This window comes from Gordonia alkanivorans NBRC 16433 (genome assembly GCF_000225505.1).
GTDB classification, from domain to species: Bacteria; Actinomycetota; Actinomycetes; order Mycobacteriales; family Mycobacteriaceae; genus Gordonia; species Gordonia alkanivorans.
In genome coordinates this window covers 114,050-170,970 of record NZ_BACI01000060.1, presented here as the reverse complement: position 1 = coordinate 170,970, position 56,921 = coordinate 114,050, and the positions used below count along the sequence as shown (strand labels likewise).

Annotated in this window: 59 protein-coding genes and 1 tRNA gene (2 of these 60 running past the window's edge); 19 read left to right on the top strand and 41 right to left on the bottom strand. The window is 67.6% G+C overall.

Annotated features, from left to right (window positions below; translation table 11 throughout):
• Positions 1–184 carry the 3' portion of an alpha/beta fold hydrolase gene (locus tag GOALK_RS11850; protein WP_040004166.1) on the top strand. The gene continues 659 nt to the left of window position 1, outside the view, so only the last 184 of its 843 coding nucleotides appear in the window; its start codon lies beyond the left edge, outside the window; its stop codon occupies positions 182–184.
• A gap of 72 nt (positions 185–256) precedes the next feature.
• Here the strand turns inward: GOALK_RS11850 and GOALK_RS11845 are convergent, their stop codons facing one another.
• The 6 genes from GOALK_RS11845 to GOALK_RS11820 form a co-directional block, all read right to left on the bottom strand.
• On the bottom strand, positions 257–445 hold the full coding sequence (locus GOALK_RS11845; RefSeq protein WP_006359057.1) for a hypothetical protein: 189 nt from the start codon (positions 443–445) through the stop codon (positions 257–259).
• A 60-nt stretch (positions 446–505) separates the two neighbouring features.
• Complete coding sequence (locus GOALK_RS11840) at positions 506–1,567, bottom strand: ABC transporter substrate-binding protein (protein WP_006359056.1); 1,062 nt, start codon at positions 1,565–1,567, stop codon at positions 506–508.
• 51 nt (positions 1,568–1,618) lie between these two features.
• Complete coding sequence (locus GOALK_RS11835) at positions 1,619–2,452, bottom strand: ABC transporter permease (RefSeq protein ID WP_006359055.1); 834 nt, start codon at positions 2,450–2,452, stop codon at positions 1,619–1,621.
• Positions 2,449–3,222, bottom strand: a complete 774-nt coding sequence (locus GOALK_RS11830; protein ID WP_035754748.1) for an ABC transporter permease — start codon at positions 3,220–3,222, stop codon at positions 2,449–2,451. Before GOALK_RS11830 ends, GOALK_RS11835 begins: the two co-directional genes overlap by 4 nt.
• Positions 3,215–4,060: an ABC transporter ATP-binding protein gene (locus GOALK_RS11825; protein WP_035754783.1), complete on the bottom strand. Its 846-nt coding sequence runs from the start codon at positions 4,058–4,060 to the stop codon at positions 3,215–3,217. The genes GOALK_RS11830 and GOALK_RS11825 overlap by 8 nt, the downstream gene beginning before the upstream one ends.
• Positions 4,061–4,223: 163 nt before the next feature.
• Positions 4,224–5,510 (bottom strand): DNA polymerase III subunit delta', encoded by a 1,287-nt coding sequence (locus GOALK_RS11820; protein WP_006359052.1) that lies wholly within the window; start codon positions 5,508–5,510, stop codon positions 4,224–4,226.
• A gap of 115 nt (positions 5,511–5,625) precedes the next feature.
• Between GOALK_RS11820 and GOALK_RS11815 the strand changes: the two genes are divergently transcribed.
• Positions 5,626–7,143 carry an adenylate/guanylate cyclase domain-containing protein gene (locus GOALK_RS11815; RefSeq protein WP_006359051.1) on the top strand — a complete coding sequence of 506 codons (1,518 nt, stop codon included), beginning with the start codon at positions 5,626–5,628 and terminating at the stop codon, positions 7,141–7,143.
• Positions 7,144–7,225: 82 nt separating this feature from the next.
• On the opposite strand, the gene topA is transcribed toward GOALK_RS11815, so the two are convergent.
• From topA to GOALK_RS11800, 3 genes are all read right to left on the bottom strand, one after another.
• A complete protein-coding gene (gene topA, locus GOALK_RS11810) occupies positions 7,226–10,288 on the bottom strand; it encodes a type I DNA topoisomerase (protein WP_006359050.1) in 3,063 nt (1,020 codons plus the stop codon).
• 182 nt (positions 10,289–10,470) lie between these two features.
• The gene (locus GOALK_RS11805; protein WP_006359049.1) at positions 10,471–11,055 is read right to left on the bottom strand and encodes a hypothetical protein; all 585 of its coding nucleotides are present in this window, start codon (positions 11,053–11,055) and stop codon (positions 10,471–10,473) included.
• A 158-nt stretch (positions 11,056–11,213) separates the two neighbouring features.
• The gene (locus tag GOALK_RS11800) at positions 11,214–11,417 is read right to left on the bottom strand and encodes a cold-shock protein (RefSeq protein WP_006359048.1); all 204 of its coding nucleotides are present in this window, start codon (positions 11,415–11,417) and stop codon (positions 11,214–11,216) included.
• Between the two features lie 335 nt (positions 11,418–11,752).
• On the opposite strand from GOALK_RS11800, the gene sftH reads away from it, so the two are divergent.
• Together sftH and GOALK_RS11790 are read left to right on the top strand one after the other, a co-directional pair.
• Positions 11,753–14,080: a DEAD/DEAH box helicase gene (gene sftH, locus GOALK_RS11795; RefSeq protein ID WP_006359047.1), complete on the top strand. Its 2,328-nt coding sequence runs from the start codon at positions 11,753–11,755 to the stop codon at positions 14,078–14,080.
• Positions 14,073–14,624, top strand: coding sequence for a hypothetical protein (locus GOALK_RS11790; protein ID WP_006359046.1), 552 nt, complete (start codon positions 14,073–14,075; stop codon positions 14,622–14,624). The genes sftH and GOALK_RS11790 overlap by 8 nt, the downstream gene beginning before the upstream one ends.
• A 73-nt stretch (positions 14,625–14,697) precedes the next feature.
• Here GOALK_RS11790 and GOALK_RS11785 read toward each other — a convergent pair whose 3' ends face one another.
• The 10 genes from GOALK_RS11785 to GOALK_RS11740 all read right to left on the bottom strand — a co-directional run bounded on the left by GOALK_RS11785 (position 14,698) and on the right by GOALK_RS11740 (position 22,374).
• Positions 14,698–15,030 (bottom strand): hypothetical protein, encoded by a 333-nt coding sequence (locus GOALK_RS11785; protein WP_157139151.1) that lies wholly within the window; start codon positions 15,028–15,030, stop codon positions 14,698–14,700.
• Between the two features lie 246 nt (positions 15,031–15,276).
• Positions 15,277–15,648: an Rv3654c family TadE-like protein gene (locus tag GOALK_RS11780; protein WP_006359044.1), complete on the bottom strand. Its 372-nt coding sequence runs from the start codon at positions 15,646–15,648 to the stop codon at positions 15,277–15,279.
• A complete protein-coding gene (locus GOALK_RS11775) occupies positions 15,645–16,046 on the bottom strand; it encodes a TadE family type IV pilus minor pilin (RefSeq protein WP_006359043.1) in 402 nt (133 codons plus the stop codon). Before GOALK_RS11775 ends, GOALK_RS11780 begins: the two co-directional genes overlap by 4 nt.
• Positions 16,046–16,261, bottom strand: coding sequence for a DUF4244 domain-containing protein (locus GOALK_RS11770; protein ID WP_006359042.1), 216 nt, complete (start codon positions 16,259–16,261; stop codon positions 16,046–16,048). Before GOALK_RS11770 ends, GOALK_RS11775 begins: the two co-directional genes overlap by 1 nt.
• A 124-nt stretch (positions 16,262–16,385) precedes the next feature.
• Positions 16,386–16,760, bottom strand: a complete 375-nt coding sequence (locus GOALK_RS11765; RefSeq protein WP_006359041.1) for a VOC family protein — start codon at positions 16,758–16,760, stop codon at positions 16,386–16,388.
• 54 nt (positions 16,761–16,814) lie between these two features.
• On the bottom strand, positions 16,815–17,429 hold the full coding sequence (locus GOALK_RS11760) for a type II secretion system F family protein (RefSeq protein ID WP_006359040.1): 615 nt from the start codon (positions 17,427–17,429) through the stop codon (positions 16,815–16,817).
• Entirely contained in the window at positions 17,426–18,292 is an 867-nt protein-coding gene (locus tag GOALK_RS11755) for a type II secretion system F family protein (RefSeq protein ID WP_006359039.1), read from the bottom strand. The genes GOALK_RS11760 and GOALK_RS11755 overlap by 4 nt, the downstream gene beginning before the upstream one ends.
• Complete coding sequence (locus tag GOALK_RS11750; RefSeq protein WP_006359038.1) at positions 18,289–19,527, bottom strand: TadA family conjugal transfer-associated ATPase; 1,239 nt, start codon at positions 19,525–19,527, stop codon at positions 18,289–18,291. Before GOALK_RS11750 ends, GOALK_RS11755 begins: the two co-directional genes overlap by 4 nt.
• A complete protein-coding gene (gene ssd / locus GOALK_RS11745; RefSeq protein WP_040004164.1) occupies positions 19,524–20,582 on the bottom strand; it encodes a septum site-determining protein Ssd in 1,059 nt (352 codons plus the stop codon). The genes GOALK_RS11750 and ssd overlap by 4 nt, the downstream gene beginning before the upstream one ends.
• Positions 20,583–21,618: 1,036 nt before the next feature.
• On the bottom strand, positions 21,619–22,374 hold the full coding sequence (locus GOALK_RS11740) for a Fic family protein (protein ID WP_040004163.1): 756 nt from the start codon (positions 22,372–22,374) through the stop codon (positions 21,619–21,621).
• A gap of 409 nt (positions 22,375–22,783) precedes the next feature.
• Between GOALK_RS11740 and acs the strand changes: the two genes are divergently transcribed.
• The 3 genes from acs (at position 22,784) to GOALK_RS11725 (ending at position 26,489) form a co-directional block, all read left to right on the top strand.
• Positions 22,784–24,727 carry an acetate--CoA ligase gene (gene acs, locus GOALK_RS11735; protein WP_006359035.1) on the top strand — a complete coding sequence of 648 codons (1,944 nt, stop codon included), beginning with the start codon at positions 22,784–22,786 and terminating at the stop codon, positions 24,725–24,727.
• A gap of 181 nt (positions 24,728–24,908) precedes the next feature.
• Positions 24,909–25,421: a phage holin family protein gene (locus GOALK_RS11730; RefSeq protein WP_006359034.1), complete on the top strand. Its 513-nt coding sequence runs from the start codon at positions 24,909–24,911 to the stop codon at positions 25,419–25,421.
• Between the two features lie 3 nt (positions 25,422–25,424).
• Positions 25,425–26,489, top strand: a complete 1,065-nt coding sequence (locus GOALK_RS11725; protein ID WP_006359033.1) for an alpha/beta fold hydrolase — start codon at positions 25,425–25,427, stop codon at positions 26,487–26,489.
• Here GOALK_RS11725 and GOALK_RS11720 read toward each other — a convergent pair.
• From GOALK_RS11720 to nth, 4 genes are read right to left on the bottom strand one after another with little or no spacing between them, the layout of a single operon-like run.
• Positions 26,404–27,597: a MarP family serine protease gene (locus GOALK_RS11720; RefSeq protein WP_006359032.1), complete on the bottom strand. Its 1,194-nt coding sequence runs from the start codon at positions 27,595–27,597 to the stop codon at positions 26,404–26,406. The genes GOALK_RS11725 and GOALK_RS11720 overlap by 86 nt on opposite strands.
• Positions 27,597–28,424 (bottom strand): NUDIX hydrolase, encoded by an 828-nt coding sequence (locus GOALK_RS11715; protein WP_006359031.1) that lies wholly within the window; start codon positions 28,422–28,424, stop codon positions 27,597–27,599. Before GOALK_RS11715 ends, GOALK_RS11720 begins: the two co-directional genes overlap by 1 nt.
• Positions 28,421–29,161, bottom strand: a complete 741-nt coding sequence (locus tag GOALK_RS11710; protein WP_006359030.1) for a TlpA family protein disulfide reductase — start codon at positions 29,159–29,161, stop codon at positions 28,421–28,423. The genes GOALK_RS11715 and GOALK_RS11710 overlap by 4 nt, the downstream gene beginning before the upstream one ends.
• The gene (gene nth / locus GOALK_RS11705; RefSeq protein WP_006359029.1) at positions 29,158–29,961 is read right to left on the bottom strand and encodes an endonuclease III; all 804 of its coding nucleotides are present in this window, start codon (positions 29,959–29,961) and stop codon (positions 29,158–29,160) included. The genes GOALK_RS11710 and nth overlap by 4 nt, the downstream gene beginning before the upstream one ends.
• Positions 29,962–30,170: 209 nt before the next feature.
• Between nth and GOALK_RS11700 the strand changes: the two genes are divergently transcribed.
• Together GOALK_RS11700 and GOALK_RS11695 are read left to right on the top strand one after the other, a co-directional pair.
• Positions 30,171–30,431 (top strand): hypothetical protein, encoded by a 261-nt coding sequence (locus tag GOALK_RS11700; RefSeq protein ID WP_006359028.1) that lies wholly within the window; start codon positions 30,171–30,173, stop codon positions 30,429–30,431.
• Positions 30,432–30,652: 221 nt separating this feature from the next.
• A complete protein-coding gene (locus tag GOALK_RS11695) occupies positions 30,653–31,327 on the top strand; it encodes a Crp/Fnr family transcriptional regulator (RefSeq protein WP_005194565.1) in 675 nt (224 codons plus the stop codon).
• Positions 31,328–31,490: 163 nt separating this feature from the next.
• Here the strand turns inward: GOALK_RS11695 and GOALK_RS11690 are convergent, their stop codons facing one another.
• The 7 genes from GOALK_RS11690 to sp36 form a co-directional block, all read right to left on the bottom strand.
• A complete protein-coding gene (locus GOALK_RS11690; protein WP_006359027.1) occupies positions 31,491–32,312 on the bottom strand; it encodes an MBL fold metallo-hydrolase in 822 nt (273 codons plus the stop codon).
• Positions 32,313–32,388: 76 nt separating this feature from the next.
• Positions 32,389–32,805, bottom strand: a complete 417-nt coding sequence (locus GOALK_RS11685; protein WP_006359026.1) for a DUF2628 domain-containing protein — start codon at positions 32,803–32,805, stop codon at positions 32,389–32,391.
• A gap of 97 nt (positions 32,806–32,902) precedes the next feature.
• Positions 32,903–34,132, bottom strand: a complete 1,230-nt coding sequence (locus GOALK_RS11680; protein WP_232283166.1) for an MFS transporter — start codon at positions 34,130–34,132, stop codon at positions 32,903–32,905.
• 75 nt (positions 34,133–34,207) lie between these two features.
• Entirely contained in the window at positions 34,208–35,767 is a 1,560-nt protein-coding gene (locus GOALK_RS11675) for an MFS transporter (RefSeq protein WP_006359024.1), read from the bottom strand.
• 118 nt (positions 35,768–35,885) lie between these two features.
• Positions 35,886–36,647, bottom strand: a complete 762-nt coding sequence (locus GOALK_RS11670) for a TSUP family transporter (protein ID WP_006359023.1) — start codon at positions 36,645–36,647, stop codon at positions 35,886–35,888.
• A gap of 7 nt (positions 36,648–36,654) precedes the next feature.
• Complete coding sequence (locus GOALK_RS11665; protein WP_006359022.1) at positions 36,655–37,128, bottom strand: RidA family protein; 474 nt, start codon at positions 37,126–37,128, stop codon at positions 36,655–36,657.
• Positions 37,129–37,130: 2 nt separating this feature from the next.
• Positions 37,131–37,295: a Sp36 family protein gene (gene sp36 / locus GOALK_RS23735; protein WP_004022081.1), complete on the bottom strand. Its 165-nt coding sequence runs from the start codon at positions 37,293–37,295 to the stop codon at positions 37,131–37,133.
• A gap of 43 nt (positions 37,296–37,338) precedes the next feature.
• Between sp36 and bagA the strand changes: the two genes are divergently transcribed.
• Both bagA and bagB read left to right on the top strand, forming a co-directional pair.
• Positions 37,339–38,409, top strand: coding sequence for an ATPase BagA (bagA, locus tag GOALK_RS11660; RefSeq protein ID WP_006359021.1), 1,071 nt, complete (start codon positions 37,339–37,341; stop codon positions 38,407–38,409).
• Complete coding sequence (gene bagB, locus GOALK_RS11655) at positions 38,409–39,503, top strand: ArsA family ATPase (RefSeq protein WP_006359020.1); 1,095 nt, start codon at positions 38,409–38,411, stop codon at positions 39,501–39,503. Before bagA ends, bagB begins: the two co-directional genes overlap by 1 nt.
• Before the next feature lie 87 nt (positions 39,504–39,590).
• On the opposite strand, the gene GOALK_RS11650 is transcribed toward bagB, so the two are convergent.
• The gene (locus tag GOALK_RS11650; protein WP_035754718.1) at positions 39,591–39,902 is read right to left on the bottom strand and encodes a WhiB family transcriptional regulator; all 312 of its coding nucleotides are present in this window, start codon (positions 39,900–39,902) and stop codon (positions 39,591–39,593) included.
• A 361-nt stretch (positions 39,903–40,263) separates the two neighbouring features.
• Here GOALK_RS11650 and GOALK_RS11645 point away from each other — a divergent pair, with 361 nt between their 5' ends.
• The 4 genes from GOALK_RS11645 to GOALK_RS11630 all read left to right on the top strand — a co-directional run bounded on the left by GOALK_RS11645 (position 40,264) and on the right by GOALK_RS11630 (position 44,726).
• Positions 40,264–42,714: a penicillin-binding protein gene (locus GOALK_RS11645; RefSeq protein WP_006359017.1), complete on the top strand. Its 2,451-nt coding sequence runs from the start codon at positions 40,264–40,266 to the stop codon at positions 42,712–42,714.
• Between the two features lie 83 nt (positions 42,715–42,797).
• The gene (locus tag GOALK_RS11640; RefSeq protein ID WP_006359016.1) at positions 42,798–43,793 is read left to right on the top strand and encodes a metallophosphoesterase; all 996 of its coding nucleotides are present in this window, start codon (positions 42,798–42,800) and stop codon (positions 43,791–43,793) included.
• A gap of 34 nt (positions 43,794–43,827) precedes the next feature.
• Positions 43,828–44,523, top strand: a complete 696-nt coding sequence (locus tag GOALK_RS11635; RefSeq protein WP_006359015.1) for a haloacid dehalogenase type II — start codon at positions 43,828–43,830, stop codon at positions 44,521–44,523.
• 11 nt (positions 44,524–44,534) lie between these two features.
• Entirely contained in the window at positions 44,535–44,726 is a 192-nt protein-coding gene (locus tag GOALK_RS11630) for a hypothetical protein (RefSeq protein WP_040004162.1), read from the top strand.
• 104 nt (positions 44,727–44,830) lie between these two features.
• On the opposite strand, the gene GOALK_RS11625 is transcribed toward GOALK_RS11630, so the two are convergent.
• Positions 44,831–44,904: transfer RNA gene (locus GOALK_RS11625), tRNA-Pro, on the bottom strand.
• 200 nt (positions 44,905–45,104) lie between these two features.
• Between GOALK_RS11625 and GOALK_RS11620 the strand changes: the two genes are divergently transcribed.
• Together GOALK_RS11620 and GOALK_RS11615 are read left to right on the top strand one after the other, a co-directional pair.
• Entirely contained in the window at positions 45,105–45,530 is a 426-nt protein-coding gene (locus tag GOALK_RS11620; protein WP_006359013.1) for a DUF7144 family membrane protein, read from the top strand.
• A gap of 142 nt (positions 45,531–45,672) precedes the next feature.
• Complete coding sequence (locus GOALK_RS11615; protein WP_006359012.1) at positions 45,673–46,287, top strand: lipocalin family protein; 615 nt, start codon at positions 45,673–45,675, stop codon at positions 46,285–46,287.
• A 31-nt stretch (positions 46,288–46,318) separates the two neighbouring features.
• Here the strand turns inward: GOALK_RS11615 and GOALK_RS11610 are convergent, their stop codons facing one another.
• Both GOALK_RS11610 and GOALK_RS11605 read right to left on the bottom strand, forming a co-directional pair.
• Positions 46,319–47,419 carry a serine hydrolase domain-containing protein gene (locus GOALK_RS11610; RefSeq protein ID WP_155832244.1) on the bottom strand — a complete coding sequence of 367 codons (1,101 nt, stop codon included), beginning with the start codon at positions 47,417–47,419 and terminating at the stop codon, positions 46,319–46,321.
• Between the two features lie 340 nt (positions 47,420–47,759).
• Positions 47,760–48,215, bottom strand: coding sequence for a helix-turn-helix domain-containing protein (locus GOALK_RS11605; RefSeq protein ID WP_035754710.1), 456 nt, complete (start codon positions 48,213–48,215; stop codon positions 47,760–47,762).
• A 195-nt stretch (positions 48,216–48,410) separates the two neighbouring features.
• Between GOALK_RS11605 and GOALK_RS11600 the strand changes: the two genes are divergently transcribed.
• Complete coding sequence (locus tag GOALK_RS11600) at positions 48,411–49,478, top strand: acyl-CoA dehydrogenase family protein (protein ID WP_006359009.1); 1,068 nt, start codon at positions 48,411–48,413, stop codon at positions 49,476–49,478.
• Here the strand turns inward: GOALK_RS11600 and GOALK_RS11595 are convergent.
• The 3 genes from GOALK_RS11595 to GOALK_RS11585 form a co-directional block, all read right to left on the bottom strand.
• The gene (locus tag GOALK_RS11595) at positions 49,475–50,863 is read right to left on the bottom strand and encodes a dipeptidase (RefSeq protein WP_035754705.1); all 1,389 of its coding nucleotides are present in this window, start codon (positions 50,861–50,863) and stop codon (positions 49,475–49,477) included. The genes GOALK_RS11600 and GOALK_RS11595 overlap by 4 nt on opposite strands.
• Before the next feature lie 69 nt (positions 50,864–50,932).
• A complete protein-coding gene (locus GOALK_RS11590) occupies positions 50,933–52,291 on the bottom strand; it encodes a DUF2252 domain-containing protein (protein ID WP_006359007.1) in 1,359 nt (452 codons plus the stop codon).
• Between the two features lie 65 nt (positions 52,292–52,356).
• Positions 52,357–53,808: a hypothetical protein gene (locus tag GOALK_RS11585; RefSeq protein ID WP_040004154.1), complete on the bottom strand. Its 1,452-nt coding sequence runs from the start codon at positions 53,806–53,808 to the stop codon at positions 52,357–52,359.
• A 208-nt stretch (positions 53,809–54,016) separates the two neighbouring features.
• Between GOALK_RS11585 and GOALK_RS11580 the strand changes: the two genes are divergently transcribed.
• Entirely contained in the window at positions 54,017–54,544 is a 528-nt protein-coding gene (locus GOALK_RS11580) for a hypothetical protein (RefSeq protein ID WP_006359005.1), read from the top strand.
• Between the two features lie 102 nt (positions 54,545–54,646).
• Here the strand turns inward: GOALK_RS11580 and GOALK_RS11575 are convergent, their stop codons facing one another.
• From GOALK_RS11575 to GOALK_RS11560, 4 genes are all read right to left on the bottom strand, one after another.
• Positions 54,647–55,120: a Dps family protein gene (locus GOALK_RS11575; protein WP_006359004.1), complete on the bottom strand. Its 474-nt coding sequence runs from the start codon at positions 55,118–55,120 to the stop codon at positions 54,647–54,649.
• 114 nt (positions 55,121–55,234) lie between these two features.
• Positions 55,235–55,666 carry an organic hydroperoxide resistance protein gene (locus tag GOALK_RS11570; protein WP_006359003.1) on the bottom strand — a complete coding sequence of 144 codons (432 nt, stop codon included), beginning with the start codon at positions 55,664–55,666 and terminating at the stop codon, positions 55,235–55,237.
• A gap of 159 nt (positions 55,667–55,825) precedes the next feature.
• Entirely contained in the window at positions 55,826–56,500 is a 675-nt protein-coding gene (locus GOALK_RS11565; RefSeq protein ID WP_006359002.1) for a hypothetical protein, read from the bottom strand.
• A 126-nt stretch (positions 56,501–56,626) separates the two neighbouring features.
• Positions 56,627–56,921, bottom strand: partial view of a lipase family protein gene (locus GOALK_RS11560; protein WP_006359001.1) — the 3' portion only. Its footprint extends 995 nt past the window's final position; only the last 295 of its 1,290 coding nucleotides appear in the window; its start codon lies off the right edge, out of view; it ends in the stop codon at positions 56,627–56,629.

Here is a 56,921-nt window from a genome sequence, read left to right as displayed (position 1 = left end):
GAAGCCGACGCTGATCCTGCACGGCACCGCCGACAACATCCTGCCGATCGACGCCACCGGCCGCCGCTTCCACGAGGCCGTTCCGGAGGCCGAGTACGTCGAGATCGAGGACGCTCCTCACGGCCTCCTGTGGACGCATGCCGCCGAGGTCAACGAAGCGCTGCTGCGGTTCGTGAGGAAATGAGCGCAACGCCCGACGGCCGTCGGGCGGGACCACCCGCCCGACGGCCGCTGCGTCGTGTCTGCCGCGTCGTCTCTACTTGGTCGTCTCGTCCCCTGATTCGACGGACGCAGGTTCGACGGACGCCGACTCGTCGGACGACTCGTCGGTGTCATCCGCGAGCGGGTCGTACCCGGGGACTCCTTCGAGGACGGTCAGTTCCTGGTCGATGGCAGCCGAGACGGCCCTGGCCTCTTCCTTGATCTTGCGGATGAAGTCCGACATCGCCTGCTCCCTTGCTCATCGGCTGTACGGCCATCGACCGTGCACCAATGATAGGGCCGGTCACTTCTTCAGGTCGGGGTTCTCCTCGTAGACCTCCTTGACGAGCGACATGTCGAAGATCTGCTCGGCCTTGATGGCAAAACCGCCCTTGCCCAGGGCTTCGATGTTCTGCGCGATCAGTTCGTCGGTCATCGTGAGCAGGCCATTGGCCTTGGTGTCCGCGGAGACGACGAGGGTGTTCTGGGCAATGGCCTCCTTGGTCTGTTCGGCTTCGTCCAGACCGAGGTCCTTGCCGTACTTGGTGACCGCGAGCCGCGCCGACCCCGCCGGGTCGGCGACCGCGTCGTACCAACCCTTGATGTCCGCCTTGAGGAACGCCTTCACCTTGTCGCGCTCGTTGTCGATGGTGTCCTGCCGGACGACCAGGGTCTCGGCGACGAGCGGCAGGTTGAAGTCGGCGAACAGGAAGTTGGCATTCGGGAAGCCGCTTTCCTCCAAGGTGATCGGCTCGTTCGTCACATAGCTGACCCAGCCGTCGACCTCACCGTTCTTCAGCGGCGTCGGGTCGTACTGGACAGTGATCTTCTGGATGTCGGCCTCGGTCATGTTGTTGGCGGTGAGCAGCGCCTGGAAGACGTTCTCGTTGGTCGCCTGGACGCCGATCTTGCGGCCTTTCATGTCCTCGGGACCGAGGATGGGCTTGTCGGCCGACGACACGATGCAGAACGGGTTGCGCTGGAACGTCGCGGCGACGGTCATCAGCTTTGCGCCCTGCAGGATCACCGGCGCGGTCAGCTGCGGCGAGGACATTCCGATCCACACCTTGTTCGACGTCAGACCATTCTCGACGCCCGTACCCGCACCACCGCCGGTGATCAGCTCGGGCGTGCCGAGACCTTCCTCCTCGAAGTAGCCGTTCTCGATGGCGAAGTACTCACCCGCGAACTCGATGTTCTTCTGCCACGACAGCTGCACCTTCGGGTTGGTCGAGCTCGTGCCCCCGCTCGCGGTACCGCCGGAACTGCACGCCGACAACGCGCCGGTCAGACCGAGGGCACCGGCGGCTGCGCCGCCCATCATCGAATAGCGGAGAAACGACCGACGGTCGAAGGAGTTGGCCATGTGAGAATTACCTTTCGCCAGAAGCAGATGCGGTCGAGCGTGCGCCCGACCTCAGTTGTGCTGCATTCCCATCTGTGACAGGACGACAGTCTCGATGACACCCACCACGGCGTAGATGACGATCGAAGCCACGGTGATGACGAGGACCGAGGCCCACAGCTCGTCGTAGGCCGCCGCGGGCAGGGCCCGCTGGAGTGACGCACCGAGGCCTTTGTTGGTCCCCAACCACTCGGCGACGGTCGCGCCGATGAGCGCGCCCGGCACCGAAACCTTGGCCGCGCCGAACAGCGACGGCACCGCCGACGGAATCGCAGAGCGGCGCAATGCCGTCCAGCGCCCGCCGCCGTACACACTGATCACATCGGTGATCTGACGCGGCGCATTCGACAGCCCGGTCATGATCATCACGAGCGCGGGGAAGAACACGACGATCCCGCCCATCACCGCGACCACCGCGACTCCCCGACCGACGATGACGGTGATCAGCGGTGTCATCGCGACCAGCGGCACCGACCGGAGGAGCATCGCGATCGGCATGAACGTCTGTGCCGCGGAACGGGACACGACAAAGATCGCCGCCGTGGCGATCGCCGCGAGCATACCGGCGACGAACCCGATTGCCGCGTCCTGCAGGGTGATCCAGAGGTTGCCGAAGATCTCGGCGCGGGCCGCCGGCGCGTCGGCGTCGACGAACAGGTAATCGAACACGTCGACAGGCGTGCGCCCGATGATCGGCCCGATGTCGGGGAAGGCCAGGAGGAACAACCACCAGATCACCAGGATCAGCGCGAACGACAGCAGCAGGGATCCGAGGAAACGTCCTGCCGCCCACAGACCACCGGTTCCGAAGCCCCCCGCCCTGAGAGTTCTCACCTCAGTGCTCATCGTCCCGCCGCCGTTCCGTTCGACCAGGCCGTCGCATACTTGGCGATCACCGCGACCACGGCGTAGCCGAGGCCGGCAATCGCCCCGCTGATCAGGGCGATGGCCCACACCTGCGGGATGTCGCCGCTCTGCTGGGCGATGATCATCGCCGGTCCGGCACCGGTTTCGGGCATCGCGAGGAACTCGCCGAGCACGGCACCCAGAACTGCGGCCGGAGCGGCGATCTTGATGGCGGCCAGGGTGTTCGGCAGTGCGGCGACGGATCTCACCCGCCACAGTTGCGCGAAGCGGCCGCCGCCGTAGACCTTGATGAGGTCGAGACTTCCCGAGTGCGGTGCGCGCAGACCCGACAACGTCCCGATCATCGTCGTGAAGAACACCGAGATGGCGGCGAGGAAGACGATCATCGTCGTCACCTCGGCGAAGGCCACCTGGATGATCGGCGCGACAGCGATGATCGGCGTGCAGTACGACAGGATCGCGAGCTGGGTGGCCAGTCCTTCCACCGGCGGAAACAGGATCACGGTGACGGCCAGGGCGATCGCAAGCCCGTTGCCCCAGAGGAATCCGCGGAATGCGAGTTCGACTGTCAGCGAGAAGTTGTCGACGTAATAGGTGGACCCGGTCTCGCCGATCTCGGCGAGCACCGACCACGGCGTCGGGATCGTTCCGCCGAACAGGTCCAACGCACCGGCGATCCACCACACCACGATGAGTCCGACGATCCCCCCGAGACCGGCCACCCATCGGACCGATCCGAATCTAGCCACTCACGCCCTCCGAAACAGGTTCGGGCGCTACGACTTCGGCCGGTTGCGCGGTCGCCCGCTTACCGAACAGGAGGCCGGAGAGGTGGTCGTGTATCGCGTGGAACTCGGGCGTGCGCATCATCTCCGGGATGCGGGGCCGCGGCAGATCGACGGGGACCACCTCCGCCACCGTGCCCGGCCGCGGACTCATGACCGCGACCACGTCGGACAAGAAGACCGCCTCGGCGATACCGTGCGTGACCATCAGCGTGGTCGCCGGCTTCTCGGTCCAGATGCGCAGCAGTTCGACGTTGAGCCGCTGCCGGGTCATGTCGTCGAGCGCGCCGAACGGTTCGTCGAGCAGCAGTGCGGTCGGTTTAACCACCAGAGCACGGGCGATCGAAACACGTTGGCGCATACCGCCGGAGAGCATCGCGGGCTTGGACTTCTCGAAGCCCTTGAGCCCGACCAGTTCGATCAGGTCGGCGACGAGGTCGTCGTCGGCCGGCATTCCCCCGACCTGCAGCGGCAGCTTGATGTTGGATTCGACCGAGCGCCACGGCAGTAACGCGGAATCCTGGAAGGCGATGCCCAGCTCATGATTTCGCTGGAGGTCCTGGGGCGATTGCCCGTTCATCAGCGCGGTCCCCGAGGTGGCGTCCTCGAGGCCGGCGAGGATGCGCAGCACCGTCGACTTGCCGCAGCCCGACGGGCCGAGCAACGACAGGAAGGAACCCTCCGACGTGCTCAACGAGACGTCGGACAACGCGGCCACCGTCGAACTCCCGCGCAACGAACGAGAGGTGAACGTCTTGGTCAGTCCAGAGATGTTGATCCCCGTACCCAGGGGTCGTGTCATGACCGGAGACATTAAAGAGGCCGTGTTGCCGCCCGATTACCGTCGCGTAAGAGTCGCGACGTGCTCAGCCGGCGAACATCTGCGCAAAGGGTGCCGACAGCGCCGGATGGAGGCATTCCAGTCCGCCGCATCGACGCCGCCGCCGGACTCGGCCCCGCGATTGCTAGGCGTCGACCTTGCGCTTGAGCGCCAACCCGATCCGCGCGACCATGTCGTCGACCGCGAACTTGGGTTTGACGTTCATGTCCAGCGCCTCGCGGCAGTCGAGGACGGCCTCGACGCACGACAGCAGTTGCTCGGGGCGGGCGTAGCCGGCCAGGGGTATCGAGATGTCGTCGGACTTGTCGGGATGCATCGCGGTCACCTCGGCCCCGACCCCGACGACGAGCGCGTCGCGGAAGAGCGCGGCGAGGTCGACGAGGGCGCGGTCGAGGACGTCGCGTCCGACGCGCGTGGCCCGCGACTTCTGTCGCTTCTCCAGCTCCTTGAGCGCGCCGGCACTACCGCGGGGCATCCGGGCGGTCCCCTTGCCGGTACCGCCCGCACCCAGCGCGGTCTTCATCTCCTCGGTCTCGGCCTCGTCGAGTTCCGCGCTGATCGCCTTGGCCGCTGTCTCCGCCGAACGCACCAGCTCCTCGGCCGCGGCGTACGCCGTCGAATCCCGGGAAGCCGCCCGTGCCAGCGACAGCGCCTTCTCCCGCTGGGAACGGGCGTCGGGGTCGGTGGCGAGGCGCCGGGCGCGGCCGATGTGGCCGCCGCAGACCGACGCCGCCCATCGGGCCTGGTCGGGGTCGAGGCCGTCGCGTTCGATCAGGACCCGTTCGATGGCCGCGGGTGTCGGCGACACCAGCGCGACGTGCCGGCATCGCGATCGGAGGGTGACCGAGATGTCCTCGGGGTCCACCGACGGCGCGCACAGCAGGAAGACGGTGCGGGGTGGCGGCTCCTCGACGACCTTCAGCAGCGCGTTGGCGGCCTGCTCGGTGAGGCGGTCGGCGTCCTCCACGATCACGATCTGCCAGCGACCGGTCCCGGGGCGTCGGGCGGCGGCCTGGACGATGTCGCGCATCGCGTTGACCGCCAGACTCAGACCCTCGGGCACGACGTGCCGGACGTCGGCGTGGGTCTTTGCCATCACCGTCACACACGCGCGGCACTCGCCGCACCCGACGTTCGCAGACTCGGGCGACTGGCACTGCAGGGCGGCAGCGAAACACGTCGCAGCGACCGAACGACCGCTTCCCGGCGGCCCGGTGAACAACCAGGAGTGCGTCATCGACGCGCGTGACCACCCCGCGTCGACGCCCGGGATCTCGTCGTCGGGCACGAACAGGCCCTCGCTGCTGCCCGCGTCGAGTTGCTGCGCGAGGACCCGCGCAGCACGCGCGGCAGCCCGCAGATCGTCCGCGATGGCCTCTTGGCCGGTCAGCCGATCAAAGACATTGGTCACAACGACACCCTAAACCGCAGTTCGGACACGCCAACGGGGCGGAACCGTGTTTAACGATTGCAAGCAGCCAGCTACCGTAGTCTCCGTGGTGGAACAGCGGTCGCGATGGTCCAAGGTGCTGCACCTTGGCCGTTGGCTGATTCATACGCCGTGGCCGATCCTCGCGCTCGACATGCTCCGCGCGAATCTCGTCGGCGCGCTCTTCACCTTCGCCTTCCTCCGCTTCGGGATGCCGCTCCAGGATTCCATCAGCCTGGACGAGATCACCGCACTGAACCAGGTGATCTTCGCGAGCTACTTGCTGATCGCGATGGTCATCGGCGGGTACGCCAGTATCCAGCTGTCGCTACCCGTGCTCGTGTGGCACCGAAGACGCACGCGACTCGACAACGAGGCCGCCCGACGCCGCGCCCTCGCCCTGCCGACGCTGCTGACCGTCGTCAACGCCGCACTGTGGGTGGTGGGCGGTACCCTCTTCACCCTCGTCAACCTGACCGTGTCATCCAAGAACGCCTTCATCGTCGCCATCGCGAGCGCCATCGGTGCGATGGTCACCTGCGCGCTGAGCTACATGCAGGCCGAGAAGGTCATGCGGCCGATCACCGTCGCCGCGATGGCCAACAACCCCAACCACGCGATCGCCCCCAGCGTCACCACCCGCATCACCGCGTTCTGGGTGATCAGCGTCGTCGCACCGATGGTCGTGATCATCGGTCTCATCGTGCTGCACCGGCTGGGCATCTTCGAAGGCGACTCGACCGGGCTGGAACGTCCGATCCTGTGGATGGCGGTGTCGGCTCTCGCGTTCAGCGTCATCGCGATCGTCCGTGTGGTGGCCGCGATCAACGACCCGATCAAACAGCTGCGTCGCGCCCAGTCGAAGGTCAGTGACGGCGACCTCAACGTCGCGGTGAAGATCTACGACGGCAGCGACCTCGGCCTGCTTCAGGCCGGCTTCAACGACATGGTCGCCGACCTGCGCGAACGACAGGAACTACGCAACCTGTTCGGCCGCTACGTCGGCGAGGACGTCGCCCGACGCGCCATCGAGACCGGCACCGAGCTGGGCGGCGAGGAACGCTACGTCGGTGTGCTCTTCGTCGACATCGTCGGTTCGACGCGCCTGGCCGTGAACCGCCCGCCGCGCGAGATCGTCGAGCTGCTCAACGAGTTCTTCCGGGTGGTCGTGGCCGTCGTCGGACGCCACGGCGGCTTCGTCAACAAGTTCCAGGGTGATGCGGCGCTCGCGATCTTCGGCGCCCCCCTCGACCTCGACGACTTCGCCGGCCGCGCGCTGGCCTCCGCGCGTGAGCTACGGGCCGAGCTGTACCAGACCCTCGGTGACACCGACATCGGCATCGGTGTCTCCGCCGGCAAGGCGATCGCCGGGCACATCGGCGCCGAGCAGCGCCTCGAGTACACCGTCATCGGCGACCCGGTGAACGAGGCCGCGCGCCTCACCGAACTCGCGAAGGACGAGCCCACCCGCGTGCTCGGTTCGGCCCGTGCCGTGTTCCTGGCCTCGCACGAAGAGGCCGAGCACTGGGAGATCGGTGAAGGCGTCGAACTCCGCGGCCGCGGGATCGAGACCCTCCTCGCCCGCCCGCACATGGAGCCCTACCGCAGGGACTGAGCGGCCCCCGAGGTCGACTCACCAGGGCCCTTCAAGACTCGTCGCTCGCGCTCCTCGCACCTCAAGCAGCGGCTGGGGCCCGCTAATCCTCCGACGACTCCGTCGTCTTCTTCGCGGCCGTCTTCTTGGCCGCGGTCTTTTTGGCGGTCGTCTTCTTGGCGGCAGCCTTCTTCGCGGTCTTCTTGGCGGCCGTCTTCTTCGCAGCCTTCTTTGCCGGGGCCTTCTTGGCGGCCTTCTTCGCCGCCTTCTTGGCCGGGCCGCGAGCGCGACGATCGGCGAGGAGTTCCATCGCGCGCTCCGGCGTGATCGAGTCGACCTCGTCGCCCTTGCGCAGGCTCGCGTTGGTTTCGCCGTCGGTCACGTACGGACCGAAGCGGCCATCCTTGATGACCATCGGCTTGCCGCTGACCTCGTCGTCCTTGCCCAGTTCACGCAGCGGCGGCGCAGCCGCCTGCCGTCCACGACGCTTGGGCTCGGAGTAGATCTTCAGGGCCTCGTCGAGGGTGATCTCGAAGAGCTGTTCCTCACTGCCGAGGGACCGCGAATCCGAGCCCTTCTTCAGGTAAGGACCGTAGCGCCCGTTCTGCGCGGTGATCTCGTCGCCGGACTCCGGGTCGACGCCGACGACGCGCGGCAGCGACAGCAGCTTCAGAGCCTCGTCGAGGGTGACCGTCGAGATGTCCATCGACTTGAACAGCGAACCGGTGCGCGGCTTGGGACCGGCCTTCTTCGCCGCCTTCTTGGCGACCTTCTTCGCCGCCGGCTTGGTCTTGGTGGTGGTGCCGCCGCCCGGGGAATCGAGCGGGACCACATCGGCGTCGCCGGCGTCGCTGCCGCCGGTGCCGGGAGATCCGCCGTCGCGCGGCGTCGGACCCGCGGGGATGGTGATCGGGGCTTCGCCGTCGTCGTCATCGTCGTCGGCGGGCAGGATCTCGGTCACGTACGGACCGAAACGCCCTTCCTTGGCGACGATCTCGTGGCCGGTCAGCGGGTCGACGCCCAGCGAGCGACCCTCCTGCGGCGTCGAGAACAGCTTCTCCGCGATCTCCAGCGTCAGCTCGTCCGGCGTGATGTCGGCGGGCAGGTTGGCGCGCTGCAGATCGGGTTCGGCATCGGCGTCGGTCTTCTTGTTCGCGTTGAGGTCACGCTCGAGGTACGGACCGAAGCGGCCGACGCGCACATAGATCGGCCGGCCCTCTTCGTCGTCGAACAAGCGGATCGAGTTGACCTGGCGGGCGTCGATCTCCTCGAGGTTGACGCCGACGAGCTTCTTGAGTCCGCCGTACTGGGCGATCGCCGAGTGCGCCGAGCGTGCCTCGGCGTCGCCGGACCGCTCGTCGCCGAAGTAGAACTCCGACAGCCACTTCGTCCGGTTCTCGTTGCCGGTGGCGATCTGGTCGAGATCGTCTTCCAGGGTCGCGGTGAAGTCGTAGTCGACGAGACTCTCGAAGTACGCCTCGAGAAGTCCCACCACCGCGAAGGCGATCCACGACGGGACGAGGGCGTTGCCCTTCTTCACGACGTAACCGCGATCCTGGATGGTGCCGATGATCGAGGCGTAGGTCGACGGACGGCCGATGCCCAGCTCTTCGAGCACCTTGACCAGCGACGCCTCGGTGAAGCGGGCCGGCGGGTTGGTCGAGTGACCGTCGGCGGTGAGCTCGGTCGCGGTGAGCGACTGCCCCTCGGTCAGCTGCGGCAGGCGGTTCTCGGCGTCGTCGGCCTGGCCACCGGTCTGCTCGTCGACGGTTTCCACGTAGGCCGACAGGAAGCCGGGGAACGTGATGGTGCGGCCCGACGAGGCGAACGTCGCGCGCTCCCCGGACGACGCGGTGCCCGCGATCCGCAGGCTCAGCGTGGTGCCCTTGGCGTCGGCCATCTGCGAGGCGACGGTGCGCTGCCAGATGAGCTCGTACAGGCGGAACTCGTCGGCCTCGAGCTGGCCGGCGACCTGGCCGGGAGTCCGGAACGTCTCGCCCGCGGGACGGATCGCCTCGTGGGCCTCCTGGGCGTTCTTGACCTTGCGGGTGTACTGACGCGGCGTCGGGTGGACGAAGTTGTCGCCGTACAGCTCGCGTGCCTGGGCGCGGGCGGCGTTGATCGCCGACTCGCTCAGGCTCGTCGAGTCGGTACGCATGTAGGTGATGAAGCCGTTCTCATACAGCCGCTGCGCGATGCGCATGGTGCGGTCGGAGGTGAAGCGCAGCTTACGACCGGCCTCCTGCTGCAGCGTCGACGTCATGAACGGCGCATACGGGCGACGGGTGTAGGGCTTCTCCTCGACCGACGTCACCGTCATGGCGGCGCCGCGAAGGCCTGCAGCCAGGCTCTCGGCACGGTCGGCGTTGAGCACGACGACCCCGTCGGGCTTCTTCAGTTCACCGGTCGCCTCGAAGTCGCGACCGGTGGCGACACGGGCGTCGTCGACGTTGACCAGGCGGGCCTTGAACGTCGAGGGGCTGGCCTCGGCGCCGGCGTCCATGGTCGCGGCGATGTCCCAGTACTCGGCGGACACGAACGCCATGCGCTCACGTTCACGCTCGACGATGATGCGCGTCGCGACGGACTGCACGCGGCCCGCCGACAGCTTCGGCATGACCTTCTTCCACAGCACCGGAGACACCTCGTAGCCGTAGAGGCGGTCGAGGATGCGTCGGGTCTCCTGGGCATCGACCAGGTCGATGTCGAGATCACGCGGGTTCTCGGCGGCCGCGCGGATCGCGGGTTCGGTGATCTCGTGGAACACCATCCGCTTGACCGGGATCTTCGGTTTGAGCGTCTCGAGGAGGTGCCAGGCGATGGCCTCCCCCTCGCGGTCACCGTCCGTGGCGAGGTAGAGCTCGTCGACGTCCTTCATCAGCGACTTCAGCTCACTGACGGTGGTCTTCTTGTCCGGCGAGACGACGTAGAGCGGCTCGAAGTTGTCGTCGACGTTCACCCCGAGGCGCGCCCAGGGCTGGCCCTTGTACTTGGCGGGGACGTCGGCGGCGCCGCGCGGCAGGTCGCGAATGTGGCCGCGGGACGACTCCACCACGTAGTTGGAGCCGAGGTAACCGGCGATCTTGCGCGCCTTTGTAGGGGACTCGACGATCACGAGTCGTCGGATTCCCCCACTAGAGCGGGATGCGGTGCTGGTCTCGGCCACCGGGGCGTCCTTCGGTTGACTGGGTGGAGAACCACCTGCATGTGAACAGGTGTGTTCGATGGGTTTGTACCTTATGTATAGCGCCGTTTGCACATCCGAATTCCTTGTGACGCTGTCAGATGTGACCCATACCGCGCTTTCGGTCAGCGTTTTCCCAGGTCAGAACGATCTAGAAGAGATCGCTAATGTATGTCCGCAGGTGGCCAATCCGGCACTGCCGCCGCATTCGGCGGCGGACCCACGTATTCGTGCAGACGAACGAGACGACGGTGGCCGGCGATGCGAAGTGCAGGTGAATGACCCCGCGTGCCGACCAGGGTGGGTGCGATCCCGACCCTCATCAGTGCGGTGGCGAGTGCCGCGTGGGTGTCGGGGGCGTGCGGGTCGAGACCGAGTTGGTAGCGGCCTTCGTCGGAGTGGCCGGAGGCGATCACCCAGAGCCGCAGCGCACGGTATGACGGAATCCAGCCGGTGGGCATCGCCTTGACCGCGCCTGCCGACCATGCCAGGTGAAGTGCGTCGAGTTCATGACACGCCGCGGTGCGGGCCAACGGGGTGCCCTCATCGGAGGTGGTGACCTCGGCGTCGAGACCGGAGGCCCGCATCTCCTCGACGATCTGCTCCGCGCGCCAGCGATCGCGGACGACGATCGAGACCCGCGTACCGGAGTCCGAACGGACGGCCTGACCGTGCGCCGCGAGCAGGCCCGCGAGATCGGAGTACGCGGGCTCCTCTGTCTCCGCGGAGAAGAACGACAACTGGCCCACAAGCCGAGATTAGGTGGTCCGGGTCCCCGAAACCGGTCTTTCCCGCGGCGGTTCGCGCCGCCGCTTCAGCGGCCCCCGGAAAACAAACCGCTCCCGTCTCGACTGAACGAGACGGGAGCGGTTGTCGGCAAGCTGCGTATGCAGTTGCGCAGGTGGTCTCAGACGGCGCGAACGCCGGTGGCCTGCGGGCCCTTGGTGCCCTGGCCGACCTCGAACTCCACCCGCTGGTTCTCCTCGAGGGTGCGGAAACCGGCTCCCTGGATTTCGGAGTAGTGGACGAACACGTCGTCGGAGCCCTCGTCAGGCGCGATGAAGCCGAAGCCCTTTTCCGCGTTGAACCACTTCACAGTTCCCTGTGCCATGTCTTGCAATCCTTTACATATCAACTGTCGCGACACGATGGGTCATCGCGTCGTGGCCGGTTGACCGCCATACCTCAAAGAGCCCCGCGAAGATCTGCTTCGATCCGCCAAACTAACCTCAGTACCACGGCTGCAACACGCTTGTCGCCCGCCTCGACGGGTTGCGAAAGCTGCGGCCGCACCCAGTCAATCATGTCCGGCCCACTTGCGATAGTCACATCAACCAAGATGAGCAAAAACCTCGCCAAACTTCAGCAGCACGACATCCATCGGTAACATCCCGACCTTCCCAGACCTCCCGCGCCGACACCACTTTGAAGAGTTTCCACCATAAAATGCAGTACTCCACATTCGGGACAGATCTCCTCGCAAGGTCCCTCGCAGGCACCGACCCCGACGAGTCCCCACTCACGCACCTGTCGGTAATCCCGTCGCGCCCTGCATCTTTCGCCGAGTGGCCGGAATGGGTGCCCACAGCACTCCTCGACGCGTACGCGGACAACGGAATAGAACGCGTCTGGACACACCAGGCCCGGGCCGCCGACGAAGCATTCCGCGGTAATCATGTCGCCATCTGCACGGGAACCGCATCGGGTAAATCACTGTCTTACCAGATGCCAATTCTTTCGACTCTGTTGAATGAAAAGAATTCGACAGCGTTATATCTCGCGCCGACGAAAGCGTTGGGCGCGGACCAGATCCGGGCGGTCTCCTCGATCATCGCCGGGCGGCCGGAGTTCGGGCACCTGCAGCCCTGCGCCTACGACGGCGACACCGACCCCGAGATCCGGCAGTGGGCGCGCGTGCACTCACGGTGGATATTCACCAACCCCGACATGCTGCACATCGGCATCCTCTCGCATCACGCCCGGTGGCGTCAGTTCTTCCGGCATCTTCGCTTCATCGTCGTCGACGAATGCCACCACTACCGTGGCGTCTTCGGCTCCCACACCGCACTCGTCATGCGCAGGCTCCTCCGGATCGCCCGTGCGGCCGGCGCGAATCCGACGGTGATCGGTGCCAGCGCGACGGTCGCGCAACCCGCGGAGGCATTGGGCCGCTTGATCGGTGAGCCCGCGGTCGCGGTGACCGAGGACAGCTCGCCGCGCGGTGAGCGCACCGTCGCATTGTGGGAGCCGGACTTCCTGCCGGCGGTGACCGGGGAGAACGGCGCGCCGGTCCGGCGCTCCGCCGGCGCCGAATCTGCACGGCTACTCGCGGATTTCGTGGTCGAGGGTGCGCGGACACTGTGTTTCGCGCGCAGTCGGCGGGGCGTCGAACTGACGGCACTGTCGGCGCGGAACCTGTTGTCGCAGAGTGCGCCCGAACTCGAGTCGAGGATCGGGGCCTACCGTGCGGGCTATCTCGCCGATGACCGGCGCAAGCTCGAGAAGGCGATCTCCGACGGCGAGCTGCTCGGTGTCGCGACCACCAACGCACTCGAATTGGGCGTCGACATCAGCGGATTGGACGCTGTCATCGTCAGCGGCTACCCCGGGACGGTCGCGTCGTTCTGGCAGCAGGCGGGTCGGGCCGGACGCCAACGGGAGTCCGGGGACTCGCTGGTGGTCCTGGTCGCCCGCGACGACCCACTCGACACATTCCTGGTGCACCATCCCGACTCGCTCCTCGGCAAGCCGGTCGAGGCCACCGTCACCGACCCGGCCAACCCGTACATCCTCGGGCCGCATCTGTTGTGCGCCGCCGCAGAGAAGCCGCTCTCGGACACCGAGATAGACGCCTGGGATGCGCGGCCGGTGGCCGAGGACCTGGCCACGGAAGGCCTGCTGCGCAGACGGAAGTCGGGTTGGTACGTCGCCGCCGGCGTCGAACCGCACGCCGAGATCGACATCCGGGGCGGGATCGGCGGGCAGGTGTTGATCGTCGACACCACGACCTCGCAGGTCCTGGGCACCGTCGACACCGGGCGCGCGATGTCGACGGTGCACCCCGGCGCGGTGCACATCCACCAGGGCGAGACGTACCTCGTCGATGAACTAGACCTCGACGACGGCCTGGCGCTCGCACATCCCGAGGACCCCGACTGGACCACGTCGGCACGCGAGACCACCGACATCTCGATCACCTCCGTCATCGAGAGCCGTGAGTTCGGTCCGCTGACCGTGGCCTTCGTCGAGGTCGACGTGACGCATCAGGTAGTCGGTTACCTGCGGACGCTGCGGACCGGTGAGGTGCTCGACGCCGTCGAACTCGACATGCCCGAGCAGACCCTGCATACCCGGGCGGTCATGTACACGCTCACACCGGAGGTGCTGGCCGAGGCCGGAATCGACGACACGAGGCTGCCCGGTTCCCTGCACGCGGCCGAGCATGCGACGATCGGACTCCTCCCCCTCGTCGCGACGTGCGACCGATGGGACATCGGCGGCGTCTCCACCGACCTCCATCCCGACACCGGATTGCCGACCGTTTTCGTCTACGACGGGTACATGGGCGGGGCGGGTTTCGCCGAGCGCGGGCACTCTGCCTTCCTCACCTGGATCAACGCCACCCGGGACGCCGTCGCGAGCTGCGGATGCGAGAGCGGCTGCCCGTCGTGTGTGCAGAGCCCCAAGTGTGGCAACGGCAATGATCCGTTGGACAAAGATGGCGCAGTGACCGTCCTCGAACTGTTGTCTCGGCAATACTTGGCTCATGCATGACGAGGCATCCGATCGGGGGATCGGAACGAAGCGGCTGGTGTCCCGGCCCTCGCGCGCCTTCTTCCTGCTTGCCCGGCCCACCCAGGACACCGACAACCTGCCGGCCTCCATCGGCGAACGCGACGTGTTCTTCTCCGAGGAGGCGGCACTCGATGCCCTCGACCTGCACTACGGGTGGTGCGCGGCCCGGTCGGGCGGCTTCACCCCGGTGGTGACCACCGCCCAGTGGTACCTGCAAGCCGCGATGATCGGCCCGAGGATCACGCCGTCGCTCGGCGAGGTGTACCTGGCGTCGTCCGACGCGCAGTCCGGCGAAACCTGGGCTGCTGCAGGCGGGTTCCTGACCGAGGGCGAACTGATCCACTGGTCGTCGTTCGTGCGGGCGGTTCGACCGTGGATCCCGCTGAACACCGGGACCGAAGCCTTCGAACTCGCCTACCGCGGCGACACGGACGTTCACTTTCACCAATTGTGGTTCGCCCCTATGCAATCGGTACGGGTGTATCCGAAACGGATCGTCGTCGACGAGGACAGTCGCGGGTAGGTCAGCGTCTGGTCGTGTCGTTCACGAGGCCCTGGTCGTACACGCTCTTCCGCGCTAGGTCACTCGGACCCTGTTAGGACGCGAACACCTCCTTGTACCTCTCTGCCTCAGACGGTTTGAGATCACCCGACACACGGAGCACCGCATCTCCACGAACCGTGTCGTACTCCTGTCCGAGCATCGGGGCTCCCTTCAGCACCCGCTGGATGTAGTCGGCACGCGCTTGGGCTGATGCATGGTCTGGCCACTGTTCGACCATTGCCCCGCAGTCAACACCGATGCTGCTGCCCGGCAACTCGAGACAACCAACGCGCGAGTCTTCGATGACAAAGGCTGTCGTGTACCCGTTTGGGCGACCGATCAGATTGTTCGGGTCGTTTTCTTCGGTGATCTCAATGATCTTCACCACTTCGGGTATCGATGTCTTCAATCGCTCGGCCAAGTCAGAGGCAGTCAGAGGTTGAGCTGTCATCACCCCGGGGAGTGCGGAAGCTTGCTGAGGAGCATCTTTCTCAGACGAGCATCCCGCGAGTAGTACAAGTGCGGCGGCAGTGGCTACGAAGGCTCTAATCACGTCCGTAACCGTACGACGACCTGATTTGGCCGATCCCCAGACTCCGTTCTCTTGTCCGACGCGGGTAGCGCTCCACCGTCACTCGACCGGACCGGCCCGCGCGGACGCCGTGGCCGCCCGGACGCCGAAGGTGCCCAGGTCGACCGGGACCCGCACCGACACGAGCACGTCCTCACCGTCCGTTCGGCACGCGACCACCTCGACCGAAGGCCGTTGTGCCGTCGCCATTGCACGCGCAGCGGTGCAGGGTTCGGACTCCCCCGCCACGTGATCTGCGGCTGCGGCCAGCGCGGACAGGTCAGCTGCCGACTGAGCGCGGTGACGGGCGAGCACGGCCGCGCCGACGTAGATGACCATGACGAGAACTGCCGCGAGAGCGGCGATCGCGAACGCACCCAGCACCGTCGCATTGCCATGGTCATCTGCGACGAGACCGCGGACGGCCCTCACGGTTCGACGCCGGGCGCGAAGACCACCTGATCCTCGCCTCGCGGTTCCTTGGCGGCCACGGCCTGTGCCGACATCGTGAGGCCCGGCAACAACGCCACCGAGGTGCGCACCTGCGCGACGACACGTTTCCCCTGGACCGACACCAACACCACGGCCCGATCCCCCGCCATCCGCTTCGCGACCTCGCGCGCCGAATCGTCACCCGCTGCCGTCAGCCGTGCCGCCTCCCGCGCAGCGTCGGTACAACGGATCTGGGCCGTCACGCCACCGATCGCTCCGACGGCGAGCAGCACCGCGACCACGATCGCAGCGACCGCGTATGCCGCCTCGACCGTCACCATCCCCGCCTCATCCCGACCGATCTCCGCAATCCGAATCCTCAGCGCACGCAAGCACATCAGCCCACCGAGGTGTTGAGAGCCTTCCCGATGATGCCGGTCAGCGCACTCACGATGTTGTCCCCGGTGATCACCGTGTAGAGGATCGCCCCGAACGCCGCGGCCGCAATTGTGCCGATCGCGTATTCCGCCGTGGACATGCCGTCCTCGTCGGTGATCAGCCGCGTGGCGTGCGCACCTGCACGATCGATGAGACGAGAAAGGTTGTGGGTCATGGGTTCTCCTGTCGGGACGAGCGACCTTCGAGTTCTGCACTACTTGGACGCATCAAAGCCCCGCTGGGATCCATCGAGTTTTCGACTCCGCACCCCTCGAGGGGTGGGTTTGCGAGCGGACACCTCAGGCGGACGACCAGACGCCGAGCTCGTTACCGCTCGGGTCGGTGAAGTGAAACCGTCGGCCGCCCGGAAAGTCGTAGGGACCGTTGACGATCTGACCTCCCGCCGCACGCACCTTCTCAACCGTCACGTCGAGGTCATCGGAGTACAGCAGGACCAGCGGGCCGCCCCGGGTGGGCGCCGAGTCGCCGAGCGCGAGGCCGCCCGCCTCCGGCGATCCTGCTCCTCCCGGCCCGACGATTCCCGAGTAACCGGGTCCGTAGTCGTTGAACTCCCAGCCGAACGCGCCCGAATAGAAGGTCCGCGCCGCAGCCATGTCCGTGACGGTGAGCTCGACGTAGTCGATCGCATGGTGTCGGTGTCCGGTGTCAACCATGTCTCCAGTGTGCTGGTGGGCACCGACAGTTCGTGAGCACTTCCGCGCTCGCAGTCAGAACGCGCCGAGCACCGTCGACGCCAGACCGACCACTACCGGCACGATCCCGAGACAGATGAACGCAGGCAGGAAGCACAGCCCGAGCGGACCACTGATCGCCACTCCGGCGCGCTCGGCCGCGGCCAGCGCATCGTCATGAGCGCGGCGTCGAACATCGTCCGCCAGTTCCGCGAGTCCGCCCGCCAGTGACGAACCGGCTCGGGCCGAGCGTCTGGCCAGCGCCGCGAGGGCTTCGAGATGGTCGTCGGCCGACCTCTTCGCCTCCGATGAATCCTCGAGCAGCGCCGCCCATGCGGTGTCCGGGTCGGCACCGAGTTGCAGCAGGTCAGCGACACGCGCGAGCGGCCGGGCGAGCGACGGCGGGGCCCGGCCGGCAACGACCGCCGCGGCGACACCCACCGGCAACCCGGCCCGGAGGCACACGGCGAACAGATCGAAGGCGGATGCCACGGCGAACGGATCCTCCCGCGGTGGACCCGCACCCAGCCATCTCGGCGAGCGGTCGGGGCCCGGCGGAGGGTCGACGACCCGGTACAGCCGCCAGCGCGGCGCGGGCCAGACCAGCAACCCCGCGGCCAAGGACGCCATCGCGATCGCCACCCCGGTCAACGGGCCAGCACTTTCCCGGTGATGCGTTCCGACCACGCGACTCCGGCTGCGGCCAAGACGGTTCCGACCATCAGCAGGACGCCGCCGAGACCACCGCCGAGGAGTACCTGGATCGGCCCGGCGCCGGTCGCCTGGCCCAGTGCAATACCGAGCAGGGGCAGACCGGCCAGCACCATCGCCGTCGCACGCGGCCCCGACAGGCCGGCACGTGTGCGGTCGGCGAATCCGCGGCGCGACCGCAGATCGGACCGCAACGCCGCCAGCGTGTCCACCATCGGCAGGCCGTACTGTTCGGCGGTCTGCCAGGCCACTCCGATCCGACGCCACGACGCCGCCCCCGACGCGTCCTCCGAACCCGGTGTCGGCTCCGGACCTGCGATCGCCGACCCACCGAGCGACGCTCGCGACGCCATCGCCTCGAGCCCATCGGCGATCTCCGAACAGCCACGACCACCGTCGGCCGTGCGCCGCCGAAGCTCGGCGACCGCAACCTCGCAGGCGTGCACCGGGGGCGCGCCGACCGAAAGTTCCGAGATCATCAGGGACAGCGCCAGCAGCAGGTCGTCCAACCGACGATCGAACCTCTTCTCCGCCTGTCGACGTCGTCGAATCCACATCACGAGCGCTACGACGATGCCCGCCGCAACCGCGGCCGAGAGCCCACCGAGCACCAAGGCCGCCACCGGTGCACCCGCGGCGAGAAGCGCCATCCGATTCGACGATCGGGTGACGCGCGGCCTCCCCACGACGATCTGCAGGCGCTGCCAGGCCCGCGGCGGCGACCACAACAGGACACCGAACCCGAGGGCCACCAGGACCGGGGCCACCAGGACCGGGGCCATCGGCGGGATCCCGGACATCATGCCGACAGCCGGCGCGGACCAGCGGAGGTCCCGGGGTCGTCAGCGGACCGACCGCCGGGCGGTCGATGTCTGGCGAGCATCGTGTCGAAGAACGGTCGGTGGTCGGTGAAACCACTGTCTCGCAACCAGATCGGCACGATGTCGACTCGCCCGTCAGGAGCACGCCGTACGACGCCGATCTCGACGAGCCCACGTGAACCGTCCGCTCGGCGCGCGACACCGAGCACCATCTGCAGGGCCGCGCCCAACTGGCTGTGCAACGCATCGCGACCCATCCCGCCCAGCGCGGCAAGGGCTTCCATCCGCGCCGGCACCTCGGAGGTCGAGTTGGCGTGCACGGTCCCGGCGCTGCCGTCGTGTCCGGTATTGAGTGCGGTGAGCAGGTCGATCACCTCGGCGCCTCGCACCTCCCCGACGACGATCCGGTCGGGCCGCATGCGCAGCGCCTGCCGCACCAGCGCACGCACCGGAACCTCGCCCACGCCTTCGACATTCGCCGCGCGTGCCACGAGTCGAACCACTTGGGGATGGCGGGGCGCGAGCTCGAGGGCGTCCTCGACACACACGAGCCGCTCACGAGTGTTCATCTCGCCGATCAGCGCGTTCAGCAGCGTCGTTTTTCCGGAGCCCGTGCCGCCGATGACCAGGAAGGAGAAGCGGTGTCGGAGGATGTCACCGATGATCCCGACCACCTCTGCCGGGATGGCGCCGCCGGCGATCAGACTCGGCAGGTCCTTCGACGCTGCACGCAGCACCCGCAACGATATACAGGTGCCGTCGGCGGCGAGCGGCGGGATGATCGCGTGTAGTCGCACCGTGTATCCGCGCCGGCCGACGTCGGACAGCTGGCCGTCGACCCACGGTTGCGCGTCGTCGAGGCGACGTCCGGCGCTCAGCGCGAGACGTCCCGCCAGGCGCCGGACCGATGCCTCGTCGGGAAAGCGGATCGTCGCCGGCTCGAGTCCGCGTCCGCGGTCCACCCATACGTCGTCGGGACCGGCTACGAGGATGTCGGCGATGTCTGGTTCGGCGAGCAGTGCCTCCAGCTTTCCGGCGCCGGTGAGCTCCGTTTGAAGGAAACGGAGTGCCGCGAGGAGGTCGGTGTCGCCCAGGACACCGCCGGCCTCGGCACGGATCGCCTCGGCGATCACCGCCGGGCTCGGTTCCGCGGCATCTGAGGCCAGCCGAGACCGGACGCGTTCGAGCAGCTCGTCGTCAGTTCGATCGACTGTCACGCCGCTCTCCCCTGCCCTGCCACCCTCGAGTGGACGGCTTGGGCCGCACGTCCGAGCGGACTGCGGGGTCGGACGCGGAGCGGTCCACCCTCCAGCCGGACCGGAAGACGCGGGTCAGGCCGATACGCGGCGATCAAGGGGACCCCGATCGCGTCGGCGACCTGCGCGGGCCGCAGACCACCCGGTGACGGACCCCGGACCACGAGTTCGACGGAGACCTCGTCACCGATGAGCCGGCCGACCACCCGACGTGCCGCGGCGCAGCCACCGACCGACGGGGCGGAGACCAGCACGACGAGATCCGCCGAAGCGATCGCTGTACGGACGACCGGGGTGTCGGCGCGCGGAAGGTCGACCACCACAAGATCTCCGTGGGCCTGACCTGCGTCGATGACCGCGGCCACCGCGTCAGAGCCCGGCGCCCGCGTGGGGAGACGTTCCGAGGTCAACACCGCGAGACCACTCCCGGCACGTGGCAGGGCGTGGTGCAACGCCGTGCCACCGACGACGCCTCCGTCCAGCGACAGGTCCTGCCAGCGCAAGCCCGGGCGCTGCTCGATCCCGAGCAGCAGGTCGGTACCGGGCGCGACGTCGTCGAGATCGAGGAGCAGGGTGGACGATCCGTTCCCGACGCTGGTGAGAGCCACCGCCGCGGCCAGCGTCGATGCGCCGGCTCCACCATGTGCGCCGATCACCGCGAGGACACCCGCGGGCCGGCGGCGAGGTACGCGGACGTCGGTCAACGATCTGACCAGGCGATTCTCGTCAGACGGCAGCGCGGCCGCGTCGGTGGCCCCGAGGTCCATCGCCATCCGCCAGGTGTCGGCTCGCGGTTCCTCCGCACTGACGAGGATCAGACCGTCGCGACGCGGTGGATGTATCAGAGTGAGGACGGCGATCGCCGCCGGATCGGCCACCACGGCGCGGCTGGTGAGCCATTCACGGCGACAGTCGTCGGGCCGGGCGGCGACGGTGCGATATCCGGCGGCCGCCGCGCAGCGGGCGACGTCGTCATACAGATCCGGGTCGACGAGAACGAGCAGATCATCGGGCATGGCGTCGATGATGAGGCGGAGAAGGTCCCTCAGGAGCCCGCTCGCGGCCTCTGTGGACATCGTCGGCGGGCTGTGGAAAGAATCCACAGGACAATGGCCGAGCAGACTACAACTGGCAGTGAACGAATGTCCGCAAAGGCGGAGGCTGCCCCTAGATAGAAGACAACCCCGGCCAGGGGGGGAGGAGGCCGGGGTTGTCGCGTTTCAGCCCCGGGGGGTCGGGCTGAAAGGCGCCGGTATCAGAACCGGGTACCGACGACTATACACGGCTTCTGATTCTTTGCAAGTACAACAATCGTTCTTCGCAAATGTCCGTTCTGATCCTCGGGAGACCGACGAGGCTTATACACAGCGCTCCAGCTAACACATTTTCTCAAGGAAACTTGCAGTTGGTGAATCTCGGACATCCGGGCCGTCCGCCGGGGTTGCGGACGACCCCGAAGGTCGGATCGTCATGACGAACCCGGAACCCATCGGGACCCCGAGACCCGCGTCGCGACACGCCGGCCACCGCACGCCGCGCGCCGGACAGCACCGTCTCGGATCGCGAATACCCTGCCCCGCAGTACTTCCCGTCGATTCCGGGAAGTCGTTCAACATTTGGACACCGATCACTTGATGTGACCGCGATCACGGTGTACAACAGTGGTACGGAAGTTCGGAGGGCCAAGCCCGATCCGGAAGAGAAGGACCGAGTCCCCGCTCCGAGCACTTCCCAGCACGGGCGGCAAGCACCCACGCGGAGCACGCCGCATAAAGGCAAAAGCGTTGTGCGCCTGCGAAATCGCGGCAGGAGAAACGACCGCCACATTAGTTGCGCCACTGCCTTCCCCCCGCCGGCGAGGAGCCCGGGGAGAATGGCCTTGAAGATGGCCGCACGTGGACGGTACGGGCGACCTGACCCGCGTTCAATCGCCGAGGCGGTGACCACAACCCACCAAGCACGCTTGGTAACTTGAGTCCGTGCTACGCGGGCGGCAACCTCGTCGGTAACGACAGGGAGGCCGCCCGCAGTGTTGTCCGGGGTCGGTTCGAACTACCCCGCCCGCGCCGCATCGGCAATCGACTTCGCCTCCGCCGCACCGGCTTCGAGCGCCTCGCAACAGAACACGAGCCAGTCCCGCAACCCGTCCGGACCACCCGAGGCGAAGGCCGCCGCCAGCGACCGATACTCACCCGCGCGCTTGAACCAGGTGACCTCCGGGACCCCCAGACAATGCGGGTCGAGTCCCGTCGCGGCGCCCACGAGCCTGGACACGGCACGCGCGACCACTCCGTTCGCAGTCGGGAAGGGCTGGAGCCCGAGAAGCTCGCCGTGCACCACCGCGGCGAGCACCGGCGCCGGCACCGACGTGGCACCGGTTATCAACTGCCCCAACAGATCGAGACGATTCGCCACATCCGTCTCGGGTCGCGGGCGGCCCAGCTCGTCGTGATTCGCGACGAGGTCGGCGGCGGCGAGCGTGTGCAAACGAGCGAGTGCCTGAGCAGGGGCGCGTCGGATCACGCCGGTGAGGGTCTCGAGCGATTCACCGTCGAGGGCCTGCGACACGCGCATCGCCCCCGCGAGAATCGGATCGTCGAAGTCCCCGTCGCGGCGTAGTTCCACGCTTCCGCCGTCGATCGCAGCCGACGACCGGCCCGCCCGCCACGACGCCTCGGTGGCCGTTTTGTCCCATCCGCGCAGGTTGGCGGGGTGCCGATGCACCGCGGACAGCGCGTCACGCGCTCGATCGGCAGCGTCGGCCACGCCGGGGAGGTCCAGCAGAGGAGCCAAAGGATCGTTGGTCACGCCCTGACGATAGTTGCGCGAACTCGTCGCGTGCTCCCCCGACCCCGGTCGGACCATACCCACGGCGCCTCGCTCCAACCCGGACATCGATGTAGTCCAACCGGTCGATGATCGAAAGGCCTCACGAACGAACCATGACGACACTTATTGTTAGTGATGGTTTCGAATATTCGCCCTCCGCCCATTCTTGCGGGCGCCTGAACAAGGCCGCGGTCATGCGTGAACAATGGGTGACGACCGCTCGTCGCGAAAGAGCCACCGCTCGTCGCGAATCGACCACGCTCATCGGAGCACCGGTACCCCGTTGCAACGTGGCGTGACTACGCTCACACCAGCGATCCGTCATCCCGTCGTGTCACCTTTACTCTGGGTTGATCCGCCGTCGAGAAGCGAAAGGCTCATTTCACTGATGTCCTCCACCACCGTCCAGGCGTTCCCGCCATCCGAAGAGTTCGCCGCGCAGGCCAACGCCAACGCCGAGATCTACGACCGTGCAGACGCGGACCGACTCGAGTTCTGGGCGGAGCAGGCGCGTCGACTCGATTGGGCCACCGACTTCACCGACACCCTCGACTGGTCGAACGCACCGTTCGCGAAGTGGTTCGTCGGAGGCAAGCTCAACGTCTCCGTGAACTGCGTGGACCGGCACGTCGCCGCGGGCAAGGGCGATCGCGTCGCCATCCACTGGGTCGGCGAACCCGGCGACACCCGCGACCTCACCTACAGCCAGCTGCTCACCGAGGTCAGCAAGGCGGCCAACTACTTCACCTCCATCGGCCTGCAGGCCGGCGACCGCGTCGCCATCTACATGCCGATGGTCCCCGAGGCCCTGATCTCGATGCTCGCCTGCGCGCGCCTCGGCCTCACCCACTCCGTCGTGTTCGCGGGCTTCTCCTCGGGCGCCCTGCGCTCCCGCGTCGACGATGCCGAGGCCAAGCTCGTCATCACCACCGACGGTCAGTACCGACGCGGCGAGCCCGCCCCCCTCAAGACCAACGTCGATGAGGCGCTGGGCACCGGCGACGACGCCGCGAAGTCGGTCGAGAAGGTCCTCGTGGTGCGTCGCACCAATCACGACCCCGGCCTGAACTGGGTCGAGGGACGCGACGTCTGGTGGGAGGACACCGTCGACCAGCAGTCCGACGTCCACGAACCGGAGGCCTTCGACTCCGAGCACCCGCTGTTCCTGCTCTACACCTCCGGCACCACCGGCAAGCCCAAGGGCATCGTCCACTCTTCGGGCGGTTACCTGACCCAGGTCAGCTACACCTTCCACTACGTCTTCGACCACAAGGAAGGCCGCGACGTCTTCTGGTGTGGCGCCGACATCGGCTGGGTGACCGGCCACTCGTACCTCGTCTACGGGCCGCTCTCCAACGGCGCCACCGAGGTGGTCTACGAGGGCACCCCGAACTCCCCCAACGAGCATCGCCACTTCGAGATCATCGAGAAGTACGGCGTCACGATCTACTACATCGCCCCGACGCTGATCCGCACGTTCATGAAGTGGGGCCAGCAGATCCCCGAGGCCCACGACCTGTCGTCGGTCCGCCTGCTCGGCAGCGTCGGCGAGCCGATCAACCCCGAGGCGTGGAGGTGGTTCCGCGAGGTCATCGGCGGTGGCAAGGCACCGATCGTCGACACCTGGTGGCAGACCGAGACCGGCGCGATCATGATCTCGCCGCTTCCCGGCGTGACCGCGACCAAGCCCGGCTCGGCGATGAAGCCGCTGCCCGGCATCAGCGCGAACATCGTCGACGACCAGGGCAACCCCGTCGGCGCCGGCGAGCAGGGTTATCTCGTCCTCGATCAGCCGTGGCCGGCGATGCTGCGCGGGATCTGGGGCGACGAGGAGCGCTTCCGCGACACCTATTGGTCGCGTTTCGCCGAGCAGGGCTGGTACTTCGCCGGTGACGGCGCCCGCTACGACGAGGACCACGCCCTCTGGGTCCTCGGCCGCGTCGACGACGTGATGAACGTGTCCGGCCACCGCATTTCCACCGCCGAGGTCGAGTCGGCCCTCGTCGGGCACTCCGGTGTGGCCGAGGCCGCGGTCATCGGCGCCGCCGACGAGACCACCGGCCAGGGCATCGTCGCCTTCGTCATCCTCCGCGAGGGCGTCGAGAACACCGGCGACGAGCTGATCGCCGAGCTCCGCATGCAGGTGTCGGTGGAGATCTCCCCGATCGCCAAGCCGCGCGAGATCAACGTCGTGCCGGAGCTGCCCAAGACGCGTTCGGGCAAGATCATGCGCCGCCTGCTCAAGGATGTGGCCGAGGGCCGCGAGCTCGGCGACACCTCGACGCTCGTCGATCCGTCGGTGTTCGAGGCGATCCGCTCGAAGAAGTCCTGACGCTCGCGAGCTCGCTCCTCAGGGAGCAGGAACGACTGCGTCGATGCGCCGCCGGTGACAAGTTCACCGGCGGCGCATCGGGCTCTCGGCGGACTTTCACCGGCATCTCGCCGGGTGGGCCGCCACCTCGTGAGCCCACACATGGCAACATATGGCCATCAGCCGAACAACGGAGGATTCTGTGAGCCCCAACGAGCACGGCCTGCCCGAAGCGGGGCGGGACTCCGTCCCGTCGATCCCACTCTCGGACGCGAACGCCGGTCCCAACGGCGAGCCGAGCATCGGGAGCCTGGTCAAGGACGCCACCGCGAGCGTCTCGACCCTGTTCCGGTCCGAGGTCGCCCTCGCCAAGGCCGAGCTCGTCGGTGAGGCCAAGAAGGCCGGCGCGGGTACGGGTCTGCTGATCGTCGCCGGCGTGATGGCGCTGTACTCCAGCTTCTTCTTCTTCTTCTTCCTGGCCGAACTGCTCGACGAGTTCGTGTGGCGCTGGCTGGCGTTCCTGATCGTCTTCCTGATCCTCGTCGTGGTCACCTGCATCGCGGCGTTCGTCGGCTACATCTTCTTCAAGAAAGTCCGTGGACCGAAGAAGACGATGGAATCGGTCAACGAGTTGTCGACGGTGCTGCCCCACCGCGGCCCCGGCCATCCGCAGGCCCCGGCGCACCCGAGGATCCCTCCCGCCCGCGAGGGGTGAGTCTTGAGCGAGGCACCTGACCCGTCGAGCGTTCGTCTTCCCGGCGACTGGGAGCACCTCGACGTCCGCGCCAACGGTGTCCGGTTCCACGCGGTCGAACCGGCGGGGGTTCCCGCCGGCGACCGACCGCTCGTACTGCTGCTCCACGGCTTCGGCGAGTTCTGGTGGAGCTGGAGACACCAGCTGACCGCGCTCACCGAGGCCGGTTTCCGGGCCGTCGCGGTCGACCTCCGCGGTTACGGCGACACCGACAAACCGCCTCGCGGCTACGACGGCTGGACCCTGGCCGGTGACACCAACGGTCTCGTCCGCGCCCTCGGGCACACCAGCGCCACACTCATCGGCCACTCCGACGGCGGACTGGTCTGCTGGGCGACCGCCACCCTGCATCCCCGCGTCGTCGACCGGATCGTCGTGGTCGCGTCGCCTCACCCGCGGGCACTGCGTCGACGCGCGCTGCGTGACCGGGCTCAGCGGGAACAGTTCCTGAACCTCTTCCTGCGCAACCAGATCCCGCGCGTCGGCGAACGACAGGTCACCCGGGACGACGCGGCGTTCATCGCAGACTATTTCGCGCAGCGATCGTCGTCGTCCTGGCGCTCCGGACCCGACTACGCGCAGACCGTCGAACTGAACCGGTCGGCGATGCTGATCCCCTACGTCGCGCACTGCAGTCTGGAGTACCGACGCTGGGCGTTCCGCTCCCAGTTCCGGCCCGACGGACTGCGTTTCATGGAGTTGATGGACCAGCGGCTACACCTGCCGGTCCTCGCCCTGCGCGGCCGCGACGACCCGTACATCCTCAGCGACGCCATCGCCGACGGCCGTCGGTGGGCGGCGCACCAGACCTACCGGCAGATCGAGGGCAGCGGGCACTTCGTGCACCAGGAGCAGCCCGCGGCGGTGACCGAGGCGATCCTCGAGTTCCTCCGGACCGAACCGGAGGCGACCAACGACGTGGCCACCGAGAAGGCGCGGCGGATCAGGCCAGCACGCACCTCTTGGTACTCACCCGCTCGCTTCGTCGCTCGGATTCGTCGAAGTCGGCGCGCACCTGACGGGCGGTGAGCACGAAGCCGGTCTCGTCGGCCACGTTCTCCGCCGCACCGAACACGACCCCGAGCACCTCGCCGTCCGAGTTGAGCAGCGGTCCACCGGAATTGCCCTGCCGGATCGATCCGCGCACGGCATAGACCTCACGCGTGACCTGACCGGTCCGGTAGATGTCGTCGCCGGTGTGGTTGAACGTCGACCGGACACGCAGCGGGCTGACGTAGAACGGCCCGGCCTCGGGGAAGCCGAGCGCGATGGCGTCGTCGCCGGTCGACGCCGGCCGCGAGGCGAATCTCAGTGCGGGCGCGCGGAGGCCGGGGACGTCGAGGACGGCGATGTCGGTGTCGCTGTCGAAGAGGACGACCTTCGCGGGGAGCCGTGCCCCGGTGGAGGTCTCGACCTCGAGGCGTTCGGTGCCGGCCACCACGTGGGCGTTGGTCATCACGCGCTCGGGCGAGACGACGAAGCCGCTGCCCTCGAGGGCCTGGCGGCAGCTCGGCGCGACACCCTCGATCTTGACGACGCTCGGACGCGCCTGGCGGACCACGGGCAGGTCGGCCAGCGCCGGGTCGGGCGGGTCGACATTGGTCGACGGCGTGCTCACGAACGGGAACTTGGGAAGCCCGGAACTGTCGAGGAGCGCTTTGAAATCGCCGGGCAGATCGTTGACCCACTGCGGCGACAGCACCTCGACGCCGGTCAGGACCTTGGAGTCGCGTACCGCCCCGGCGATGGCCGGGTCGGCGGAACCGCGCAACGGGATCGCCAGCAGTCCCGCGGCCAGGAGCACGGCCACGACCTGCAGGATCGAACCGACGCCACTGTCGATGGCCCGCAGTCCCGGCGACCGGATGCCGCCTCGCGCGGCCCGGCCCAACACCATGCCGGCCACCTCACCGATGACCACCAGCACGACGAGCACGGCAATCCCGACGAGCACCCGGACCTGCAGGTCGTCGAAACGCTCGATCAGATGCGGCGCAAGGAGCAGTCCCGCGACCGCCCCGAGCGCGACGCCGATGAACGCGAGCGCCGAGGCGACCGCACCGGACCGGTAGCCGCTGATCGCGGCGAGGAGCGCGATGCCGATGACGATGACGTCGACCCACGCGGACCCGGTCATCAGTTCGCACCCGGTCCGGCGTGGGCGTCGGGGTCGGTGGTCCCACGCGGATGGACCGCGCTGAAACCCGACTCCTGACGGTTGCCCGCACGTTCGATCATCTCGTCGAGCGGTCGGACATCGTTCTTGTCCCAGGGGCGGTCCCAGCCGGATGCGTCGCTGATGGCCGCGATGAGCCCGCCGGTGAAGCCCCAGACGAGCAGACCGTCGACGAAAAAGGCCGGCCCCTGGTAGAGGCGGCCGCCCATCACCGAACGACGCACCTGGAAGCGGTTCTCGGGAGCGAGGAGCTCGCGCAGGTTGATGCGGTCGACGCGGGCGGTCTCACCGGGATCGACGACGCTCACCTCGCTCGGCTCGCGCCAGTAACCGATCACCGGCACGACGTCGAAGCCCGACGGCGGAACCGGGAAGGTCGGCAGGTTTGCCACGATGTGCACACCCGACGCGTCGAGACCGGTCTCCTCGCGCGCCTCGCGCAGTGCGGTGCCGACCGGGAAGTCGTCGCCCGGATCGGCAGCACCTCCGGGGAAGGCGACCTGTCCGCTGTGCTGACGCAGGGTCGACGCGCGTTCGGTCAGCAGCACCTCGGCGTCGGCGGGAACGCCACCGGGGTGATCGTCGGCGGCCTCCCAGGAACCGGAGAACAGAACCAGGACCGCGGCTGCGCGGCGGTCGCGCCGGAACATCTGGGCCCAACGGGTCCGGTCCCCGCCCCGATTGTTGACGCTCTCGGAGACAGCGTCGACGTCGCGGGTCAGCGCATGCATCCACGGCGGGATCTCGTCGGGATGCACGAGTGGGCCGACGTGCGAGTCGTTGCTCATACGGTCACGCCCAGGTACTCCTCGACCGCGTCGGCGATCTCCTGCGGGCTGTCGAACACTCCGGGGTACACCTTGGCGATCGTGCCGTCGGGGCGCAGGAAGACGGTCGACGGGAAGACCCGTGGCGCGGTGATGGCGGCGGCCACCCGGCCGTCGGGATCGAGCACGGACGGCAAGCGAACTCCGATCTCGGTGAGCAGTGTCAGCGGGAAGAACGGGTTGGTCCCGCCTTCCTTGGCGTGAAGTGCCAGCACCGTGACGCGGTCGCCGGCGCGGGCGGCGAACTCCTCGAAGTACGGCAGCTCTGTCTTGCAGGGGCCGCACCATTGCGCCCAGACATTGACGACGAGGGGCTTTCCCGCGGTGGCGGCGCCGAGGTCGTACGGCGCGCCGGTCCCCAGACACGGTTCGACGATGCCGGCCAGCACCGAGTCCGGGTTCTCCGGCAGGCCCGTGACCGGGCAGTCGGCGAGCTCTGCGTCGGCCCGTGCCTGCGCCACGCGGGCTTCGTCGACCGGCGCGTCGAAGGGGCGTGGCCCGCTGACCGACGGCGGCGACCCGGTGGTCGGCGAAGGGGCGTCGCCGCGGGGCCAGATCGCGACGATGAGCGCGATCATCACGATGACGAAGACGAGGGTCCAGCGCGCAGCGGCCGGGAAGCGAGAGGTCGGCGGCGCGGGGGGTTCGGGGGAATCGGCGGGTTGCGGGGTCGCCGGTTCGGTGGCGTTGTCGTTCACGGGGCGGCGAGTCCCGCCAGTCGGAGCAGGTGCTCGGTCTCGGGGCCCTTGACCAGTGCGGCCGCCTCGGCCTTGTCCATCGGACCCGTGCCCACCGACGGGCAGTCCTTGGCGAGGATGCAGACCCCACACGCAGGCTTGCGGGCATGGCACACACGCCGACCGTGGAAGATCACGCGGTGGGACAGGTCGGTCCACTCCTTGCGTTCGATCAGTTCACCGACGGCGTGCTCGACCTTCACCGGGTCTTCTTCCTCGGTCCACTGCCAGCGTCGGACCAGGCGACCGAAGTGCGTGTCGACGGTGATCCCCGGGACCCCGAACGCGTTTCCGAGAACGACATTGGCCGTCTTGCGGCCGAACCCGGGCAGTGACACCAGGTCCTTCAACTTGTTCGGGACCTCACCGTCGTACCGCTCGACGAGGGCCTGGCCGAGTCCGATGATCGAGTTCGCCTTGTTCCGGTAGAAGCCGGTCGAGCGGATCATCTCCTCGAGTTCGGTGCGGTCGGCCTCGGCGTAGTCGCGGGCGGTGCGGTACTTCGCGAACAGCGCCGGGGTGGTCTGGTTGACCCGCACGTCGGTGCACTGAGCCGACAGGATGGTGGCGACCGACAGCTCGAGCGGGTTGGTGAAGTCGAGTTCGCAGTACACGTGCGGGAACGCGACCTTGAGGGTGCGGTTCATCCGGCGCGCGCGTCGGACCAGCCCGAGGTGGGTCTCCTGCTTGCGGGCCGGGGCCTGACCCACGGACGCAGCCTTACGTGCGCTCACGTGATTCAGGTTAGCGATGTCCTGCACGAACTCCGCTCACCACGGCCGTCGGTGACCGCCCCGACCCGCACGCCCGAGCCCATCACCGCAGGTCAAGGGCGTTGCTCCGGTTCCGGTGTGAGCTACCCGGCTCAATCGGGCGAAATGAGGGACGCAACCTACGGTCAGGTAACAAGTCAGTGACGTCGCCTTGTCCGATGAGGATTCTGCGGGGTCGATTGTGTTTACTTGTCCCCATGCATGGTCTCGCAGCACTGCTGTTCCCGGCTGTACTCATGCTCTTCGCCATGGGCATGGACAAGTTGCAGGCCCGGGTCGACCGCGTGTCCGTCTCGAACGACGAGGTCGACGAATTCATCGACCGCACGGGGTCCCAGAACGCCGGCAAGCCGCCGCACGGTTCCGCGCCCGCCGAACTGCACGAGTTGCGGTTCCATCGCTTCGACCACGATCCGGCATCCGCCGAGCACGCCGCCTCGCCGCAGCGGGCCAGCTGATCCGCGAGCAGCAAGCGCACACCGTTCCCGACGCCTCTTTCTCGGTGTCGACAGCCCATCGGCGGCCGATGATCGTCGAATCGCCGCATCTAGTCCGTCAGACACACCCGTAATGCGCCGTCAGTGACCCATTTAACACCTATGCTGGTTCGCGGGGTAGCGTATCCAAGGGCGCGATCTCACACGTGGCTGTAGCAAAGATTTCGAGAAAGGTTCCCTAGGTGGAAGAAGTACTGGCGCGGGCAGGCATATTTCAAGGTGTCGAGCCTTCTGCCGTCGCGGCGCTGACCAAGCAGCTTCAGCCCGTTGACTTCCCTCGTGGACACGTCATCTTCCATGAAGGCGAGCCCGGTGACCGGCTCTACATCATCATGTCCGGCAAGGTGAAGGTCGGCCGTCGCTCCCCGGACGGTCGCGAGAACCTGCTGACGATCATGGGACCGTCGGACATGTTCGGCGAGCTCTCCATCTTCGACCCGGGCCCCCGTACCTCGTCGGCGACGACGGTGACCGAGGTCCGCGCGGTGTCGATGGACCGTGACGCCCTGCGCGCGTGGATCAAGGACCGTCCCGAGATCGCGGAGCAGTTGCTCCGCGTGCTCGCGCGTCGTCTGCGCCGCACCAACAACAACCTCGCCGACCTGATCTTCACCGACGTGCCCGGTCGCGTCGCGAAGCAGCTCCTGCAGCTCGCGCAGCGTTTCGGCACGCAGGAGGGCGGCGCCCTGCGCGTCACCCACGACCTGACCCAGGAAGAGATCGCCCAGCTGGTCGGCGCCTCGCGCGAGACCGTGAACAAGGCACTCGCCGACTTCGCGCAGCGCGGCTGGCTGCGCCTCGAGGGCAAGAGCGTCCTGATCGCCGACTCCGAGCGTCTGGCGCGTCGCGCACGCTGACCCTTGCTTCGCTCGTTCCTCGGGGAGCGAGTACGACGGAAGACAAGAGCCGCTCGTTCCTCCGGGGACGAGCGGCTCTTGCGTTTGTCCAAAAGCGCTACCTGAGGCCAGGTGCGCTATCCACAGGTAGCGCCCCTGCGCCGAAGTTGCGACTCTGCGGCCCTCAGGCGTGCCGCAGATACTCCAGCTGCGCCTTCACCGACATCCGCGCGGCCGGCCAGAGCTTCTTGTCGACGTCGGAGTAGACCCGGCGCACCACCTTCATCGGCTTCGCCTCGTGGGGAGACACGCCCATGTCGTCGAGGGCGGCCACGATCTGGTCGATCCGCTCCTCGCGGTGGGCCTTGTAGAACCGGGCGACCGGCACGAGATCGGGATGATCGGGGCCGTGTGCGGGAAGCAGTGCCGCACCGTCACCTTCGACGATCAGCCGGTTGAGGGAGTTCAGGTAGTCGCGCAGCCCACCGTCGCTGGGGTCCAGTACGGTCGTGCCACTTCCCAGGATGGTGTCTCCGGTCAGCACCGCGCGCTGGTCGTCGTGCTCGACGAGGAAGCTCACCGAGTCGCCGGTGTGTCCGGGTGTGTGCAGCACGGTGATCCGCAGCCCCGCGATCTCGATGACCTCGCGGTCGCGTAGGGGTTCGGCGTTCCGGCAGAACTTGTCGAGACGCGCACGCACAGGCGCACCGGTGCGCTGGTGGAGACGCTTGACCCCACCGGTGTGGTCGAAATGCCGGTGGGTGATGAGGGTCAGTGCGACCCCGGGCAGTTCGGCGAGGCGTCGTGCGTGGTGCTTGTATTTCGGCGGGCCGGGGTCGACGACGACGCACTCGTCACTGCCCGGCGCCCGCAACACGTAGGTGTTGGTGCCGTCGAGTTCCATCATCCCCGAGTTGTCGCACAACAGAACCGAGGCGAAGGGCGTGACCTCCCGCAGCACCCCGTAGGCGGGGTGTGTGGGAACGGCATCGTCGGAGTCGCTCATGACTCCGAGCCTATCCATTGCCGGCGACCCGGGACACACTGCTCCGCGCATCCGACCACGGTGAGTCGATCCGCGGTCAGCTCTTACTGCGCCCCATGCCCTCGAAGACGTTCCACGACCGGTTGTCGTTCCGGACGTGCAGGTACCACGCGTAGTTCGCGGTCGTCGCGTACAGCGCACCGACACCACACGCGATGGCCAGGTCGAAGCTGCTCGGGACATTCAGGGTCAACAGCACGAAGTTGAACACGAGCGTCAGTGCGAACAGCATCAGACCCTTGCGCCACATACCCTTCACGGCGAAGTAGATCGGTCCGAAGAAGAACGCCAGTGGATTGAACGCGAGCCGCGCGCGCTGCCCGAATGACAGCCGCTTCATCGCCTCTCGGGCGGGCGGGTCGGCGGGCGGTCCGTAGGCGTCGTAGAAGGCGAACCGGCTGTGCCAGCTCGGCGGTACGGCCTGATCACGGATGGGCTGTTCGGAGAAGGTCATCTTTTCCTGTTCCTCGACCCCCGACGACCGGGGTACCTTTCACGGACTACTCATCGGCCGCCTCGTTCACGCCCTCGGCACTGCCGTCGCTCGAACTCTAGGCCATCGCCGCCTGTCGTCGCCCGCGCGCACCGTCGACGACGACGTATACCGCGGTGACGACAGCGATCGTCCCGGCACCGAGGACGAGAGTCGCGTAGCCGAAAGCTCCCACCACGACCCCGGCGAGCGCGCCCGCCCCGGCACCCGCGAGACTCATCGACGTGTCCGAGACACCCTGTGCAGCAGCGCGTCTCGTCACGTCGACGGCATCGGTCAGCAGCGTCGACGCGGCAACCGTGGACGCCGACCATCCGATGCCCAGCACGACCAGCGCGGCGACCAGGCCTGCCTGGGAGTCGACGAAGACGAACCCGAGGACACAACTGACCACGAGCATCGCCTGGCCACCGAGTATCACCGGCACGCGTCCAACCCGGTCGGCGAGGACGCCCATGACCGGCGAGAGCGCGTACATCCCGGCGATGTGAGCGCTGATCGACAACCCCACGAGAGTCACCGACGCGCCACCGTGGTGCATGTGGACGGGCGTCAGAGCCATCACCCCGACCATCACCGCGTGTGCCGAGACCACCGCCGCCAACGCAGCTCGGGCGGAGGGGGATTGCACGATCGCCGAGAACCCATCCGCCAGAGACGGTCTCGACGTCGACTTCGGAGTCCCACGATTGGCCTCGATCAGCGGGTCGGGCCGCAGTCCGACGAGGAGTACTGCTGCGGCACACAAGCATCCGACGGCACCCAGCAGGAACGGACCTGCCATGTCGGCCATCCCGACCCATCCCGCGACCGTCGCCCCCAGCGGCACCAACGCGGGGCCGACGACGGCGCCGACCATCGTCATCCACACCACCAGCGACAGGTCTCGTCCGCGGGTCTCCGGTGCGGCCAGATCCGTTGCCGCGAAACGCGCCTGGAGGCTGACCGCGGTGCCCGAACCAAGGGCGATCATCCCGGCGAGCATCAGCAGGAACCGGCCCTGATCCACGCCGAAGGCCACGATCAGGGTACCCGTGGCGGCCACGAGCAGACCGGTGGTGAGCGCAGGTCGCCGCCCCCGCGCCGATGCCAGCGCGGCGAGCGGCAGACCGGCCGCCGCAGCACCGAGAGTCAGCACCGTGGCCGGCAATCCGGCCAGCGACTCGGTCCCGGACAGTTCCTCACCGAGGATCGCGCCGAGTGCCAGTGCCCCGCCCATGGACACGCCACCCAGGACCTGGACCAGGCACAGCAGGACGACGGTACGCCGCTGGATCGCGGCGTGCATCGGTTCGGCGACGGATTCACTCGGGGCGTTCACCCCCACAGCATCGACGTTCCGGCGCGACACCGCCACGTCATCTCAACCCGTGCGCCGCATGCGCAACGCGTTCAGGGTCCCGAGTGCACCCGCGGCCAGCGGGATCACCAGTGCCACCTGCAACGCCACCGGACGGACGTCGGTGTTGATCCGGATGATCTCGGCGCGGACTTCCGGTGGTTGTCCGGCGAGCAGCTCTGACAGTCGGGAGTTGCTCATGACCTGCGCGTCGTCGTCGAGCACCTGCGCGACACGTTGCTGCTCAGCAGGTTCCAGAACGGTGCTCGATTCCGACTCGGCGGTGAACCCGAACGCGAGAGACGCCAGCAGGACCGCACCCGCACAGGCCAGGCCGAAGGAGAGTCCGAACGAGCCGGCGGCGGAGTTCGTCCCGGCCGCCTCGCTCACCCGTTCTTCGCTCATCGGCCCCAGCGTGTAGTCGTTGAGTTGGGAGACGAGCAGTCCCAGCCCGGATCCGGCCACCAGGAGCGGAATGATCAGTCCCCAACCGAATTCGGCGCGGGGCACGATCGGGATCAGCACGGCGATACCCGCGGTGAGAAGCGCGAAGCCGAGGAGGACGATGGTCGACGCGGGCCGCTCGCCCGCCTTCCGGCCGGCGAGCAGCGCCACCGCGAACATGCTGAGCGACAAGGGCGCCAATGACAGGCCGGCCTGCATCGCGTCGTATTCGAGGACCATCTGCAGATAGATCGGCAGCGCGATCATGATGCCGCCCAGGGCGATCTGCTGGAGCAGTTGTTGACTCACCCCGATCCGGAACGGCTTGGAGCGGAACAGTTCCGGGTCGAGCAGGGTGGGCCGACCGGCTCGCCGCCGCCGGATCAGCCACCAGGTCAGACCCGCGAGCGCGGCGGCCCCGACCACCAGCAGTGCACCTACGGATTCCCCTCCCTCCTGCCACACCAGGATTCCGAGAACGATGCCACCCATGCCGATCACCGAGAGCAGGGCGCCGACGAGGTCGACGCCGCGCGGTCCGGTGAACTCGACATCGCGGACGAGTCCGATGCCGCACAACACGATCGCGATGATGACGACCTCGCTCAGGAACGCGAGTCGCCAGGAGAGGTAGGTCGTGACGAATCCGCCGAGCAGCGGGCCGACCGCCGCCGCGATCGCCGCAGCCGCGCCGACGAGGGCGTAGACCCGCTTCTGGTCGTCCCCGGCAAAGTTCCCGTGAACAAGGGACTGCATCGCGGGCAACAGGAGAGACGCCCCGATTCCGCCGATGATGGCCCAGAAGACGATGACGGTCGTCAGTCCCTGGGCGAACACCATCGCCATCGCGCCGACGGCGTAGCCGAGCAGACCGAGGACGTACGCGCGGCGCCGGCCGATGAGATCGCCGATCTTGCCGCCGATCAGGATGAACGCCGCTGACACCAGGGCTTCGAGCGCGATCGCCGACTGCACCCCGCTGACGGTCGTCCCCAGGTCTCGGACGACGGCCGAGATCGAGACGTTCATGACCGACGTGTCGACGACCAGCACGAACATCGCCATCGCGAGCAGGAGCGCGAGGACCCGTTGCTTTCCCGACAGCGGCGCGGCGGTACCGGGAACCGTGGCATCGGTCATTCCGCACCGCCTCGCCGGCCGGCCGGCGAAGCATCGGGTGACGCATGCGACCGACCCGATACCGAGGATAGGTCCGCGGGCGGCCCCCGGGTCGGCGTTCGGTCGTCCGGTCGGCGGATCAGTCCGTGATCAGGTCGTACCCGAGCTTCCCGACCATCACCACGACGACGGCGAGCAGGACCCACCGGACGAAGGAACTGCCGCGTCCGATGGCCATGTGCGAGCCGATCTGGGCGCCGACGATGTTGGCCGCCGCGAGCCCGAGGCCCAAGAGCCACAGCACATTCCCCTGGAGTCCGAACACCGTCAGCGCGCCGAGGTTGGTGCCGGTGTTGATCACCTTGGCCATGGCCGAACTCTCCAGGAACGACGTCCCGACCAGCGCGGTGAGGCTGATGATGAGGAAGGTCCCGGTACCGGGCCCCATGACCCCGTCGTAGAACGCGATGACGACACCGGCGAGCACCAGACCGGCGAGCGTGGACAGCCGCGAACGCGGTCCCGCAGACGCGTCACCCCCGAAACCGGGGTTCAGCGCGACGAACAACCCGACGCCGACGAGCATCACCAGCACGATCGGCGTGAAGATCTCCGTCGGCAGCGAGATCGCCACCAGCGCGCCGAGAGCCGAGAACACGAGCGCGGCGACGAACACCGGCACGAGCCTGTGCAGGTCGATGCGTACATGCCGCACGTAGCGCCACGCGGCCGACGCGGTACCGAAGACGGCGGCGAGTTTGTTGGTGCCGAGAGCCGTCGCCGCCGGCAGGCCGGGTTGCGCGATCAGCATCGCGGGGATCAACACAAGTCCCCCGCCGCCGACCACGGCGTCGACCCAGCCGGCAGCGGCGGCCGCGACGATCAGTAGCGCGACGTCCAAGGAGACGTCAGGCCACTTCGACGATCAGTTCCACCTCGACGGGTGCACCCAGCGGCAACTCGGCGACCCCGACGGCCGAACGGGCGTGCACGCCCGCGTCCCCGAAGATCTCGCCCAGCACGTCCGACGCACCGTTGATGACCTTCGGCTGCCCGGTGAAGCCCGGGGCGGACGCCACGAAGCCGACCACCTTGACGATGCGCACGACCGAGTCGATGCCGACCAGCGCGTGCACCGCGGCGAGCGCGTTCAGTGCGCAGACCCGTGCCGCGTCGGTGGCCTCATCCGGCCGGACGACGCCCTCGGCACCTTCGTGCACCTTGCCGTGTACCGAGAGTTCGCCGTCGACGATCGGGAGCTGGCCCGACGTGTAGACGAGGTTTCCGGTCCGCACGGCCGGCGTGTAGCTGGCCACCGGCGGCACCACGTCGGGCAGCGCGATGCCGAGTTCGGCGAGTCGATCTGTCCAGGTCGCAGCCATGCTCAGCCCTTCGGTCGCTTCAGGTAGGCGACGTGCTGCTCCCCGGTCGGGCCGGGCAGCACCGACACCAGTTCCCAGCCGTCGGCACCCCACTGATCGAGGATCTGTTTGGTTGCGTGCGTCAGCAGCGGCACCGTCACGTATTCCCACGCAGTCACTTCACTCATGGACTCACCCTAACTGCCGACGATCAATGGATAAGGTGTTGCGGTGGCCAATGAACAGGGCGCACGTTCCGGGGCGGGGGAAGGTCTCGATTCCGGCGTGACAGACAAGTCTTCAGTCACTGTCGACAACGAGTGGCCGGACGCGGCATCGCGCGCCCGGTTGCACTTCGTGTCGGGCAAGGGCGGAACAGGTAAGACGACGATCGCGGCGGCGCTGGCACTCGCGCTGGCCGCCGACGGCAAAAAGGTCCTCCTCGTGGAGACCGAGGGTCGGCAGGGCATCGCGCAGCTCTTCGACATCCCGCCGCTGCCGCCGACCGACACCAAGATCGCGACCGCCGAGGGCGGCGGCGAGGTGTCGGCGCTCGCCATCGACATCGAACATGCACTGCTCGAATACCTCGACATGTTCTACAACCTCGGCTTCGCGGGCCGGGCGATGAAGCGCATCGGCGCCATCGACTTCGTGACCACGGTGGCACCGGGTCTGCGCGATGTGCTGCTCACCGGCAAGATCAAAGAGCGCATCATCCACACCGACAAGCAGGGTGACCGCGTGTACGACGCGGTGGTCGTCGACGCACCGCCGACCGGCCGGATCGGCAACTTCCTCGACGTCACCCAGGCGATGGCCGACCTCGCCAAGACCGGTCCGATCCGCAATCAGAGCGAGGGCGTCGTCCGCCTGCTGCATTCGGAGGAGACCGTCGTCCATCTGGTGACGCTGCTCGAGGCGATGCCGATCCAGGAGACCATCGAGGCGATCGACGAGCTGCGCGGCAAGAACCTCAACCTCGGCAGCCTCATCATCAACCGGGTCAGTGCCCCGCACCTGCCCGCCGACGCGATCGACGAGATCGCCGAGGGCCAGATCGATGCCGGGCGCATCGAGGAGAACCTGAAGGCCGCCGGTGTGAAGCTCGCCGACGGCGATCTGTCCGGCCTGCTCACCGAGACGATCGAACACGCGACCCGCCTGCAGGCGCAGCAGATCGCGAAGGCGCAGCTCGACGAGGTGGAACTGCCGACGCTCGAAATGCCGTCCCTCGGCGACGGCGTCGATCTCGGTTCCATCTACGAGCTGGCCAACCTTCTCCAGAAAGCGGGTGCGTGATGCCACTCGATCTGAAGATGGGGGCGGTGCTGACCGACCCCGCGACCCGCGTCGTCATCTGCTGTGGCGCCGGCGGCGTCGGCAAGACCACGACCGCGGCCGCCATGGCGATGTACGCGGCCGAGCAGGGGCGCACGGTCGCGGTCCTCACCATCGACCCGGCCAAGCGGCTCGCCCAGTCGCTCGGGATGTCCGAGCTCACCAACGAGCCGCAGCCCGTGCCGATCGAGGGCAAGGGCACGCTCGACGCGATGATGCTGGACATGCGCCGCACCTTCGACGAGATGGTGCTCGAGTACTCCACTCCGGAACGCGCCGAAGCGATCATGGAGAACGCCTTCTATCAGACGGTCGCGTCGTCGTTCTCCGGCACGCAGGAGTATATGGCGATGGAGAAACTCGGCAAGTTGCTCGAGCGGGACCACTGGGACCTCATCGTCGTCGACACCCCGCCGTCCCGGAACGCACTGGACTTCCTCGACGCCCCGCAGCGCCTCGGCTCGTTCCTGTCGGGCCGTCTGATGAAGGTGCTGGTCGGCGGCGGACGCGGCGTGGGCCGCATGGTCACCGGCGCGATGAGCCTGGCGATGCGCGGCGTCTCCACCATCATCGGCGGCGACATGCTGCGCGACGTCGCGATGTTCGTGCAGTCCCTCGACTCGATGTTCGGCGGCTTCCAGGATCGGGCGCTGAAGACCTACGAACTGCTGAAGCAGCCGGGCACCCAGTTCGCTGTGGTGGCGGCGGCCGAGGCCGACGCCCTGCGTGAGGCCGCGTTCTTCGTCGACCGGCTGTCGGAGGAGACGATGCCGCTCGCGGGTCTGATCCTCAACCGGACCCACCCGAATCTCACCTCGATCCACGAGGAGGCCGCACTGGTGGCGCTCGAGTCGGTCACCGACGACCTGACTCGCGGGGTGTTGCAGATCCACGCCGATCGCGCCGCCACCGGAAAGCGCGAACTCCATCTGCTGCAGCGGTTCACGGCTGCGCATCCGCGGGTGCCGATCGTCGGGGTCCCGGCACTGCCGTTCGAGGTCGCGGATGTGACCGCCCTCCGCGCCGTGGCGGAGCAGATCACCGGACGGGGCTGAATTCCCTCATCATCGACCAACGACAATTCGGCTCGGCCGGCATCTGCCGGTCGAGCCGAATTGCCTTGGCTGAAGAGGTCTCGGTGATCAGACCGCGTCGGCGCGCTGGCGACGTCGCTGGGCTTCGAAGAACGCCGACCACGAGGTCACCTCGGGGTGCTGGCGCAGGAGAGCGCGACGCTGACGCTCGGTCAGGCCACCCCACACACCGAATTCGACGCGGTTGTCGAGGGCGTCTGCACCGCATTCGAGCTGTACCGGGCAGTGCCGACAGATGGTCGCGGCCTTGCGCTGAGCTGCTCCTCTCACGAACAGATCGTCCGGGTCTCCGCCTCGGCATCGTGCCTTGGCCACCCAGGCCAAGCGATCTTCTCCGGTAGAAACTGCCGCTGTCGCCATCCGCCACCCCTACTTGTCGTGTTCCGCATAGCCCCGAGCTCGGGACTCAACTCGCTGCTCAGACCACATTTACAACTCACTGTTAAGTGAGTCACATTCTGCACTCAATCTAGGGATCTGTGCTTGGGTGCGCAACCCCTGGAGCGCAACAAAGTGGGACCACCGTGCAAACTCATCCGATCGGAGGGTTGCGCTGACGCGCGGTCGGGGTTGCGCTGACGCGCGGTCGGGGTTGCGCTGACGCGCGGTCGGGGTCGCGCCGACCCGGTGTCGGATCGTGTCCAGGCACAACGGTCCCCCACGGATCCCGAGGGCGAGGCTGGGCGATGTTCCGGCCGATCGCACGTATCCTGTCGGGGTGATGTCGAAGAAGCTGTGGTCACTGGCCTGGGCGAGCCTGCTGGCCGGCATTCTCGTCGCGGGCCTTCTCTATCCGGTGGCCAGTGGGGTCGGCGTCGTCTCCAACCGGGCGGCAGCGGCAGTCGAGAACGTCTCCTCCGAACTCCTGAACGGCACGTTGCCGGAGGTCACCACCATGACCGACGTCAACGGGAAGCCGATCGCGGTGCTGTTCGACCAGTACCGCTACCAGGTCGGATACAACGACATCTCGCCCGACATGATCCGCGCGATCATCTCCGTCGAGGACCGGCGCTTCCTTGAGCACGACGGCGTCGACTGGAAGGGCACGATCCGCGCCGCGCTGAAGAACTCGTCGTCGGGCGAGGTCCAGCAGGGCGCGTCGACGCTCGACCAGCAGTACATCAAGAACTATCAACTGCTCGTCCTGGCCCGCACCGAGGCCGATCGCCAGGCCGCGGTCGAGACGACCCCCGCACGCAAGCTGCGCGAGGTGCGCATGGCGCTCACGCTCGAGCAGACCCTCATCGATCAGGCCAAGCGCGACAAGGGCCTCGACGACGCCGCCGCCAAGCAGGAGGCGAAGAAGCAGATCGTCACCCGCTACCTGAACGTCGTCCCCTTCGGCAACAACGCCTACGGCATCGAAGCCGCCGCGCAGACCTACTTCGGCATCCCGGCCAAGGATCTCCAGGTCGAGCAGGCCGCCATGCTGGCGGGCATGGTCCAGTCCAGTTCGGCGCTCAACCCCTACAGCAACGCCGAGGGCACGCTGACCCGCCGGAACCTCGTGCTGGACACGATGATCGACAACTTCCCGGAACGACGCGCCGAGCTGGTCGCGGCCAAGGAGAAGCCGCTGGGCGTGCTGCCGCGTCCGCGAACGCCGACGCAGGGCTGCATCGCCGCCGACAGCGAAGGCTTCTTCTGCGACTACGCGTTGCAGTTCCTCGCCGAGAACGGGATGTCGCGCAACTCCGTGCTGCGGGGCGGCTACGTCATCCAGACCACCCTCGATCCCGAGGTACAACGCTCGACGGATCGCGCGGCCAAGGCCCAGGCCAGCCCCACCGCCGACGGCGTCGCCGACGTGATGAGCACGATCCGGCCCGGGGACAAGTCCCATGACGTGCTGTCGATGGCGTCGAGCCGCCGCTACGGTCTGAACCTCGCCGCCGGCGAGACGATGCAGCCGCAGCCGTTCTCCATGGTCGGCGACGGCGCGGGCTCGGTGTTCAAGATCTTCACCGTGGCCGCAGCGCTGGAGAAGGGCCTCGGCGCCGGGTCGACGATCCCGGTGCCCGGGTTCGTCGCAGTGGAGGGCATGGGAAACAGCGCGGGCGCCAACGGGTGTCCGGAGAACTCCTACTGCGTCAAGAACGCCGGGCGCTACCCGGCGGCGATGTCGGTGACCGATGCGCTCGCGCAGTCGCCGAACACCGCCTTCGTCAAGCTGCTGCAGCAGGTCGGCGTGAAGCCGGCCGTCGACATGGCCGTCCGCCTCGGCCTGCGTTCCTACACCGTGCCCGGCTCGTCGGGTTACGGCGACAAGAGCATGGCCCAGTACGTCAAGGACGGGAACTTCGGCTCGTTCACCCTCGGGCCGCTGCCCATCAACGCGCTCGAGCTCGCCAACGTGGCCGCGACGATCGCCTCCGGCGGTGTCTGGTGCCCGCCCAACCCGATCAAGTCGATCAGCCGGGTGAAGCGCGATCAGTACGGCAACCCGGTGATCGGACCCGACGGGCGGCGTGCCCTCACCTCGGTTCCCTTCAACTCGCCGGGCTGTGAACAGGTCGTCGACAAGGGACTCGCCGACACCCTCGCAATCACCATGAGCAAGGACGACGTGGGCGCGGGTACCGCTGCGGGTGCTGCGGGTTCGGCCGGCTGGACGCTGCCGATGTCGGGCAAGACCGGCACCACCGAGGCCTACCGGTCGTCGGCGTTCGTCGGGTTCACCAACCAGATCGCGGGCGCCGCCTACGTCTACAGCGACGGCCCCAACCCGCAGGGTGTGTGCACCAGCCCGCTGCGGTCCTGTTACGACGGCAACGTGTTCGGCGGTATGGAACCCGCACGCACGTGGTTCCAGGCGGTGAAGCCGGTGGCCACGAAGTTCGGCCCGGTCCGGCTGCCCCCGGTCGACCGCGAATACTGGCGCGGCAGCGATCGCGGCCGAATCCCGCAGGTCAGCGGCCTGACCGCCAGCGAGGCAACCTCGCGGCTCCAGCGGGACGGTTTCAAGGTCAACGAGCTCGAGGTCGACAGCGGCCGCCCGAAGGGCACGGTCGTCTTCACCGCGCCGTCGGATTCCGCGATGCCCGGCAGCACCGTGACGATCTACGTGAGCAACGGTCGACGGGCAGGCGGCGACAGCGGCAACGGTCCCACCGAGACCACCGTGGTGGTTCCGGGCGTCGGGCCTGTCGTCATCCAGCTGCCCGGCTGAGCGCCTCCATCTCTGACGGTGGGTCGCCCGTGCGGCCCACCGAAGGGGGTGGGCATGCGCTCGGAGGTGCGTATTCTGAACAGATGCAGCACTCCGAACTCGACTTCCGCTCACGCCTCGGTTCGGCCGGTTCCGGGGTCGGTTCGCGCGCACTCGTCGGCGCCGCGGGGCTGGCCGCCGCCGGCCTCGTCTACTCGACCGTCATCGAGCGCAACGCCTTCGCCCTGCGGCACACGACGCTGTCGGTCCTCGAGCCCGGCGCCTCTCCCCTGCGGGTCCTGCACATCAGCGACCTGCACATGATGCCCGGCCAGAGACTCAAGCAGGCGTGGATCTCCGAGCTCGAGGCGCTGGAACCCGACCTGGTGGTCAACACCGGGGACAACCTCGCGCACCCGCAGGCGGTGCCCGCGGTGATCCAGTCGCTCGGCGGTCTCCTGTCACGGCCGGGTCTGTTCGTCTTCGGCTCCAACGACTACTTCGGCCCCAAGCCGAAGAACCCGTTCAAGTACTTCCGGAAAGACCACCAGCGCACGCACGGCGAACCCCTCCCCTGGCAGGACCTGCGGGCGGCGTTCACCGAGCGCGGCTGGCTCGATGCCACGCACACCGTGCGGGAGCTCGAGGTCAGCGGCGTGCGCGTGGTCGCGGCCGGTGTCGACGATCCGCACATCGAACGGGATCGCTACGAGACCGTCGCCGGACGCCCCAACCCGCTCGCACACCTGCGCCTGGGCCTCACGCATTCACCCGAGCCCCGGGTTCTCGACCGCTTCGCCGCCGACGGCTACGACCTCGTGATGGCCGGCCACACCCACGGCGGGCAGCTGTGCCTACCGTTCTTCGGCGCGCTCGTCACGAATTGCCACATCGACCGTTCCCGGGTGAAGGGGCCGTCGAACTGGGGGTCGTCGATGAAGCTGCACGTCAGTGCCGGTCTGGGTACCTCCCCGTATGCGCCCGCACGTTTCTGCTGCCGTCCGGAGGCCAGCCTGCTGACCCTCACCCCGGTCTCGCACGGCGACGCCGACTACGACGCCGACCAGTCGCTGCCGCAGCTGGCCCGCGAAACCCTGTGACGGGCAAGCGAACACGCCGGGAGCGCGCCGACTCGTGAACTCCCTCGGGGTGAAGGTCCTTGCGTTCGACACCTTCGGGACGGTCACCGACTGGTTCACCGGGATCTCCGGTGCCGTCGCACACACCGTGCCTGACGTCGACGCCGCCGACTTCGCCCGCGAGTGGCGTCGTCGCTACTCACCTATCCTCGCGCGCGTCGAGGCCGGAGAGCTCCCCTGGCGCCGTCTGGACGATCTACAGACCGACACCCTCCACGAGGTCGCGGCGGCCTTCGACGTGACGCTGGACGCCGATCAGAGCCGCGCGCTCGTACGTGCGTGGCGGGTCATCCCGGGTTGGCCCGACGCCGCCGAGGGGATTCGTCGACTCAAGCGGGACTTCATCGTGTGCGCGCTGAGCAACGGCACCGTGGCGTTGCTGACCGACATGGCCCGGCACGACGACTTCGCGTGGGACGTCATCGGCGGTTCCGACCTCTGGCGGCATTACAAACCCGCGCGCGAGACCTACTGCGGCCTGGCCGAACTCCTCGAGGTCGAACCGAACGAGGTGATGATGGTCGCGACGCACCAAGCCGACCTCGACGCCGCACGATCCTTCGGCCTGCGCACCGCGTTCATCGAGCGTCCGGACGAGTGGGGCGGCGAACCCAAGGACGATTCCGGGTCACCCGACAACGATTTCCACGCGTCGGATCTGCTGGACCTCGCCCGACAGCTGGGTTGCTGAGCGGCACCGACATGACCCTCGACGATCTGCGGCGCTGGGAGGACTCCGGGGCCGGCTGGCGGGTCGTCCACCGCGGCCCGGAGGGCATCACGGTGAGTCTGGTGCGCTGCGACGGCGGTGAAGAGGTCGACCGGTTCGTCAGCGACGACCCGACGATCGTCGCGCACGTCGGCGGTCGCACCTCCTCCGAGCAGGACGCCTGAGGACCCGGAAAACGAGGAAACCCCGGCCGCATCTCTGCGGACCGGGGTCTCACTGCTTGTGTCTCAACCAACACATCTTGATGACCGACCGTGGTCGATCTCTGTCGGGGTGGCGGGATTCGAACCCACGACCTCTTCGTCCCGAACGAAGCGCGCTACCAAGCTGCGCCACACCCCGTGTGTAGCCTGCGATAGCTTATACCGGCCCCCCGCCGAGTACTAAATCGCCTGGTCAAAGATGTGCCCGAAGTGAGCGAAACGCTGTGGTATCCGGGTCGGACGTCCCATTCTTGGTTAAGGTCCACCCGCAACAACCCCCCGCGCCGTCGCTCAGGATCACTGGGCGCCGGCGTTCACCCCACACGAAAGGACGCCATCATGAGCGCCTCCCCCGATCAGCAGGCGAACTCGTCCGCCAAGCAGGGCTTCGCCCTCGGGATCTCGATCGTCGCCGCGGCCCTGCTGTTCGTCGCCGGCCTGGTCTCGGTCTTCCAGGGCATCTCGGCGATCGCCAACGACGAGCTCTTCGTCGTCGGCCGCAACTACGTCTTCGAGTTCGACCTCACCGCGTGGGGCTGGATCCACCTGATCCTCGGCATCGTCGGCATCCTCATCGCCGGTGGTCTCGCGGTCGGCGCCGACTGGGCGCGCATCGCGGCCATCGTGATCGCCTCGCTGTCGATCATCGCCCAGTTCCTGTGGCTGCCCTACTACCCGGCGTGGGCGATCCTGATCATCGTCCTCGACCTCATCGTCATCTGGGCGGTCTCCACCTGGAACCCGAACAACGCCTACAACCTGTAATCTTCCGCTCCACCAGCGACGACGCCGGCCGACGAGGCCTGCAGGATGCCCACGACCCATCCGTGACCCGCTGTGGTCCGAACCCCTGGTCAACAGCCCGTTGGGGCTCGACGGAGATGATCGGGCCACGAAAGGAAACACCATGCGCGTCACACGCACCCTCGCAGCCCTCGTGGCCGGCATCGTCGTCGGTCTCCTGTTCGTCATCGGAACCGGTTCGGCACAGGCCGCACCCCTCGCCCCGGTGGAGAAGGTCGACATCGACCGCTACCTCGGCAAGTGGTGGCAGCTCGCCACCGTTCCCTCGTTCTGGGGAGTCACCTGCGCCAAGGACACCAACGCCTTCTACACCCGGATCGACGAGAAGACCATCGGCGTCGACAACCAGTGCACCGGACCGACGGGCATGAAGGGCGGAGTGCTCGGACGCGCCACCGTCGTCGACACGAAGTCGAACGCCCAGCTGAGTGTTCGGTTCCCGCAGACGCCGGCGAGCATCAACCCCAACGGGGCGCCGAACTACATCATCGCCCACATCGAGGACGGCGAGAACCCGAACGGCCCCTACAAGTACTCGATCGTCGGCGATCCCAGTCGCGCCTCGGGATTCCTGCTCTCCCGCGACAAGGTCGTCACCGACGCCGAACTGCGTCGCCTGACGAAGGAGATCGAGAAGGTCGGATTCAACCCGTGCACGTTCCTCGTCTCACCGACCACCGGCGGCCGCAGCGACTACTCCCCGCTCTGCACGATCTGAGGATCCGTCCCATAGGCCGTCGGCGGGCCCCTCACCGTGCTGGTGGTGTGTCCGCCGGGGTGTTGTAGATGTGCTGTAGCAGTCTCGCCATCACGGTGAACGCATTGTCGACGTCCTGTGTGACTGAGAGATTGGTCCAGACGACCATGCTGACGTCGTTCGCCTCGTCATGGACCGCCATCGTGTTGAAACCGGGGAGCTGGCCCTCGTGATAGGTGAGGCGGTTCTCCCCGAACCGGACCTCGGTGATCCCGTAGCCGTAGAACACCCGGGGATCCTCGTCGTGCTGGATCCGAATGCTGTCCCACCACAGCTGCTGGTTGGCGTCGTCGAGAAGATCTCCGCCGACGAACGCCTTGATCCAGGTCATCAGGTCGTCGGCGGTCGAGACGACGCCACCGGCCGCCCAGGCCCACGAGGGGCTCATCACCGTCACATCGTTGGGTAGCAGGGACCCGGCTCTCGCCGCCGCGGTCTCCTCGGGCGTCATCGGCTTGTCCGAGACCTGCAGCGGGCCATACTGATATCCGTGCGAGAACGGCGCCGAGAGGGTCGTGTCGGTCGCGGCGGGAAGCGAGGTACGGGTCAGGCCGAGAGGCCCGAAGAACCGGTCGGCGAACACCTGCGCGAGGGACTTGTCCTCCGCCTTCTCCACGACCAGGCCCAGCCGGACGGTGTTGGTGTTGGAGTAGTCGAACTGCGTGCCCGGCGCGAAGCCCGAGGGCTGGGAAAAGCCGAGGGCCAGGAGCTCGGACGGGGCCCACACCTTCGTCGGATCCGATCCGAAGGCAGCACGGAATCCGTCTGTGTCGAGGTAGTTGTGCAATCCACTGCGCATGCTCATCAACTGCGCGATGGTGATCTCGGAACCCTCGGGAACGCCGAGGACGTATTTGTCGATCGGGTCGTTGACGCCGATCTTCTCTTCCTGGATCAGCTGTAGAACTGCGGCGACGGTCATCGTCTTGGTGACCGATCCGATCCGGAACTGGTCGGCGGCCGCGGGCGCGATGTCATCGCCCATTGTCGTGGTGCCGGCCGAGACGGTGTACGTGCCTGCCGGGGTCTGGATCAGCGCGAGGGCACCGGGTACCAGGAGTTCCTCGATCGTGTCGTCGAGGGTTGCGCTCATCGCTGCGACATCGACCTGTTTGAGTTCGGGATTCGATTCCGTTGCCGAGCCATCGAAGGAGCACCCGGACAGGACCAGGCCACACGTGACGATGGAGACGAGCGGTGCACGGCCGCGCGTCCGTCCCGGCGGCCGACATCGGAAGCTCTTCACGCTGTACGCCTTCCATCGGCCCGTTCCATGACGGACGTGCGATGTAGTCGTATCACGCGAGAGACGTCACCGTGCCCAATCCCGACAATTCCGGCACCAGGTAGCCGGGATGCATTGACTCACGATGGGCCCCGAATGCCGCTATGCAATTTCGGCGCAAGCACCAAAGTGCTTGCGCCGAAATCAATTAACTGGCTTCTGCGTCGGCTGCCAGTGCGGTGCGCCGGAATTCGTCGGGCGTGAGACCGAACTTGGCGCGGAAGCGGTTGCGCATCGTCGCCGTCGAGGCGAAGCCCGAAGCATGCGCCACCGCTTCGAGTTTCAGGTTCCCCGGACCCGTCAGCAGGCGACGCGCCCACTCCAGACGACGGTCGGCGATCATCTCGGCCAGCGACGTCGGGCTGCCGGCGAGGACCCGGTAGAGGTGCCGTCGACTCACGTGAAGGTGCCGTGCGACCACCTCGACACTGAAATCGGGGTCGCGGAAATTACGCTCGATGAGGTCGGTGACTGCGGCGCGTAGATACCGCTCACTGGTACGCAAGTCAGACACTCCGACACGAGAAACCTGCTCGCTAGGCGAAACACGTTCCGGCGCAATGTCCATCACTTGCCCGTCACCACCATTGGGACCTGGGCCCACCTGATTCCTTTCACGAAAGTCTCCTCCAACCCACATCAGAGGTTACCGACGGGCCGATCCCCGGTCTTGGGCCTTTGGTCCCAAATCGACAGGTCCTTGTCACGGGATTGTGCTGCGGGACGCGGACTTTCCCTATCCACTTCGCTCAGGGAGTGGGTCAGACGTCCACTTCTCCTGCGACGTAATGTGGACGCCGTGAGCAACCAGGACCCGGTTATGCGCCGGAGCACCCTGCGAGCAGCGGCGCTTCGCGTCGCCGACGACGTCCTGTTCCCGGCCGCCGCCGAGGTCGACCGGACCGGCGTCGTACCCCCATCCCATTGGCGGGCGCTCGCCGACGCCGGCCTCTACGGAATCGCCGCCCCGGTCGAGGCCGGCGGACCCGGGCTCGAGTTCGGTGAGGTCACGGAGATCCTGGAGGTACTGGTCAGCGGTTGCCTGTCAACCGCGTTCACCTGGCTCCAGCACCACGGTGTCGTCATCTCGCTGTCGCGAACCGCGAACCCGTCGCTACGTGACGAACTGCTCGAGCCGACCGTCTCCGGCCGACTGCGGGCGGGGGTCGCCTACGCCGGCGTCGTGCCGACTCCGCCCCGGATGACCGCCACCCGCACCGACGACGGCTGGATCTTCAGCGGGCATGCCCCGTTCGTCAGCGGCTGGGGTGTCGTCGACCTCCTGCAGATCTCCGCCCGCGACACGGCGACCGACGACGTCGTCGCCGCGATCCTGCCCACCGCAGACCTTTCAACCGACGTCCGGGCGTCCCCGGTCGAGCTGACGGCCGCGGCGGCGACGGCGACGGCGACTGTGTCCCTGCAGGTCGGCGGCCTCGCGATTCCCGAGGCCCGGGTAGTCAGCCGGGTCACGCTCGACGAGTTCTTCGCCAATCAGAACGTCGGCGTACGCCTCAACGGCACGCTGCCGTTCGGACTCGTCCGACGCTGCACGGCACTCCTCGACGTCGCGGGACAGGCACCGGCCGCACGACGACTCCGTGAGCGCGCTGACGAGGCACGGGTGACCCTCGACTCGGCGATGAACGACGCCGCGGCGTTGCTGGCGGCCCGCGCCGACGCCGCCCGACTCGCCCTGGACGCGGTCGCCGCCCTGGTCGCGGCGCGCGGCGGCGAGGCACTGCGCCGCAGCAACGACGCGGAGCGCCTGTTCCGTGAGGCCTCGTTCATCCTCGTCGCGGCGAGCCGGCCCGAGCTGAAGGACCTCCTCGTCCGACGGTTCGCCGACGCACCCGACCCCCGCTAGACCTCGCCGGTAGTGGCGTCCGACTTCTGCGCCTGCGCCGTGCGCGTCGCGTAATCACGCAGGAAGAGAGCCTCGGCGAGCGCGATCCGCTCGATCTCGGTCGGGTCGACGCTCTCGTTCGGCGCGTGGATGAGGCACTGCGGCTCCTCGACGCCGAACAGCATGATCTCGGCGTCCGGGAAGGTGCTCTGCAGGACGTTGCACAGGGGGATCGACCCGCCCTGCCCCTGGATCAGCACCTCGCTGCCGTAGGCGGTCGCCAGCGCGTCGGTGAGCGCCTCGTAGGCCGGGCCGGAGGTCGAGCCGACGAACGGCGAACCCACCGCCTCGCGTTCGAAGGACACCCGCGCATTCCACGGGGTGACCGCCTTGAGGTGTTCGATGAGCGCGTCCTGGGCGTAGGTCGGGTCCATTCCCGGGGGCACGCGGAGGTTGATGCGCGCCCGTGCCCGCGGCTGGACGGCCGCGGAGGACCCGACCACCGGTGGGCAGTCGATACCGAGCACCGTCGCCGCCGGCCGCGCCCACACCATGTCCGACACCGACCCGGACCCCACGAGTTCGACGCCGTCGAGAACCGTTGCATCCGAACGGAACTGCTCGGGTGGATAGGACACGCCGGGCCACTCGGCGTCGGCTTCGAGGCCGGTGATCGTGGTGTTGCCGTGCTCGTCGCGCAGGGTGGCGAGCATCGAGATGAGGGCGGCGAGCGCATCGGGTGCGGCTCCGCCGAACATCCCGGAATGCATCGCCGATTCCAGGGTTTCGACCGACACGTCGATGTTGGCGATGCCGCGCAGCGTCGTGGTGAGGCTCGGTCTGCCGACGGCGAAGTTGCCGGAGTCGGCGATCAGGATGGCGTCGGCGCGCAACAGGTCGGGGTTCTCGACCGCGAAGTGCTCGAGTCCGCCGGTCCCCTGTTCCTCGGACCCCTCGCCGATGATCTTCACGGTGACGCCGAGGTCGCCGGCGAGCGCACGCAACGCGGTGAGGTGTACGGCGATGTTGCCCTTGCAGTCGGCGGCTCCGCGTCCGAACCAGCGACCGTCGCGCTCGGTCAGCTCCCAAACCGGGGAATCCCATTCGTCGTCACCCAGCGGAGGTTGCACGTCGTGGTGGAAGTACAGCAGGACCGTCGGCGCGCCTTCGGGGCCCGGGATCTGTCCGGTGACCGCCTTGGAACCATCACTGGTCACATGCGCGGCGACATCGTCGACGCCCAGCTCACGGAAGGCCGTCAGCAGCCAGTCGACCATCCCGTCGCATTCCTCCGGCGGGAACTGCTGCGGGTCGTGGACCGACCGGAACCGCACCATCTCCGCCAGATCCGACTTCGCGCGAGCCATCAACTCCCGCACCCGATCCCGCAATGTCGCGTCGTCCATGCACACGTCTCCCTGTCGGCTCTCACTGTCGGTTCGCCCTGCGGTCTGTGTACCACAGCCGGGCACGCGTCAGCTCTTTCCCTCCGCGGCGAGGTCGTGCACACTCAGCTCGCCACGGTTGATCGCCGCCGTCATCTGGACGTGGTCGGCGTCGTTGAGATCAGCGTAGGAGATCGAGAACTCCGCCATCGCGTCGGCGAAACCCGCTGTCTCGGACAGATACCGCGCGATGTCGAACCGCGTCGACGTGCGGGCGTGCGCCTGACCGAGTGCCATCCCGCACAGGCGCGCATAGAGTTTCATCGCATCGGGTCCGAGCGCTTCGACGACGACCGACCCCTTGCCGTCGCGGAGCTGGCGCACGTAGAAGTCACGGCGATCGCCGTTCTCGTCGAGTCCCGTCGACCAGCCGAGGAAGAGATCGCTGGCTGCCTGCAGGAGCCGCTGGCCCTCGACGACGCGCTGTCCCTGGTTGTCGAAACCCGATGACGGCACATGATCGGCAAGGACCGACCGCTGTGCCTCCTTGACCTGCAGGAAGAGCGGGTCCTCCAAATTTCTGCCCATCATCAGCACGATCCACGCGCGGGTTCCGACACTGCCCACACCGACGACCTTGAACGCAATGTCGACGAGCGAGAACTGGGCAAGCAGGGTCTGCACATGCAACGGCAGTGTCGCCCGGTAACTGTCGACGCGCTCACGGACCCGTTCCTCGACCACGGCGGCGTCCTCGTCGGTGAAGCGTTCCGTCAGGGGGACCAACAAGGGCGGTTCACTGCGGATGTGCGCGTTGCCATCCGGGTCGATCTCGCAGAGTTTGGCCAGGGCCTGCGCGCTGTTGCGGTGCCGGGCCTTGCGCAATGCCTTCTGCGTCCGCTCGGTCATCGAGGTGTCCAGGCGGTCGCCCAGATCCGCGAACATGGACTCGACATCGATTCCGGCGTACCAGCACTCGAGGGTCGTCATCGAGACGCTCCGTCTGATGGTCCGGCGGTACGCCTTCGCCACCGTCTTGGCGATCTTGCGGTTGGTCGTGTCGTCGAACCCGTTGTCACGTCCCGCGATCGCGAAACTCGCGGCCAGTCGTTTCACGTCCCATTCGAAGGGACCGATGTGGGTCTCGTCGAAGTCGTTGAGGTCGAACACCATTCGACGCTCCGGACTGAAGAACAGGCCGAGGTTGCTGAGGTGGGCATCCCCGCACAGCTGGGTGATGATGCCGGTGTCGGGGGTCCGGGACAGGTCGTCGGCCATGACCGCGGCGGCGCCGCGATAGAAGGTGAACGGTGTCGCCGCCATCCGCGCGTGCCGGACGGGGATGAGTTCGGGCACGCGGTTGCGCGCCTGTGCGGCGAGGATCGTCAGCGGGTCGGCACGTTCGCCGCGCGTCGGACAGGCGGCCAGGTCGGCGGGGGTGGTGGTCACCGGGGCTCCTCCCTGTGGAGCGTGTCCCGGGCACCGGTCGGAGCCCGGAGGTGGGCCTCCCGGCGCTACTGGTACGAGACGAACCAGGGTGTCGGCGCGACCGCCATGGTCGTCGCCGGCGAGAACGTCGGCTTGTCCTCCGTGTAGAAATTCTTCCAGCCCATCCACACTCCCGCGGGGAGATCGTGTAGCAATCTGCGCCAGGTCTCCATCTTCACCGGCGGCGTCCCGTGCCCGTCGGCGTGCAGGACCACCTGCAGTTCGGGTCGATCGGTGACGATGTTCTTCCGCTGGGCGAGCATGCCGGCGTCGAACTGGTGGAGCACGAACAGCTTCTGCGGCAGTCCCCGATCGCGTACCAGCCCCGCGAGCCAATCCGACGTGCGGTTGACCTCGTCGGCCTCGACGGACCCGATCTGCGTGAGGTGCACCTGATCCGGCTTGAGACGCCACTCCGGGTCGAGCGCCAACCCGACGTGCGGCAGCGCCAGGAGGTCCGCATACCGCTGGGCTTGCGCCAGGAAGTCCATGCGTCCGGGCTGGAGGTCGAGGGTCACATAGACCCCGGCGCGGCCGGCGGCCTCGACCCAGGGCCGCAGCACTTCCGGGTCGATCATGTTCGTATACCGGGACCCCTCGCCCGGCTCCGACGACGCGACGGTCGCGATGATCTCGAACGCCGGGACCACCGGTTCGGCGCTGACCTGCTGATAGTCGGCGGCCAGTCGCCGGACGCGGTCGATCGACGCCTCGATACCCTGCCGGCCGAGCGGACCCAACGCCGGCGCATCGGGCGAACCGTACAGCGCGACCATTCGACGGCCCGGGAACACGATCTGCCCACCGCCGGGGAGCTCCGGCGTCCGACGCGCCTGATCGACGCGGGCCGCGAACGTCTCGTCGTCGCCGAAGCCGGGACCGACCGCGCGGATCGGGGTCGCCGACGACGCGCCGCTCACCGCAGCGACGGCGTGGGCACCTGCCCTGGGGTCGGGGACGGGCACCTCGACGACGCGCCCCGCAGAACGGGCGGTCAGCATCGCGTCCATCGGGATACCGCGGGCGACCATCACGATCGGCTCGTCCGCGCTCGGGCGCAGGTTGCCGCGCAGGTCCTCGAGGTCGATGGACCTGCGGTTGTCGAGCCCGTCGATCTCGCCGACGCGGACCGCCCGCTGGACACCGAGCCGCCGCAACTCCTCGTCGACGCTGTGCACGGTCTCCGGGCGCACGGTGAGCACGGGGACGTGTTTCTCGCCGGCGGCCGCCGCGACGCGCTTCCGGGTCCCGGGATCGCCGAGCGCACCCGCCCCGAGGAGGATCGCCTCGTCGGATCGGGAGTAGAACTCGCGGCTGATGAGGATCGAATCCGGTTCCGCGCCGGTCAGAACGGCGGCACCCGGCCGTGGTTCGGCGAACGCCACGACCCCGTCGGTATCCGCCTGCCCCGCCGATGCGCTGATGAAGAGCCCAACCATCACGCAGACGATCGACGCCCCGATCATCCGAATCGTCACCAGTGCATTCCTCCCGTCCTCGGCTCCGCTCGACCAGGGGTCGGACGGGTCTCGACCAGCGTTGGCGCAGACGGTCGCCCAACGTATCAGCGGCAGCACGTCCCTACGACCTCCGGCAAGCACCCGTACTCGGCCCACACCGTCGTGACCGGCACCGACCGGCGGGCATGTGACCTGGTTCACGAGCGGTGTCGGACCGCGTTGTAGCGTGTGTGCCGTGGACTATTGGGGTGTGATGGTCGGGTTGGGTCTTCTCGCGTCGGCGTTCGGTGCGGCTGCATTCGTGCGCTACCGCGAACGGGAGTCCGCAACCCTGCAACGACAGACAGCACTGGCGCGCGAGCTGCGCGAGCTCGCAGGCGATGACGAGGTCCGACTGGCAGCGGTGGACGAGTTCTCGCTCACCATCTATCAGCGTCTCTTCTACGCATCGGTGGTGGCGCCGTGGATTCGCTCGGCGGCCTGGGCCCTGCTGGGTGCAGTCCTCGCCGCCGCGGGAGCAGTCGCGGTCGGGCCGCTGGACGGCGTGTACGCCACCGTGGTCCACATCGTCACGATCGCGGCCTCGGCGATCTTCATCCTGGCCGCACTCGTCTTCACCGGCATCGCGCTGTACCACTCGGCGTCGACCCCGCGTGTCTCCTTCCGCGATTCCTACGCCGACGACGACGCGGGCGTGTCCACGCCCGCTGCCGAGGTGGCCGACACGAAGACCGGCGAGCCGGCGGGCGACTGACGCCTTCGTCGAAGAGCCACCGAGACAGTCGAATACAACGGACCCCGCCGGTGGCGGGGTCCGTTGCTGTGAGAGGCCCCGATTGAGGGCTCATCCGGTTGGTCAGGCGGACTGCGCCTGCCACATCCAGTGCAGCTGTTCGAGTTTCGACGCGAACGAGATGAGCAGATCCTGCGTCACCGGGTCGGCTTCCTCGGTCACCTCGATGCGCTCGCGGAGACCGGCGATGACCGCCTTCAGGTTCGCCACGACGGCGTCGACGACCTCGGTGTCCTTGGTCCAGCCTTCGCCGAAGCCCTTGGTGTTGGCGGTCTTGGCCACGGTCTCGGCACGGCCGTCCGGACTGACGCCGATGGCGGTCGCGCGCTCGGCGGCGGCGTCGGTGAACTCACGGGCCACGGTGACGAGCTCGTCGAGGTCGAGATGCACCGACCGGAACTGCTTGCCGACGACGTTCCAGTGGGCCTGCTTGGCGATCAGGGTGAGGTCGATGAGGTCGACCAGGGTGTCCTGCAGGGCCTTACCGGCCACAGACTGCTGCTCGTCGGTGAGGGTGCTGGTGATGGGGGTGGTCATGATCAAGAGCGTCCTTTCTTGTCATATCTGGGGTGCTACCGCAGGGCTGTGTCGGACTGAGTTCTACGCCCCGTCGGATGGAAGAAACGACTGGTTCTGGTGGCGGGCGACGCGTCAGACGGTGACGGTGACCTTCTGCTCGATGTTGCCGCGGGTGGCCTTGGAGTACGGGCAGAACTCATGCGCCTTGTTCGCCAGCTCCTGTGCCTTCGCCTCGTCGACGCCGGGGATCGAGACATCGATCGCCACGGTCAGTCCGAAGCCACCGTCGGCGGGGTCTTTGCCGATGCCGACAGTCACGTTGACGGTGGAGTCGTCGGGCACCGGGCTTCCTGCCGCCTCAGACGTCGCTCGGAGTGCTCCGAGGAAGCACGCCGCGTAGCCGGCCGAGAAGAGCTCCTCCGGGTTGGAACCGTCGCCGCTGCCACCCATCTCCTTCGGCGGTTGGAGGTCGAGGTCGATCTGGCCCGAGGCCGAGACCACCTCACCGTCGCGTCCTCCGCCGGATGCCTTGGACGAAATGGTGTACACGGGTTCGATTGCCATCGGAGATCCTCCTGGGTTCAGGTGGGTGGATGTTCAGCTGCGTAGAACCAACGTTCTTTCCAACCGGCCTGTACCCGTATTCATTCCGACCAAACCGCCTGGTGGCGGGCGTTACAAACCGGCCGTGGAGTGTCGGCAGCGATACGACACTCCACGGTGTCAGCGACCGCGCAGCATGCGGGTCGGCTTCATCCGGGTCGACTCCGGCAGCCAGATGTTGACCGACCGGCGCGCGGTGAGCAGGGCGGCGATCACCAGCAGTACGAACTGCACCCAGCTGATGACGACCATCGTCGACGAGATGTCGGGATAGCGGAAGAGGAGGTCGACGCCCACCGGGATGCAGAGGAGGTGGACCACCACGGCAGCGAGGAAGAAGTTGCGGCAGTGGCGGCTGTGGTGGGTCACCGCGGCCACGAGGAGGAGGTACTCGATCACCAGGACGACGACGATCATGACCAGCATGAACGGCGGGAAGAATCCGGCGAGCGTCTCGACCTGGTCCTCCGGTGCGGAGTTGGCCGGGTCGGTCACGACCCCCTCGAGGAGGCGCTGCCGCAGGTCGTCGGTGATGGTGCTCAGGTTGAAGAAGCCGTATACCGCCAGGACCAGTCCGATGACCGCCGCACCCCACCAGACGACGCGGGCGTGGAGTGCCAGGGCCGCGGGCGGGCTGCCCGGGTCGGCCGGCCGCGGCGGGTAGAGCGCCGCCTGGTCGCGGTCGCGCGACGATCGTTCCAACTCGGCGAGATCTTCGGCGTCGAGTTCTGCCTGAGTCGGGATGCGTTCGGGGTCCCGATCGTGGGGGTCCCCCGGCCCGTGCGGATCGGTCATCCTTCGATCCTGCCATCCGGGCCACCGGTACGAACAGGGCCCGCCGGAGCGATGCCGGCGGACCCTGTCTGCGGTTCGGGTGGTCCTGCGTCGAGTGGATCCGCGTCGAGTGGTTCTGCGCTTCGACTACTTCCGGAACTCGCCGAGGACGAACTCCATGCCGGGCAGGAAGGTGCCGAGCATCGGGACCACGTGGTTGACGATCGACTTGGTCAGGATCGGCGGCGTCGGGTTCGTGACGAACCGGACGTCGGCGCCCTGGGCCCGCCAGTCCGCGGCGAGCTGCGCAACCTGGCCATACGGGATCACGTCGTCGTGGAGGCCACCTTCGAGGAAGACGGGAGCGTTCGGCTTCAGCCGACCGATGCGCTGTTCGCCGACGACCTTCTGCACCACCGGCGACCGTGCGATCACCGAGGAG

Coding starts and splice junctions, on each gene's coding strand:
- GOALK_RS11595 (WP_035754705.1), bottom strand. CDS start 50,863: ATGGACGACGCGACATTGCGGGATCGGGTGCGGGAGTTGATGGCTCGC.
- ssd (WP_040004164.1), bottom strand. CDS start 20,582: ATGCCCGATGATCTGCTCGTTCTCGTCGACCCGGATCTGTATGACGAC.
- GOALK_RS11765 (WP_006359041.1), bottom strand. CDS start 16,760: ATGGTTGACACCGGACACCGACACCATGCGATCGACTACGTCGAGCTC.
- sp36 (WP_004022081.1), bottom strand. CDS start 37,295: ATGAGTGAAGTGACTGCGTGGGAATACGTGACGGTGCCGCTGCTGACG.
- GOALK_RS11685 (WP_006359026.1), bottom strand. CDS start 32,805: ATGACCTTCTCCGAACAGCCCATCCGTGATCAGGCCGTACCGCCGAGC.
- sftH (WP_006359047.1), top strand. CDS start 11,753: ATGCAGTACTCCACATTCGGGACAGATCTCCTCGCAAGGTCCCTCGCA.
- GOALK_RS11790 (WP_006359046.1), top strand. CDS start 14,073: ATGCATGACGAGGCATCCGATCGGGGGATCGGAACGAAGCGGCTGGTG.
- GOALK_RS11825 (WP_035754783.1), bottom strand. CDS start 4,060: ATGACACGACCCCTGGGTACGGGGATCAACATCTCTGGACTGACCAAG.
- GOALK_RS11620 (WP_006359013.1), top strand. CDS start 45,105: ATGAGCGCCTCCCCCGATCAGCAGGCGAACTCGTCCGCCAAGCAGGGC.
- GOALK_RS11675 (WP_006359024.1), bottom strand. CDS start 35,767: ATGACCGATGCCACGGTTCCCGGTACCGCCGCGCCGCTGTCGGGAAAG.
- GOALK_RS11565 (WP_006359002.1), bottom strand. CDS start 56,500: ATGACCGATCCGCACGGGCCGGGGGACCCCCACGATCGGGACCCCGAA.
- GOALK_RS11800 (WP_006359048.1), bottom strand. CDS start 11,417: ATGGCACAGGGAACTGTGAAGTGGTTCAACGCGGAAAAGGGCTTCGGC.
- GOALK_RS11610 (WP_155832244.1), bottom strand. CDS start 47,419: ATGAGCGCAACCCTCGACGACACGATCGAGGAACTCCTGGTACCCGGT.
- GOALK_RS11755 (WP_006359039.1), bottom strand. CDS start 18,292: ATGATGTCCGGGATCCCGCCGATGGCCCCGGTCCTGGTGGCCCCGGTC.
- GOALK_RS11650 (WP_035754718.1), bottom strand. CDS start 39,902: ATGGCGACAGCGGCAGTTTCTACCGGAGAAGATCGCTTGGCCTGGGTG.
- GOALK_RS11665 (WP_006359022.1), bottom strand. CDS start 37,128: ATGGCTGCGACCTGGACAGATCGACTCGCCGAACTCGGCATCGCGCTG.
- GOALK_RS11630 (WP_040004162.1), top strand. CDS start 44,535: ATGACCCTCGACGATCTGCGGCGCTGGGAGGACTCCGGGGCCGGCTGG.
- bagB (WP_006359020.1), top strand. CDS start 38,409: ATGCCACTCGATCTGAAGATGGGGGCGGTGCTGACCGACCCCGCGACC.
- GOALK_RS11640 (WP_006359016.1), top strand. CDS start 42,798: ATGCAGCACTCCGAACTCGACTTCCGCTCACGCCTCGGTTCGGCCGGT.
- GOALK_RS11720 (WP_006359032.1), bottom strand. CDS start 27,597: ATGACCGGGTCCGCGTGGGTCGACGTCATCGTCATCGGCATCGCGCTC.
- GOALK_RS11645 (WP_006359017.1), top strand. CDS start 40,264: ATGTCGAAGAAGCTGTGGTCACTGGCCTGGGCGAGCCTGCTGGCCGGC.
- GOALK_RS11845 (WP_006359057.1), bottom strand. CDS start 445: ATGTCGGACTTCATCCGCAAGATCAAGGAAGAGGCCAGGGCCGTCTCG.
- GOALK_RS11775 (WP_006359043.1), bottom strand. CDS start 16,046: ATGTGCTTGCGTGCGCTGAGGATTCGGATTGCGGAGATCGGTCGGGAT.
- GOALK_RS11690 (WP_006359027.1), bottom strand. CDS start 32,312: ATGAGCGACTCCGACGATGCCGTTCCCACACACCCCGCCTACGGGGTG.
- GOALK_RS11715 (WP_006359031.1), bottom strand. CDS start 28,424: ATGAGCAACGACTCGCACGTCGGCCCACTCGTGCATCCCGACGAGATC.
- acs (WP_006359035.1), top strand. CDS start 22,784: ATGTCCTCCACCACCGTCCAGGCGTTCCCGCCATCCGAAGAGTTCGCC.
- GOALK_RS11615 (WP_006359012.1), top strand. CDS start 45,673: ATGCGCGTCACACGCACCCTCGCAGCCCTCGTGGCCGGCATCGTCGTC.
- GOALK_RS11570 (WP_006359003.1), bottom strand. CDS start 55,666: ATGGCAATCGAACCCGTGTACACCATTTCGTCCAAGGCATCCGGCGGA.
- GOALK_RS11840 (WP_006359056.1), bottom strand. CDS start 1,567: ATGGCCAACTCCTTCGACCGTCGGTCGTTTCTCCGCTATTCGATGATG.
- GOALK_RS11700 (WP_006359028.1), top strand. CDS start 30,171: ATGCATGGTCTCGCAGCACTGCTGTTCCCGGCTGTACTCATGCTCTTC.
- GOALK_RS11770 (WP_006359042.1), bottom strand. CDS start 16,261: ATGACCCACAACCTTTCTCGTCTCATCGATCGTGCAGGTGCGCACGCC.
- GOALK_RS11575 (WP_006359004.1), bottom strand. CDS start 55,120: ATGACCACCCCCATCACCAGCACCCTCACCGACGAGCAGCAGTCTGTG.
- GOALK_RS11835 (WP_006359055.1), bottom strand. CDS start 2,452: ATGAGCACTGAGGTGAGAACTCTCAGGGCGGGGGGCTTCGGAACCGGT.
- GOALK_RS11680 (WP_232283166.1), bottom strand. CDS start 34,132: ATGCACGCCGCGATCCAGCGGCGTACCGTCGTCCTGCTGTGCCTGGTC.